We start from the raw sequence: 57671 nt of genomic DNA on the forward strand, positions 1-57671 counted from the left end.
GAGAGGCCCGGCCGCGCCGGATCCAGCGGTACCGCTGTACCCGTTGCGGCCGCTACTTCAGTTCACAGACCTTCTCTCCGTCCTACTGGCTGAGGCGCGGCGATCTCCTCGAGGACGTGTTCCACCTCCTCGTGAGCTGTGCGGGCTTCCGCCAGATCGCCCGGGCCAAGCGCGTCTCGCACTCGACCGTTCGCCGGCTCAGCGATCGGCTCGGCCGACACTGCCTTCTGTTCCACGAGTCCATGAGGCCGAAGACGTGTCCGAACGAGCCTCTCGTTCTGGACGGCTTCCGGACCTTCGAGCACAGCCAGTACTGGCCGATGGACGTGAACCTGGTCGTTGGAAAGAGCCTGTTCGTCTACGGCTTCAACGATGCCGAGCTCAGGCGAAGCGGCACGATGAGGCCGTCTCAGGCCGTGAAACGGCAGATCCTGGAGAAGAAGTATGGGTGTCCGGACCCGCAGGCGACGCGGAAGCGGGTGGAGGAGCTGCTCCGCCGCGTCGTCCCGCCGAGGGGCGTCGTGGAGCTCCATTCAGACGAGCACCAAGCCTATCCGAGGGCGATGGCGCGTCTCACGGATCGGACGTTCGTTCATGGGCAGACGAGTTCCAAAGAAGCACGGACACCGGAGAACCCGCTCTTCCCGGTGAATCTCTCGGACCTCTTGATCCGTCACTGCAGTGCGAACCACAAGCGGGAGACGATCGCGTTCTCGAAGCGGCGGCAGTCGGCGCTTTACCGGATGGCGATCTGGGCGGTGTGGCGGAACTACCTGAAGGATCGGTCGGAGAACCGGCGGAAGGGGACGCCGGCGCAGGCGTTGGGGATCACGAGGCGGGCGCTGGAGGTGAAGGACGTCCTGAGTGAGCGGCTATTCGCGGGGCGGATCCCTTCGATCCGGGGCTGGCTGGCGGAATGCTACTTCGGTCGGATCCGGACGCGGGCGATCGAGCACTGCCGAGAGCATCGGGCGAGGTTCGCGATCTAGCGAAATCGGCTGGCAAACGCTGTCGTACGGAGGATCGAATCCGATAAAGGCGCAGTCCTCAGTCCACGTGTCTTCCCCTGAGCAGGGGGCCGACACGCCCGCCGTCCCGGATCCTTCACGACCGCCCGCCCCTCAGCCGTAGAGCATCGCCTGGACTTCCGCGTGATCGTCGGCCTTCTTCCAGCGGGCCTGCAGCTCCCGCGCGACGCGCAGCGCCTTCGCCTCGTCCCCGTCTTCGAGTGCGGCGCGGATGCGGTCGAGCACCCGCCCCCGAACCTCCTGCGAAACGCGCTTCGTCTCCATGGCTCCGTCTCCCCTCTCACGAAGAGGATCGGACAGAGAGCGGAATCCAAGCGTGAACGCGTTCACGCAAGGCCACTTTTTTCGTGCGAATCCGCCTACGGACGGCTCTCCGGCAGCGAATAGGCCACGTACGTCGAGCCCGAGGGCCGGCCGAGCTTTCCGCCACCCGCCGCGACCACCAGGAACTGCCGACCGCCCACCGAGTAGGTCGCCGGCGTCGCGAATCCCGAAGCGGGCAGCGGCGTCTCCCAGACGACCTCTCCCGTCGCCTTGTCGAAGGCGCGAAGGGTCTCGTCTGCACTCGCGGCGATGAAGAGGAGGCCGCCGGCGGTCACGACCGGGCCGCCGTAGTTCTCGGTCCCGGCGCCGGTGATCCCGCGCTCGGCGAGATGCGGATAGTCGCCCAGCGGCACCTGCCAGCGGATCTCCCCGGCCGCCACGTCGATGGCGGTCAGCGTGCCGAAGGGAGGCGAGTTGATCGGGACGCCTTCTTCGTCGCGCAGATAGGTGTAGCCTCGTGCCACGTACGGCGCGCTGCTCCCCGGGCGGGCGTCGAGGGTCGCCAGCGCTTTCTTCTCGTCGTCGGGATCGGAGACGTAGGCGGTAAGACGCTCGAGGATCGGCAGAGGAATGTGCACGAAACCGGGCATGCGTCCGCCCCCCAGCGCCAGTCGCGTCAGGATCTCGAGGTTCGTCCGCTGCTCGCCGACGTCCCGGATCGCCGGGCCGACGCCGGTTCCCTCGAGATCCGCCCCGTGGCAGACGGCGCAGTTCTCGAGATAGACGCTCCGGGGATTCACGTCCTTCGGCGCCTCCATCATCGTCATCACGCCGCCGACCTCGTTCGCGTTCACGTAGAGGAGCCCCGTCTCGGCGTCCCACGCCGCCCCGCCCCACTCTGCGCCGCCATCGAAGCCCGGGTACATGACCGATCCCTCGAGGCTCGGCGGGATGTAGTTCTCGCCCATTCGCATGCCGGCGAGGCGCGCGATCTGGCCGGCCCGGAACCCCTCGGCCCGGCGATCGTCGTCGATCCGCTCCAGATCCATGGCCTGCCGCGTGAAGGGCGGCGGCGCGGTCGGGAAGGGCTGGGTCTTCGCGACCCACTCGTCCGGGAGGATCGGGGCGTGGACGGGACGCTCTTCGATCGGGAAGACCGGCTCTCCGGTCACGCGGTCGAAGACGAAGAGATGTCCGCTCTTGGTCGTCTGGGTGATCGCGTCGATCCGCTCTCCGTCCCGCTCGATCGTGACGAGATTCGGAGGCGCCGGCAGATCGCGATCCCAGAGGTCGTGATGCACGATCTGGAAATGCCAGCGACGCTCGCCGGTCCGGGCGTCGAGGGCGAGCAGGGAGTTCGCGTAGAGGTTGTCGCCCGGTCGATCTCCGCCCCAGAAATCCGGCGTGGCCGATCCCGTCGGCAGGTAGACGATCCCGCGCTCCCGATCGAGGGTCACGCCGGACCAGGAGTTGGCCCCGCCGCGCTCGCGCCAGGCGCCTTCGGGCCAGCTGTCCGCTCCGAACTCTCCGTCGTGCGGAATCGTATGGAAGCTCCAGCGCAGCGCACCCGTATGGAGATCGAAGGCGCGCACGTCTCCGGGCGCGGCCCCGTCGACCTCGCCGACCTTCGTTCCGAGGATGAGCAGGTCTTCGAACACGACGCCCGGCGTAGGCGATCCGACGTCCGAGGCTTCGAGACCGTGGGACAGGCCCGTTCGCAGATCGACGCGTCCGCCGTCCCCGAACCCCGGAGTGGGCTGCCCCGTGCCGGCGTCGAGCATCCACAGGTCCTGCCCCGACGCGGCCAGGATCCGCCCGCCCTCGGGCCCGGCCCAATAGACGACGCCGCGATTGTGTCCCTGCGCCGCGCTGCCGTGGGCCGTCGGATCGAAGCGCCAGAGCTCCTCTCCGGTCGCGGCATCGAGGGCGAAGGGATGGGAACGTGGTGTGGTTCCGTAGAGGACGCCGTCGACCACGATCGGGTTGCACTGGATCTGGCTGAGGCTGCCTTCGATGGGCCCCGTGTCGTAGGTCCAGACCCGCTCGAGGAGATGGACGGTGTCGAGGGAGATCTGGTCGAGGGGCGCGTAGTGGGATCGACGTTCGTCGCCGAGATAGACGCGCCACTCCCAGTCGGTCACGGGCGCCGGCGCCTCCGTCGGCTCCCCGCGCACACAGCTCGTCAAGCCGAGAACCGCGACTCCCAGCGCCACCCCGAAAACCCGCATGCCACCCTCCTACCCGCTTCGCGCGAGAGGAACAGCATAGGACGACGGCGGCGACGAGCGAGGTCGGTTCTAGCGGGCGGGTCGCAGCGGAGGGTCGACGCGACGGAGCCGGATCGGGCCCCGCGCGGTCGACGCGTCGACGACGGATCCTCGCTGGAGCATCTCGAGCTCCCCGCGGACGATCAGCCGGCGCGCAGCTTCGCGGACGGGCTCCATCCAGTCGCGCCAGTCCTCGCCGCCCACCGCGCGTGCGACCTCGGACGGACAGAACGTCGCGCCGGCGGCCGCCCGAGCGGCGCGCGTCGTGAGTGCGCGCTCGATCTCCCGATCACGTCGCCCGAGCTTGTTCCGTCGGCACTTCTCGCCGCAGTAGGCGATCTGATCCCACTCCGAGGCCCACTTCCGGCGCCACTCGATCCGCCGGCCGCAACGACGGCAGAAGCGATCTTCCTGGACCGTCGCCATCGATCACAATGCCTGTGCGCCGAACACGGCTTCGATCGACTCGAGCAGCCCGTCTACGAGCTCGTGTGGATGCCGGTCGCCCGCGTCGTAGCGAACCGTCGCCGCCGAGAGGATCTCGGACCGGACGCCGTGGAGCGGCGCGAGATCGTCGGGGTTGCGGAAGGCGAAGGGCTGGTTGCCGAGCAGCCAGCGGCCGCCCCGGTGGATCTCCTTCTCGATCCGATCCAGTAGATACGTCGCTGGACGTTCGACGTAGACGAACTCCATGCGTCGACCAAAGAGCGAGCGCGCGTCCCGACTCGGCCAGGCCGCATCGAGGACGACGACGGACGACGGACGCTGGAGCGCACACGCCTCGAGCACATTGCGCGCACGCCTCGACACCGCGTCGACGCTCGTCCTCGCCACGAGGTCGGCGATGCTCGTACCCACCTCGTGTTCGATTCGCCGGTCCACCTCCACGAAGGGCAGGCCCGTGCGCGCGGCGAGCATCCGGCCCACCATCCGCGCACCGGATCCCAGCTGACCACCGATCAGGATCGGACGGGAGAGCACGATTCTCGGGTGCGGCGAGTAGTAGTCGTCGTTCATGCGAACGTCTCCGGTTCGAGCCGCCCTCCCGCGCGGAGCGTCGCGAGGGCGTGCTCGCGCACACGCCGATCCGCAGCGCGTCGATCGTCACCGCGCTTCGCGAGACTTCGGAGCGGCATCGCCATCCGCACGTTCCCTTCGAGCGTCCCCTCGTTTCGCTCCAGGAAGGACCAGTAGAGCGGCGTGAGCGGACAATCCTTCTTGGGCGAGAAAGCGCACGTCTTGCAGTAGTCGGACATGCGGTCGATGTAGGCGGCGCCGGACACGTAGGGCTTCGTCACGAAGAGATCGCCCAGGCCGTAGGTCCCCATGCCGATCACGTTCGGCTCCACCACCCAGTCGTAGGCATCGACGTAGGCGACCCAGAACCAGTCGCTCAGCGCGCGCGGATCGAGGCCGAGGAGCGTCGCGATGTTCGAGAGCACCATCAGGCGGGTGATGTGGTGGCCGTAGCCGGTCTGCCAGACCTCCTCGACGACGTGGTCGAGACAAGCGAGTCCAGACGGCGTGCCCCACCAGGCGTCCGGCAGCGGCTCGCTCGCATCGAGGGCGTTCGTCGTGGCGGAGGCATCCAGCTTCCGGAAGCCGTCCGTCTCGAAATGGACGTGCCGCATGAACTCGCGCCAGCCGAGAATCTGCCGAACGAAGCCCTCCTGACTGGCGAGCGGGAGATCGAGCGCGAGCGCATCGTCCACGACGTCTCGAGGCAGCAGGCGGCCGTTGTTCATCAGCGCCGAGATCCGGGTGTGGAAGAGGCCCGCCGACTTCGTCGACATCGCGTCTTCGTAGGGTCCGAAAGATCGGAGACAGGACGCCTTCGCCCAGGCCCATGCCCGGTCCGCATCCGCGCGACTCGCCGGAAGCGCCTCGACGTCCAGCTCGCCCGGATGGTCCGCGAACCGATCGGCGACGAGCGCGACGACTTCCTGCTTGACCTCGTCGACTTCGAAGACCGGCGGATCCGGCGCCGGCGGCTCGCCCTTCCAGGCCTTCCGATTGTCGGCATCGAAGCTGTATTTCCCGCCGACGGGCTTCTTGGCCTCCATCAGGATGCCCGAGTCCTGGCGGACGCGGCGATAGAAGCGGTCCATGCGCCATTGCTTGCCGCCCGCGAACGCCGCGCCGAACTGATCGCGCGTCGTGAGCCAGGTCTCGTTCGGGACGACGTCGATCCGGCCCGCCTCGACGAGCCCCGCGAGTCGCGACCGGAGCTCGTACTCTGCCGCCTCCATCATCCGCAGCGGGCCGAGCTCGAGGATCACCGGCGCCAGCAGCTCGTCGTAGGGGGCCTCCCCGAAGACGTACCGGACGGCGACGCCGCGCTCCGCCTGCTCGAGGGCGAAATGGCGCTGGCTCGCGAGGACCATCGCGAGCTTCTGCTTGTGATAGGGACGCTGGCGTGGCTTCCACGTGGTCTCGACCAGGACGATGCCGATCTCGGATGCCGGCTCGATGGCCAGGGGACCCACGCGATCGGTGAGCTGGTCGTAGGGAACGAAGATCCAGCGACGGACCCGCGACGGGTCGGCCACGTTGGCGGCACGAAGGCGCTCGAGAAAGGCGCTCATGTCGAAGCGGCCGTGGAGCGCGACCCGCGCGCCCACGCCACGGTCGGGCCGATCCCGGCGACGTGGGCCACCTCGTGGGCCGTGAACCCTTCCCGTCCGACCTCCTCCATCAGCGGATATTGCACGCCCTGAACCCGCCAGCAGAGCCCCACCCGGTGCCAGGTGGCTGCGAGATGGACGAGCAGGAGGAACTGGGGCACGGCGGTCTAGCCTCCGGGAAGCGTTCGCTGGACCCTAACTCCTGACTGCCCGGCGAGAAGGGTCGCGCTGGACGAGACAGCCGGCGAACCCGAGCGTAGGGTCCGGCGAAACCGCGCACTCGCCTCACGGGGGAGAGCGGGAGGGACCCATGGCCTATTTCCACACGACGATCGCGACGAGTGCCGACCCGCACACCGCCTTCCGATACCTCGCCGACTTCTCGAACGCGGCCGAGTGGGACCCGAGCGTCCCCCGCGCGCTACGGCTCGACGAGGGTCCGATCGGCGAGGGCGCGCGATTCCGCGTCGAGCTGGCGCTCGACCGACGAATCGTGCCGATCCTCTACACGCTGGAACGTTGCGAGGCGGATCGCCTCCTCGTGTTCCGCGCCGACGAGCCCTGGTTCCGCTCCCTCGACACGATCGAGCTCGCAGCTCGGCCCGGCGGGACCGAGATCCGCTACGACGCCGACCTGCGACTGGAGGGGGTGGCCTTCCTGCTCGACCCGCTCGTCCACGTGGGCTTCCAGTTCTCGGGCCAACGCTCCGCGGACGGCCTGCGCCGCGCGCTGAACACCCTGCCTCGGACGCAGGAGACCGAGCCATCCGGCCCCCGCCTCGTCCCGGCGGAGGAGGAGCGCGCCGCGGAATCGGTCGCGAGCGAGGGGCCGCCGGAGGCGGAGCCGGACGCCGCCTACCTCGGTCGCTGACACGTGGGGCAGACATAGATCCGACGACCCGCGAGGTCGAAGCGGACGATCGTGTCGTCACACCGTCGACACGCCTTTTTCGCACGAGCGAATACCCAGTGTCGAGAGCGCGCCCACGACTGTCCCGCGCGACGGAGCGCTGCCGCGCGCGAGGCCGGGAGCGTCACGCCGCCCGTCTCGTACGCCCGCCGCGCCATCTTGATCGTGGCGCGACCGAGTCGCTTCCGATCCGCGGGCGTCAGGTCCACCGGACGCTGGTCCGGATGGATGCGCGCATCGAAGGCGATCTCCGAGCGGAGATAGTTCCCGAGGCCCGCGACGAACGACTGGTCGAGGAGCAGCCCGCCGAGGCCCCGCCGCCGGAAGCGCGGATCTTCCAGGCGTTGGGCGACGGTGGCCGCGTCGAGCTCGGGGTCAAGGGCATCCGGCCCGAGCTTCGCCAGGTAGGGATGCATCGAGAGTCCGACCTCGTCGAGAACGTCGATCTCGGAGGCGCTGTAGAGCAGGGCCCAGCGGTCGTGCGTCTCGATCGCCAGGCGCAGCTGCCGACGCGTCGCGGGAAGCGAACCCGCCGGCCGAACGTACCAGCGACCGTAGAGCTGGTTGTGGCTGTAGAGCGTCAGGCCATTGTCGAAGCCGATCAACATCGCCTTGCCGCGCGGTCGGACCGACACCACACGGGCGTCCTCGAAGGCGGCCCCTCGACGGAAAAGGTGCGGCAGGCCGAAGTGGACGCGCTCGACGCGCTTGTCCAACACTGCCTCGCGGATCCGATCCGCTTCCCGTGCGATCTCCGGTCCCTCCGGCACCCTCGTCTCCCCTCGTTCCCGTCGCGATCCGACCGTGGATTCAGCTCGCGCCCGGAAGCGCCTCGCACGCCGCGAGGACGCCGCTCCAGGCACGAGCGTGCCCGACGATCGCCGCGCGAAGCGAGCCCGCGACGCCTGGATCGCTCTCCGACCCGGCGACCGCAACGCGATACGCCTGCATCGAGGCACTCGCCTCGATCGGATCCAGCGCTTCGAAGGCCGCCCGTACGCCTTCGGCCAGTCCCTGGGCGTCCCGATCGAGGTCGGCGAGCGGCCCCCGCACCGGTACGAAACGCTCCGAGAAGATCCGCACGAGCTGCCGCGCCGCGGCCGAGCAACGGTCGGCCGGCACCGTCGCGACCAGTGCCGCGATCCGTTCGAGCTCGCTCGTCGCCGCCGCTGCGTCGCGCAACCGCGGCCCCGCGGCGGGATCGTCCCGGAGCTGTTCGAACGCATCCTGGAGCGCGTCGACGTCTCGGATGCGCATCGCCGAGGCGGCGGCCAGGAGCTGGCGCGCCCCGTCCTTCGGATCGCGCCCGCCGATCAACGCCGCGGGTCCCGACGAAAGAAACCGCTCGAGGTCCTCGTCGAGCCAGATCGCGTTCCATGCGTGACGCGAGAGCGCTCCCTGCTTGGCCACCAGGATCCCGGCCAGGCGATCGGCGCGTTCCTCGCCGAGCGTGGGAAGGCAGGCCTCGACCGCTCCGATCACGTCCAGCTCGTGCGCGAGTCGGCGCGTCGGCTGGAGCACGCGACCGAGTGCCGCGTTTCGGCTTGCGACCACTTCGGAGAGTCGGCAACCGATCGTGGCCAGGAAATCGAAGGGGCCGATCGTGTGATCGTCGACGGCCATGATCCGTTCGCGGCGAGGCGGGAGCGCGACGACGCGCGTCTCGACCGGCGAAGCCTCCCGGTTGAGCAGATCCTCGACGCCGGCGCGGACGTAGCGGAGTCGAACCGCCGTCGAGGGTTCCCCACAGCTCACGAGCCCGAGTGCCGACATCAGGAGCGCCCATCCACGCAGGGCGAGGCGGCTCACCAGATCGCGACGGCGCGAGGCTCTGCGGTGCGCAAGGGGTCGACCCGGCATGCGCAGACTCTAGCTTCTGCGCGGGGCGGGGACGCGGTTCTCGCGCTAGGTCAGGCCGAAGAGCCGGCGTGCGTTGCCCGCGAGGATCTTCCGTTTGTCCTCGTCCGGGAGCGCGCTGTCCAGGATCTGCGGCAGGAGATGGCTGATCCGGCGTCCGACGGGCGTGGAATAGAGGTCGGTCCCGAAGACCACTCGGTCCGCGCCGAACGCGCGGGCGAAGTCTTCGATGAAGTCGAAGTTGTAGCTGAGGCTCGTGTCGAAGAGGATGTTGGGCGCGACCTCCGCGATGAAGAAGCACTCGCGCGTCGCTTCATACGAAGAGAACGGATCGAGGGCGAGCACCGGCGTGTCCGGGATCGAGCGCGCGAGGACCGCGAGCTTCCAGAGCGCTTCCTCCGGCGTCTCGTTCATCGCGTGGACGACGGGAACGAGACCCAGCTCGGCCATCCGCTCGACGTAGGCGAGGATCCAACGGCTATCGAGGGAGACGCCCTGGAAACGCGTATGGAAGCTGATGCCCGCCAGGCCCAGCTCGTTCCGCGCGCGTTCGAGCTCCGCCAGACTCGCTTCCCCGTCTCTCGGTTCGACGATCCCGATCGCGGCGGGAAAGCGGTCGGGACGAGCATCGCGGTAGCGCGCGATCGCATCGTTCTCCGCGCGGGTATCGGCGATCCCGTTCGCTCGTTCGTAGCCGTGGCCCGGAATCACGATCGCTCGTTCGACGTCCGCCGCGTCCATGATGCGCAGCCGGTCCTCGAGCTCGCGCACGCGATAGACCTCGGTCTCGGCATCGGGGGCCGACGAGAGGTCTCCGCCCAGGGCGCGAAAGGCGTTGCCGACGTGGTGGTGCACGTCGAGGACTTCGAACCCGTCTGAGGCGGCAACCATCGCTTCTCCTTGCCGGAACCGGAGGCGAACTCGCTCCTGTACGAACGAACGCGACCGACCCTTCGAGCTGCCGAGCTGGATCGAGCTATCGCGCCCCTGAAATCGAGACCGTGTCCGTGTCCGCGCCCGATCGCAGGATCCGACCCGGAAGCGCCTCGGTCGCGCGACCATCGACGACGATCGCTTCGCCGTTCACGAAGACACGGCGAATCCCCGTCGACTCGGCGAAGAGGCGTGCGGAGTCGCCTGGGAGGTCGTTGCGCTCGTGAATCATGCCGCTCCCGATCTCCTCGGGATCGAAGAGCACGAGATCCGCGTGATAGCCCTCCACGATCCGACCGCGGCCCCGCAGGCCGAAGAGCCGGGCGGGCCGATCCGTGAGGGCCTGGACCGCCTTCTCGATCGGCCAGAGCTTCCGCCCTCGGAGACAGTCCGCCAGGAAATCCGTCGTATACGGTGCGCCGCACATGCGATCGAGGTGGGCCCCCGCGTCCGAACCACCGAGGAGCGTGTGCCCGTTCTCCCAGGCCTGGCGTCGGAGCGCCCAGCTCTCGGCGTCGTCGTCCGGGGGATCGGGCCAGAGAACCGTCCGCAGGTCGTCTTCGAGGACGATGTCGATCAGCGTGTCGAAGTCGTCGGCGCCGCGCTCCGCCGCGATCTCCTTGACCAGCCGCCCGGTGAGCCCTTCGTTCGCGGAAGCAAACGTCTCGCCGATCCGGAAGTTCGGGAAGTCCGCGACGCGGGCGAAGACGCCGGCCTCCGGCGAACGCGAGCCTTCGAGGAGGCTCGCGCGGACGTCGGGCTTGCGGAGCTCCGCCATCCGCTCCTCGAGCGGAAGCGAGAGGATCGACCGCCAGCCCGGCAGCTGGTGGATCGGTGAATAGGTCAGGAAGCTCATCGTCAAGCCGACGAGCGTCGGCATCGTGAGCGCGACGACCTCGGCGCCCTGCTCCGCCGCCCTCTCCTGGGCGCCGAGCTGATTCGCGAAACGATCCGGCTCCTTCGAGTCGATCGTGAACACGTTCCAGTTGAGCGGCCGTCCCGCGCGCAGGGACATCCGCGTCATCAGGTCGACCTCGGCGTCGGCGAAGCCGTGGAGACAGCCGTCGGTGATGAACTCGAGGGTCGTGCCCTCGTGCTCCCCGGTCACGTCGCAGAGGGTGAGCAGCTCCTCCTCGCTCGCGGCCCGGGAAGGAACGGGCGCGCCGTCGCCATCGCTGTGGGTGAACGATCGCGAGGACGAGAGACCGAGGGCGCCGCTCCCGATCGAATCCCGTAGCAGGGCGGACATCGCTTCGACCTCGTCGTCGGTCGCCTCGTTGCCGACCGCGCGGTCGCCCATCACCGTCCGCCGGAGGGCGCAGTGTCCGACCAGGAAGCCCGCATTGACCGCCGTCTTCCCGTCGAGCCGCGCGAGCCATTCCCCGAAGCTCCGCCAGTCCCACTCGATCCCCTGTTCGAGGGCCTCGAGGGGCATCCCTTCCACGACCGACATCATGCGCCGGATGTAGTCCGCGTCGTCGGGCCCGAGCGGCGCGATCGAGAAGCCGCAGTTGCCTCCGATGATCGTGGTGACCCCGTGGAGATTCGAAGGCGAGGCGCTCGGATCCCAGGCGAGCTGGGCATCGTAGTGGGTGTGCGGATCGACGAAGCCGGGTGTGAGCATGAGCCCGCTCCCGTCGATCGTCTCGAGACCGGCTTCGTCACCGGAACCGACGAACGAGATCGTTCCTCCGCGCACACCCACGTCGCCGACGAACCCCGGCGCTCCGGTCCCGTCGAGAATCGTGGCGCCCTTGATGACGATATCGGCCATTCCAATCGCTCCCGCGCCGCACTAGAGGCGCTTCAGGATCGCTCCCTGCGAGTTGAAGAAGAATCCACCGCACCCGATCAGCGCCGTCTTCGCGTCGTGGACCTGCCGCTCGCCGGCGTCGCCCCGCAGCTGCGTCACCGCTTCCCGCAGATGCCCCGTTCCCCGGGACGCCCCCTCGGACAGGGAGCCGCCGTGGGGATTCATCGGCACGCGGCCGTCGATCATCACGCAACCGAGCTCATCGTCCCAGTTGTCCTGCATCCACTGCCCCGCCTGCCCGGGCTTCGCGAAGCCCATGTTCTCGATCCAGCCGAGGGTGATGATGCTGAAGCCGTCGTAGGGGAAGAACACGTCGACGTCGTCGATCCAGACGTCGCTCCGCTCCTTGAGCGCCTCGACGACGACGTGCTGACCGTGTCGCGCGAGGGACGGCAGCTGGTCCTCGTCGTTCTCGCCGACCATGCCCGCCGTCGCCGCATGCACGACGACGGGGTTCTTCGTGAGCTTCTTCGCCTTCTCCGTCGTCGTCAGGATGAACGCGTCGGCGCCGTCGACCGGGATGTCCATGTCGAGCATGCAGAGCGGATCCCGGATCATGCGCGCCTCGAGGTACGCTTCCATCGTGAGCGGCGTCTTCATCGCCGCCTTCGGGTTCCTCGCCGCGTTCGCGCGCATGTTGAGCGCCACCCGGCCGAAGGTCTCTCGCGGCACGTCGTAGTCGTGGACGTACCGCGCGGCCCAGGCGGTGTACGCCGCCGACGGGTCGATCGACTCGGGCATCGGCGGCGCCTTGAGTCCTCCGCCCATCATCCCGCCCAGGTAGCTCCGGAAGGGATCCTTCGCTGCCGAGCGCGAGTTCCACGGCGCGCGCGTGAAGGCGTAGTAGAGGAGAACCGTGTCGCACTGGCCCGAAAAGATCGCCGTCATCGCGTCGACGAGGGCGAAGACCGCGACCGGCATCGGGCTCGAGTGGTGCGTGATGTCGCTCAGCCCCAGGATCGACGACATCTGGTTCGCCCGGGGCGCGCCCGGCTCGAGGGCCCCGACCACACCGTCGATCTCGCTCTTGTCGATCCCCGCATCACGGATCGCCGCGATACACGCCTCGGCCCCCAGCTTCGCCGGAGAAACGCCGCCCGCGTCTCGACTGAACTCGGTCGAGCCCACGCCGACGATCGCGATCTCGTCCCGCATCGGATTTCGTCGCGCCATCGATCAGCCCTCCCGCTTCTTGAACACGGGGAAGGGATGGCCGTAGCGTTCGGTCCAGGCGAGCTCGACGGGGAGACCGATCGCGACTTCCTCGACCGGCAGATCGATGACCGTGCTGCTGAAGCGCACGCCGTCCGTGCCGTCGAGGTCGACCGCGACGACGGGATGGGGCCCCTTCGCGTAGTCGACGCCCGGCGCGGGCGCGCCCTGGCGGAGATGCATCGCGAGATGGACCGTTCCCGTCCCCGCGACCTCCGTCGGGACGAGGTTCTCCGACCAGCAACCGGGACACACCGGCTTCGGCGGGTGATGGAATCGGCTGCAGTCCGCGCAGCGGTTGATCAGGAGCTTCTCGTCGAGCCAGCCACGGAAGTGGTGCTTCGAATCGTGGGAGATCTGGACCCACGGGAAGCGCTCGACCAGCTCGGCATCGGAAACGGATTCGCTCATCTTGCCTCTGGAATGGGGTGGTGCTGACGAGACCGGCCCGTGGTCATCACCACGGGCCGGTCTCGGAAGGAGCCGAATGGACCGCGGTCAGGCCTCGGGCGTCGGCGTGATGTCCGCTTCGAGATCGAGGTCGAAGTACTTCGCCGGGTTCTCGAGGAGCATCTGGTTGCGGAAGGACTCGTCGACGCCGTCGAAGGCGTCGTCGAGGAACTTCCGCGAGTTCGGGTAGGACCCGACCGAGTGCGGGAAGTCGGAGCCGAACATCAGCCGATCGAAGGGCAGGTGATCGCGCATCGCCACGCACTTCGGGTCGCGGATGATGCCGAACCAGAAGTGATCGAGGATGTACTCCGAAGGCTTCCGCTCGAGCTTCCGGTCGAAGGAGCCCCGGAAGATCTCGTAGTTGTCGTCGATCACGAACATGCCCCAGGGCAGCCAGCTCGCGTTGACCTCGGCGAAGTAGAACTGCAGATCCGGGAAGCGGTCGAGCGCCCCGGAGCAGATCAGCTGGCTCATGTTGTACATGGGCGGCTGGCCGCTCACGCGTTGGACGATGGTTCCTGCGAAGGGATCCGGACCGACGCCGACGCCGACGCTGCTCATGTCGGGGGACATCTGACCGAAGCCGAAATGCGGCGAAAGCCTCATGCCGATCTCGAGACTGCGCTTCCAGAAGGCGTCGTCCTCGGGCTTCGAGAAGCCGGAGCCGTTCGGGAACATGTGGAGCGAGACGGAGCTGATCCCGTTGTCCTTCAGGAACTCGATCTCCGCGATCGCGTCGTCGACGCCGGTCGTCGGGACGACGCCGTTGCCGATCAGCCGATCCGGAGCGACCGCGCAGTAGTCCTTGGCGAGGAAGGTGTTGTACGCGCGGATCAGCGCGCGGTACACGTCCTTGTCCCCGATGTTCTCGATCGCTCTCGACGCGAAGATCGGCGGAAAGAGCACCTCGGCGTCGATCCCGTCGATGTCCTGCTCGCGGAGACGCTGCTCGGCGGAGCCCGCCCCTTCCGCCGCGGAGCCGTCCTCGTTGAAATAGCTGCCGCCCTCGGTCACGACCGGTCCGCGCCCGGTGATGTTCTGACCGTTCGGGATCAGCGGTTGCCCCTCGATCAGCCAGGCCTCACCGCCGGTGGCCAGCTTGACCAGTCGCGGCGCCCGGTCCTGATGGATCTCCGGCATGTACTTGACCCAGGATTCCGGCGGCGTCTCGACGTGTCCGTCTCCCGAGATGATCTGGTACTTACGGCCCATGGGGTGTCCTCCGTCGGTGGTGTCCCTCCTACGTTACACACTGGGCCGTTCGCCGCTGCCCCCCGATTTCCGCCGAGCGGAGGCCTCAGAGGAAGCTCGGACGGGTCCCGATCACCTGCTTCTCCTCGAGGGCGCGGATCTCTTCCTCCGACTGGCCGAGGCGCTCCCGGAGGATCTCCGCGTTGTGCTCCCCGAGGAGCGGCGGGAGGGTGCGGATCGCCGGCACGCCGTCGAAACGCACGGAAGAGCGCGGGTAGCCGATGCGACCCGCGAAGGGATGGTCGAGGAACTCGAGGAAGCCGCGGGCATCGAGGTGGGCGTGTCCCGGAACGTTCTCGCGCTGGTTGAGGAGCCAGCCGACCGGGACGCCCGCCGCCGAAAGGATGTCACTGATCTCGCTCGCATGTCGCCCGCGACACCACTCGGCGATCCCCCGATCGATCACGTCGGCCCCGGCGCGTCGACCGGCCTCGGTCGCGAAGGCGGGCTCCCCCGCCCACGCCGGATCGCCGAGCGCCCCGACGAGGGCGGCCCACTGCGCGTCGCTCGCGCACGCGATCGCCACCCAGCCGACCTCGTCCGGGTTCCGTTCGTCGCGACAGACGTAGACGCCCTGCGGCGAAGAGACGGGCCCGACGTTGCCTTCGCGTTCGAGGAGCACGCCGTAGGCGGACTGTTCGACGGCCTGCTCGCCGGCCAGCAGCAGGCCGACCTCGAGAAGCGAGACCTCGATCATCTGACCGCCGGCGCCCTGCGCCTTCCGCTCGAGGGCACCGAGGAGCGCGAGCACCGCGGTCATGCCCCCCACCGGATCGCAGATCCCCCGCGGCACCGTCGGCTCGCGATCGGGAAAGCCCGTGACCCAGGCGAGCCCCGAGGCCTGCTCGATCGTCATCGCGAAGCCCACACGATCCCGCCAGGGTCCGTCGAGCCCGAAGGCCGGCATCCGGATCAGGATCGCGTCCGGATTGAGCGCCTTCACCCCCGGCCCGTCGAACCCGAAGCGCTCCATCACCCGCGGCGAGAAGTTCTCGATCACCACGTCCGCCTGCCGCACGAGATCGCGTGCGAGGGCGAGCCCCTCCGCGTCGTCCAGATTCAGGGTGAGCGCCTTCTTGCCCGAATTCGCGCCGTGGAAGACCGGTGCCCACTCCCAGACGATGCCGTCCTCCGGAATGAAGCCCGAGGCGAAGCGCATGCCATCGGGGCGTTGGATCGACTCGACCTTGATGACCTCGGCGCCGAGCTCGGCGAGGGTGGACGCCGCGAAGGGACCGGCCCAGAAGGCCGTGAAGTCGACGACCTTGAGCCCCGCCAGCGGCGCGTCGCCCGCACCCACCGGAGGCCGCGCCGCGGGTCGCGGACCCAGCCCGCCCAGGATCTCGGCGTCGTGCTCGCCGAGCCCCGGCGCCTTCGTGAGCGGCGCGGCGTCGCCGTCCTCGAAGCGGAAGGGCACGCCGGGCACCCGGAAGCCCCCCGGATGCTCGCGGTAGAAGCCACGCGCGCGCATGTGATCCGTCTCGAGCACCGTCTTCCCGTTTCCGATCGGCGCGACGGGGATCCGTAGCTGGATGCAGAGCTCGACGATCTCGTCGATCGAGTGCGCGCGCGTCCATGCCTGGATCTTCGCGAGGAGCTCTTCGCGGCGTTCGTACCGGACCTGTCCCAGACAGAGCGAATCGTCCGTCACCCACTCGGGCTGCTCGACCATCACGCAGAGGTCGTGCCACTGCTGCGAGGTCTGCGTCGAGAAGCCGATCATGCCGTCGCGGGTCGGCTCGATGGAAGGGATCTCCACCATGACCGGGAAGGGCTCCCCCGGTCGCATCTGCCCCTGGATGAACTGGTAGGGCTGGAAACAGAGGATCATCGTCTCGAGCATCGACACGTCCGCGTGTCGACCGCGGCCGGTCTGGCGCGCCACGCGCCAGGCGATCGCCGCCGCGACCGAGGCGAAGTTCCCGGCGCAGTACTCACCGAGACGTCCGCCGGCCACGACGGGACCAAGATCCTCGTAGCCGCGCCCGGAGAAGGAGCCGGTCTCCGCCTGGAGCGTGAACTCCGTCGCCGCGCGGTTCGCCCAGGGTCCGTCCTGCCCGAAGGGCGTGATCGAGACGAGGCTCGCCGCGGGGTTCGCCGCCCGGATCGCCTCGAAGCCGATCCCACGCGCGTCGAGCCATCCCGGCTCGAAGCTCTCGACCACGACGTCGACGTCCGCAACCAGCCGGAGGAAGGTCGCGCGGTCCGCTTCGTCTTCGGCCAGGTCGAGCACGATGCTCTTCTTCGTCGCGTTCAGCCACTGGAAGAGCGCACCGTCTTCGCCCTCCGCCAGGGGGGCCGAACGCCCGAGCACCGCCGACGTCTTCATCCGGCGGAGCGGATCGCCGGAGGGCGGCTCGACCTTGACGATCTCCGCGCCCATGTCCGCGAGCAGGCGGGTTGCGAAGGGACCGGCGATCTCCGTGGAGAGGTCGAGAACGCGAAGGCCATCGAAGGGGGTCGGCATGCGAGCACTCCTGACGGGACGCGGCGGCGTCCGGGTTCGAGAAGATAGATCCGTCGATCGCCCCTGCCCCTAGCGGGAGTCCTCCGCCTCGCGCTCCGCGAGACGGGCCTTCACCCGCTGGTGCTCCGCCTCGTTGAGCGTGAAGCGGGCGAAGGCGAGCGCGCCGATCGCGAACGCGACCGCGGGGACGGCGCCCATCACGACGCGGATCGCCTGCTGGACGCTCTCGCTCTGGTCCTCGGCCTGCGCGTCGTAGCCGGCGACCTGGAGCACGAGGAGCCCCAGGCTCATCGCGACCGCGTTCCCGAGCTTTCGCAGGAAGTTCCAGACCGCGACGTACGCGCCTTCCTTCCGATCCCCGGTCATGAGCTCGTCGTAGTCGACGACGTCGGCCTGCACCGACGGACCGATCACGAGGGAGATGCTCGTCCCGACCCCGATCGCCAGGACCTGGAGTCGGACGATCATGATGTCGCCCTCGCCCACGAAGAGCAGCCCGAGGAAGCCGGCGATGCTGACGGCCATGCCGGCGAGCCAGATCGGCTTCTTGCCGACCCGCCGCGAGAGCCAGACCCATCCCGGCACGCAGAGGAATTGCGGCACCATCCAGTAGGCCATCATCTGCACGAGCAGCTCCGGGGCACGCACGACGTCGTCGGCCATGTAGGCACCGAGGGAAGCCACCATCCCCATGCCGAAGGAATCGATCCCGAGGACGAAGAGCAGGAGACGCGCGTGGGGATTGCGGACCACGTCGCGAAACGCCGACCCGAGCTGGATGCTGCCGCGCCCCTGGTGGCCGGCGGGCTCCGGGACGCGCCACGCCGTGATGCAGAGCATCACGGCCAAGATCGCCCCCGTCAGGATCGCGACCGGGACCTCGGCGTCCGGGTAGTCCGCGTCGTTCTGCATCACGTAGATCGACAGCAGGGCCGCGGCGAAGCCAATCACCACGAGGGCCTGCCGCCAGCCGAAGAGTCGGGTCCGTTCGTGGTAGTCGGTCGTGAGCTCGAGGCCGAACGCGATGTAGGGCACGTAGAAGGCCGTCGAAGCGGTCTCCCAGAGGATCATCGCAAAGGCGATCCAGGCGATCACCCAGATGGGATCGAGGCTCGTCGGCGGACTCCAGAGCATCACGTAGGTGACGGCGACCGGAACCGCGGCCCCCACGAGCCAGACCCGCCGTCGCCCGAATCGGGAGCGGGTCCGGTCGGAGAGATAGCCCGCCAGGGGGTCGGAGACCGCGTCCCAGAAGCGGGCCGCGAAGAGGATCACGCCGATCGTGGCCGGGGCGATCAGGAGCTCGTCGGTCGCGAACTTCGGATACCACATGCTCATCGGCATCGACATCGCGAGGTAGCCCACGAAGGGCAGCGAGTAGAAGAAGATGCGCGAGAGCGGCAGGCGATCGCTGGAATCGGACACGGCGCGCATCATCGCACAGCGACCCCGCCACCGAATCCGCTCGGCCGGGAACATGGGCCGGAAGGGCCGGATCCGCTCGGCCCCGTGCCTACCGCCGAGAGAGCCCGTAGCGACGTGCGACCGCGTCCTGTCGCTCGGCGATCTGCGCGCGGCGCATCGCCGGAGAGAACGCCGGCTCGTCGTCCGGGAAGTGATCCGCCAGCGCGTCGAGCCGGACGAGCTCGACCGTGGGCTCGTGCTCCGGCCCGAGCTCGCCGACGACGCCCTGCCACCGCAGCAGGATCTGCCCCTGCGGCGCGGACGAGGCATCGAGCCAGTTCGCCACCCCCGGATCCCGCGTCGCGATCACGAAGCGATAGCGACCGTCGGACGAGAGCCGTGCCTGCGCCGTGTTCAGGCTCGTCGTCTGGTTCACGAAATCGAGCGCCTCGAACCACTCGGTCCCGATCTGGAAGCCCTGGTAGCGCGAGCGCGAGGGGCGCGTGGTGACGAGGAGCGCGGACTCGTCGTCGACCGCGTAGCGACCGGTCCCGTTGTACTGGTTCGAGAGCCCGCCCGTCTCGCCCGTCAAGCGCCGCATCGGCCGGAGCGTGTTCGGCTCGATCCCCGTGTAGACCTGGTCCACGAGCGCCGCGTAGCCCCGGAGCGCATCCTCGAGATAGTCGGCGGCCGCCGCGATCCGCCTTGCGGCCTCGGCGTCGGTGACCGTCCCGCTCCGCGTGCCGCGCTCGCCGACCCGCTCGATCGTGAGCTCGCCCGCCTCCTCCGCGGCCCAGTCGCCGTAGGTGAAGCGGACCAGGATCCGACGCGACCCGGGCAGCAGCTCGATCCAGTTCTCGTCCCTGGGCGCGCCCCCCACGTGGATCTCGAAGCGACCTTCCGCGTCGGTCACGAGCGAATCGAGCCCGGTCGACCCGAACGCGCGCATCGGCCGGTGGATCCCGGGATAGCCCTGGTACACCTGGACGTTGAAGTCGGCGGTCGTACCCCGGCGGCCCCGGATCACGTATTCGGCGTCATCGTCGATCCGGGTGACGAGGTAGAGGTTGTCGGGATTGCCGAGGGCGAGCTTCGCGAAGCGTTCGTCCTGCGCCTGGAAGAAGGGATGCGCCGTATCCGCCCAGGCGATCTCCTCGTCGATCGCCCGTCGCAGGAGACGAAGGACGTGGAGCGCGCCTTCCGCGCCCCCGTTCGGGACCGAGGAAGCCTCGTCGACCCGCGCGATCTCGGCGCTCTCCGCGATCTGTGCAGCGAGCCGCTGGAGCGAGTCGAAGGGATCCGCCGGGTCCCGCGCCGGCGACGATTGGCAGGCGACCAGGGTGGCCGTCAGCAGTCCGATCCAGCTACAGCGGAGTCCCGGCGACCTCACGCGTCCCCGACTCCCTTCGGCCGCTTGTGCATCGGACCGTCGGGCAGACGCCCGTCGACGTCGACGAACCCGAACTCGTCCGCGAGCTCGCGCGACACGAGGGCACGACCCGTCCGCTCGATCACTTTTTCGTCCGCGGCGAGGGCGGCGACCGCGCGGCCCGTGAAGAAGAGCGACTCCGCCTTGCTGAAGTCGAGCCCCTTCACGTTCTTCGCGTTCGCCTCGTTGCGCTCAGTCAGGACGAGGCCGGGCCAGAGCGAGACGACGGCGACACCGAATCGCTTCAGCTCGTGGGCGGTGTCCGCGGTCAGTCGATCGAGGGCGGCCTTGCCGACGCCGTAGGCCACGTGCCAGGCGTACTCCGCCGCGCCACTCGACGAGATGTTCGCGATCAGCCCGTGGCCGGCTTCGATCATGAGGGGGGCGGCGAAGCGACTCGCGACGTAGGCCGAGCGGGTGCCGACGTCGATCATGTCGTCCCAGTTGGAGATCGGGACCTCCCAGAAGGGCTTCCCGCTCGTGAGCTCGTTCGGAATGATGAAGGCGTTGTTGACCAGGACGTCGAGTCGGCCCTGCTCCGCTCGCACCCGGTCGAAGACGGCCTCGACCGCCGCGTCGTCGCGGTGGTCGCAGGCCAGGGCGATGCCCTCGCCTCCGACCGCGTCGATCTCGGCCGCGACGGCTTCGACCGTCCCGTCTTCCGGCGGGTCGGACGCGGACGTGCGGCGTGCCGTGACGTAGACCGTCGCGCCGCGCGCCCCCAGGCCGACGGCGCAGCCCCGGCCGATTCCCCGGCTCGCCCCGGTGACGATCGCGACCCGGCCGTCGAGGGCCCGGTCCACCGCGACAGGACCACTCACGAAACCGACCTCGCCCCGCTCGCCGGCACGTCGATCATGACGCGGCGCTCGCCGCCTTGGCGACCGGCTCCGCCCCCGACATCGCGCCGGCGTGGATCGCCGCATCGTCGTGGCTGAAGCGCGCCCGGTAGGCGGCCTCGGCGACCTTGGGGAGGACGCGCTCGACCGCTGCGGGATCCAGGCGCGAAGTCAGCTCGCCGGCACCGGCCCGCGCCAACATCTGCGGCAGCCGCGTCCGGATCTTGTCCATCGCCCACTCGAGCGGATCCCCCATCGCGGCCGGCTCGATGTGCACCATCTCGTTCGTGCTCTTCGCGTAGGACACGTAGTGGTAGTGGGGGTCCTCGTCGAAGCAGTCGAAGCGGAGATACTCGATCCGTTCGGCTCCTGGCTGCGGCTCGCCGAAGACGTGAAGGGAGACGCCGCAGTCGCTGATCTGGTCGATCTTGCCGTCGAACCCCTCGTCTGCCTGGTGCGCCGCGGCGATCGCGTCGTCGAGCAGCCGGTACTCGACCCAGATCGTGACCGGTCCGGCCTCGAACTTCTCGCTGTGCGCCTCGACGGGCGGGATCGGCATGATGTCGTACTTGGTGACGCCGCGATCGAACTCGTGCATGACGGAACCTCCCGATGGGGTCGGTGGCGCGACGGCGCCCCGAGCCTTCGATTCTATCTCGCCTTCGGCGGGCCGCGACGGGGTATGCTCGGACGTCCCGATGGCCCCGAATCCGAGGAGAATCCGAGAATGAACCGACTAGAGGGACGACGTGCGCTCGTGACCGGCGCCGCGAGTGGAATCGGCCGGGGGACCGCCCTCCGCCTCGCCGAGGAAGGCGCCGCAGTCTTCTGCGCGGACATCGCGGCGGAAGGCGCCCAGGAGACGGCGAAGCAGATCACGACCGCCGGCGGCACCGCGGCGGCGGGCGCCGTCGACGTCGCCGACGCCGCTTCCTGCGAGGCGGGGGTCGCGGCCGCCGTCGAAGCGCTCGGCGGACTCGACACCCTTGCCAACGTCGCGGGCATCCTCCGCCCCGGCCACACCCTCGAGCAGGATCCGGCGGTGTGGCACGCCACGATCGGCGTCAACCTGACCGGGACCTTCCAGATGTGTCGCGCGGCCCTCGCCCACCTCGTCGATCGCGAGGACGGTCCGGAGGGCGGCTGCGCGATCGTGAACATCGCCTCGGCCGCCGCGCTCCAGGGCGTCCCCTACAACGCCGCCTACTGTGCCTCGAAGGCCGGGGTCGTCGGGCTGACGCGATCCCTCGCTTCCGAGTATGCGCGACGCAAGGTGCGCGTGAATGCGATCTGCCCGGGCGGGATCAGCACGCCGATGACCGCCGCCGGCTTCCCGGTCGACGGGATCGACCCGGCGCTCTTCGCGCGGGTCGCGCCGCAGATGCCGATGGTCGGCCAACCCGAGGACATCGCGGCGCTGGTCGCCTACCTGGCGTCGGACGAGGCCCGCTACATGACCGGCTCGGCGATCACGATCGACGGAGGGCAGCTGGCGTGAGCGCGACGGCGGGCGAACCGATCGACCCCTTCGCGCCCGCTCCGCTCGGGCCGATCACCCTCCGCAACCGGATCATCAAGAGCGCGACCTTCGAGGGCGTCATGCCCGACGCGCTCGTGACCCCGGAGCTGATCGAGTACCACCGCCGCGTCGCCGCCGGCGGCGCCGGCATGAACACCGTCGCCTACGTCGCGGTCTCGCCGGACGGGCGCACGAACCGCGCCTGCCTCTACATGCGCGACGAGGCGATCCCCGGGCTGCGCAAGCTGACCGACACGATCCACGCCGAAGGCGCGAAGGCCTCCGCGCAGATCGGACACGCTGGACCCGTCGCCGACTCGAAGTCGAACGGCGTGGTCGGCTTCTCCGCCTCCCGCCGCTTCAACCCCCTGTCGATGCGCTTCACCCCGGCGGCAACCGAGGAAGACCTCGAGCGGGTGATCGACGACTTCCGGCGCACGGCCCTCGGCTGCGAGGCCGCGGGCTTCGATGCCCTCGAGGTCCATCTCGGACACAACTACCTGCTGAGCGCGTTCCTCTCCCCCGGGCTCAACGATGGGACCGATCGCTGGGGCGGCGCCCTCGAGAACCGGGCGCGCCTCTCCCGGGAAGTCCTGAAGGCGGTCCGCGAGGCCGTCGGAGGGCGGCTCGCGATCGTCGCGAAGCTCAACATGATCGACGCGGTCCCGAATGGACTGGGGATCGAGGAGAGTCTCGAGGTCGCGAAGATGATCGAGGCGGACGGGACCCTCGACGGCCTCGTGCTGACCGGCGGCAGCTCCTTCGGCAATCCGATGTTCCTCTTTCGCGGGGACGCCCCGCGCAAGGAGTTCGGCGCGGCGCTCTCGCCGCTCCTGCGCGTCGGCTTCAAGCTGGTCGGCCGGAAGTTCATGCCGGACACGCCCTTCGAGGAGGCCTACTTCGAGGCGCACGCCCGCCGCTTCAAGGACGCCCTCGATCTTCCGGTGATCCTCCTGGGCGGCATCAACAAGCGCGAGACGATCGAGAAGGCCCTCGCCGACGGCTTCGCCTTCGTGCAGATGGGCCGTGCCCTGCTCCGCGAGCCCGACCTGCTCCTCAAGATGCAGAGCGGGGAGCAGAACGAAGGCGTCTGCATCCACTGCAACCGGTGCATGCCGTCGATCTACTCGGGCACGCGATGCCTCCTGATCGACCCGGATCCGATCGAGGCGGGCCCGCCGGTCGCGTGAAGGCCGACCCCTTCGAGCGAAGCCTCACTCCTCCGGATCGGTGGTCCGCTCGAAGTCCAGGTGACGGACGATCATGCGCGTCGCCTCGTCGAGGTCGTCACCGGTGTAGACCTCCGCGGAGGGGCGATCTTCGAAGGACCGCGCCGCGTAGATGCGGGACCAGGCAATCGGATAGCTGACTCCATAGAGCACGACACCTCGCACGTCGTAGATGCTCATTCCGAGCCATTGGCCCACGACGAGCTGCGGCCACACGGGCAGACCCTCGGCGAAGGGCATCCCCTGATCCTTCCAGGTCAGGTCGTCGCCGAGGGCGGTGAGCGACGAATTCAGGACTCTGCGGTATCGGGGCTGCGCGACCCTCGAGAAGAAGTTCAGATGGACGTACGCGTCGACGTCGTGCTCGGACGCGAGCTCCCGCAACGTGTACTCCCGTACGAGCTCGAACTTCTTCTCGTCCGCGACCCCTGTCGTCGTGTCGTACACGCCGCCCACCTCTTCCGCGAATCGACGCCAGAGCGCGTCGAACGAGGCGTCTTCCACGACCTCGTAGCCCATCTGCTCCAGTCGACTTCCCACCGCGTGCATGACCCGTTTCACGATCCGCTCTCCGCCGTCCAGGTCGGCCGGCACACGAATCGGTCTGACGACGATCCTTTTGACGTCCTGGCGAAATCGCTCCTTCGAGACCTTGAAGGGATCGTATTCGGCGCCCGCCGGCGCAACGATCCAGCACGAAACGACCAGGAGCACGACGACGCGTCGCCCGATCCACCACCTACGACGCATGATCATCGCTCCCCGTGCAGTCGCTTCTCGATCAACGCCCGATCCGGCGCGTCGGGTGAGAGCTCGAGAAACCGACGGAAAGCAGAATCAGACTCCGCAGAGCGTCCGTCACTCGAGTAGAGGAATCCCAGCTCGCGGAAGGCCGAGGCGCGTTCGTCGTCGATCGCGACCGCCCGTTCGAGGGCCTCGATCGCCTTCCCCAGACTCGCCCCACGGCCGCCGCGGCCACCTCGAATCTCGCCCAGCAGCGCCCAGGCCTCGGCATCGTCTTCGTTGTATTCGAGGAGACGCTCGAGCGTGCGAATGGCCCGGTCCCGGCGACCGAGCTTCCGGTCGAGCTCCGCGTTCCGGGTACCGACCCGCGCGATTCTCGCACGATACGCTTCGACCCCCACGCGCTCGGCCGCGACACCGCACGCCCAACGCGGGTCGGGCGCAGGCTCGAGGCACGTTCGATCCCGCTCCGCGGCGATCGCCCGCATGCTGTCCCGGCGCTCCTCCAGCGCCGGATGGCTGGCGTAGTAATACGGATCCTCGACTTCCGTGCGGTTCAGCTCGCTCGACGTCAGCGCCACGTCCGCCATCAACATCTCGAAGAATCCCGCCGCATGGGACGGGTCGTACCCGAGCGCGGCCATCCGCAGCAGCCCGCCGCGATCGGATTCGCGCTCCTGGTCCTGGGAGAATCCGGCGAGCTGGGGCGCCAGGATGCCGTCTATTCCCTTCACCGAGATGTCGTTGAACGCCAGAGGCGACAGGCCGAGGGGGAGGAGGACGAGAGAGGCCATCAACCGCGTCGACTTCAGCTGCGTCTCGGCGCGTTCACGGTAGATGCGATCGGCGACCGCGTGCCGGTTCAGGAAATGGGTCAGCTCGTGGCCGAGGAGAGCCACCAGTTGCGCCTCGTTCTCGATCTGGCTGGCCATGCCGATGTGAAAATGGAGTGTCCCGTTTGGGAAGATCGAGGCGTTTCCGAACGGATTGTCGAGGAGCACCACGCGCACCTCGCCCGCGGAGCGCCGCTCCTGGACCAGCATCTCGTCGACCAGGTCCTGCAGATAGGTGCGAAACTCCGGATCTTCGAAGAGCAGGCCGGCTTCCTCGACCGCCTCGCAGTACTCGTCCGCGTTCGCGACGAGCTCCTCCTCGATGTCGGCGAAGTCCTCGGCGGGGATGCGCCCCATGTCGGGGCGCGTTGCCTGGCACGCGCCTAGCACGCCCACGACGCCCGCGAGAATTGCGAGCGAACGTAGAAAGGATGGCCAGGCGATCGAGCGCAAACTTGCCTCCCGCGAGATTCGACGACACGATACCCGAACATGATCCAAGACATCGAGCCCAGGGAGACGCCTCCGCCGCTGCCGCCCACGCGGCGCCCCTCGAGCGTGCGTCACGGCGCACCGAGCGCCGTTCGGGTCGCCTGCGCGATGCTGGCGGTCGCCTGGCAGTCGGGCTGCGTGCTCACTCCGACCCTCGAAGACGAGTCGGCTCTACGCGTATCGCCCAATCCCTTCATCGTCGGGATCGCCGACACCGACGCCGCCCTCGCCGAAGCCCCCACGACCGACGACGCCGATGCGCGGGCGGACGCCTCGTTCTGTCTCGACGACCTGTCGAATGGGTCTCCCATCGAAGACGACGATCCCCGCATCTCCGATTTCGCCACCCTCCTCGAGGAAGAGTTGCGCGCAATGGGATTCGGAACCGTCTCTCCGACGGAGACGAACGACACCTGGGACCGTGTCATGGCTGCCTCGGGCACGCTCTACGATCCGATCACCGGCCAACCGGACCTGGAGGCACACGACCGCGCGAGGCGCGCGGCCATGATCGCGCTCGACGAGGAACACGGCTGCGGGTTCCTGCTGATCCCGAGCATCGTCACGGTCAGCACCTCCTGGAGGAACGGGATCGCCAGGTGGGACGGAATCACCGAACGATTCGGAACCGGAGGGGCCGGCGCATTCGGCTCGACCGGTGCCCTCAGTCTGCACGTCTCGATCTGGGATCGTGAATGGGAGCGGGTCTACTTCGGAACCGGAGGAATCGAGTTGCTCGCGCGCGTCGTCGACTCCTTCTGGGAGTCCGACTTCGAGGACCTTCCGCGCGAATCGCTCCTCACGAATTCCGAGTGGAACCTGGATTCGATCCGCGAAGCGCTGCGCGACCTGCGAACGCCTGCGGACCCGCCGAACGACGACTCATGACGGCACGAGCGCGGATGCCGTGATCGGACTCCCCGGTCCGGATCGCGGGTGGATTCGCTAGCGCGGATCGAATCGGAAGACCCGATCGCCGGGCTCGGCGCGTCCCGCGCGACCGGTCAGCGTCTCGCCGACGTCGACGACCGTCGCGTGGGCCGCGGTCTCGGCGGCGGCACGGGCGCCTCCTTCGCCGGAATACTTCCGATCGCGGTCCGCCTTGACGGCTTCGTACTCCGCCGTCTCGTGGGGCACGTAGCCGAGTCGCCCCTCGATCCGCCGATCGTCGATCCGCATCACGACGCGATCGTCCTCGCGGACCTCCGAGGGCCAGCGCGTCAACCGACCGTCCTCGCAGTCGAGATCGCAGGCGACGTAGGCGACGCCGTCGGTCACGCTGAACCAGAGCGTGAGCGAGGTCTCGGCCCCGACGAGCTCCATCTCGAGCTCCGTCTTCGTGTCGAGCGCCGTCCAGTCGACCGCGTCGTAGGCGACGAGCTCGCCGGAGCGGAAGGGGCCCCCCTGGAAGATGAAGAAGGGGCCATCGGCGCGTCCGATCAGGAACAGGCCGAGGCCGACCACGAGCACCACCGCGCCCAGTCCCGCCAGGACGGGCCGTCCCCACCCCGAACTCTCCTCAGCCATGTCGCCCTCCTCGCGTCGTGCGTCGACCCGAGACCCTAGCCGAGAGAACCGTGCGTCGAGGGCGTTCGCGGACCGGCCGGTCGGATCTATGCGATCGTCCCCTCGTCTGGCCCGCAGACACGAGGAGAGCCCCGATGCACCACGCCGTCACCTTCTTCGGAACCGAATACTGCATGTCGCCGATCCTGCTCGGGCCGGCGGTCGAGGAGCGCGGCTTCGAGTCGCTCTGGGTCGCCGAGCACTCGCACATCCCCGCGAGCCGGCTCTCGCCCTGGCCCGGCGGCGCCGAGCTCCCGCAGTTCTACTACGACGCGATGGACCCCTTCGGCTGGCTGTCGGCGGCGGCAGCGGTCACGACCACGCTCAAGGTCGCCACCGGCATCTGTCTCGTCGTCCAGCGCGACCCGATCCAGACCGCCAAGCAGGTCGCCTCCCTCGACCAGATCTCGGGCGGACGCTTCCTCTTCGGGATCGGCGCGGGTTGGAACATCGAGGAGATGAACAACCACGGAACCAACGGAGAAGGCCGCTTCAAGCTCATGCGCGAGCGGATCGAGGCGATGAAGGAGATCTGGACGAAGGACGAGGCGTCCTACGCCGGCGAGCACGTCTCCTTCGATCGCATCATCGCGAACCCGAAGCCGGTCCAGAAGCCGCACCCGCCGATCCACGTCGGCGGGGCCTTCCCGGGCGGGTCCCGCCGCGCCGTCCGCTACGCCGACGGCTGGATCCCGATCGGCGGACGCGAGGACATGGACTTCCCCGAGATGGTCCGGGACTTCCGTGCGATGGCCGAGGAGGCCGGTCGCGACCCCGACGAGCTGGAGATCTCGATCTTCGCGGTGCCGCCGGACGGCGACTTCGTGAAGCGATGTGAGGACGCGGGGGTCTCGCGCGTGGTCTACGGCGCGCCGCCCGCCGGCGCGGACGTCGTGCTGCCCTTCCTCGACACGCTGGCGGGTCTCCGTTGAGGCTCTCCTAGTCGGCCGGGAGGGGCTCCGGAAGGGCCTCCGGAAGGGCGAAGGCGATGATCGCGTCGTCCGAGGGCGAGCCGAGCGGGAAGTGGCCGCCCGCGGCGATGACCACGTACTGCCGACCTTCGGGTCCGACCCGGTAGGTCATCGGCGTCGCGTTCGCCGAAGTCGGGAGCAGCGCGTCCCAGAGCATCTCCCCGGTCTCCACGTCGAAGGCGCGGAAGGTCCGGTCGAGGGTCGCGCCGATGAAGACGAGGCCGCCGGCGGTCTGGATCGGGCCACCCTGGTTGGGCGTGCCCCACTCGAAGAAGCGCCCGAAGGCCGGCGCGAGCTCGCGGAGGTTGCCCAGCGGGCGCTGCCACTCGACCTCACCCGTCGCCAGATCGATGCTCGTGAGGAGTCCCCACGGCGGCGGCGTGCACGGCATGCCCCAGTCCGACAGGAGCGGCGCGCGAAGGGTCACGTAGGGCGTACCTTCCTGGGGCTGCGCGCCGACGAGGTCCGTGCCCTCCAGACTCGTCGCCTCTTCGCGCGGGACCACCTGGACGATGAAGGGGTTGTGCATCGAGTTCACGACGAGCCGCCCGCGCGCCTCGTCGACGGAGAGCGAGCCCCAGTTCACCCCACCCCCGAGCCCCGGGAAGACGACCGAACCCTCGGCGCTCGGCGGCGTGAAGATCCCATCGTTGCGAAGCGAGCCGACCAGCTCGCGACACTGGGCGCGATCGATCGGCGTGAGCCCCCAGACGTCCTCGTCCGGAAGCGAGTGCGGGTGGAGCGGCGCAGGCTTCGTCGGCACGGGCTGTCGCTCCGCGATCACCTCGCCGGTCACGCCCCCCTGCGGCGCCGCGACCCTCTCGATCGGAAAGATCGGCTCGCCCGTCCGGCGATCCAGCAGGAAGACGTGGCCCATCTTGGTCGCCTGGGCGAGGGCCGGGAAGCCCTCGCCGTCCGGCCCGCCCGGATGGGTATAGAGGACGGGCTGGGAGGCCACGTCGTAGTCCCAGACGTCGTGGTAGACGGTCTTGAAGTCCCACTCGAGTCGGCCGGTCCGTGCGTCGAGGGCGACCACGGCGCTCGCATAGCGTCCGAGACCGTGTCGCTCGCCGCCGTAGTGATCCGGCGCGGCGTTGCCCATCGGCACGTAGACCCGTCCGAGCGCTTCGTCCCCCGACATCATCGACCAGGCGTTCGCGGTCCCGCGCGTATAGGTCGCCCCCGCCGCGACGTCCTCCGCAGTGACCGGTTCCATCCCTTCCGGAACGGGATCCCAGGCCCAGACCAGCTCTCCGGTCTTCGCATCCCAGCCGCGGATCACGCCGCCGGGCGCATCGACGCGCTGGCCATCGGTGACCCAGGCACCGGTCACGACCCGACCCGCGACGACCGTCGGCGGCGAAGTCATGTAGTACTCGGCGGCGCGCGTCTCGCCGATGCCGTGCAGAAGATCGACGACGCCCGCCTCCCCGAAGTCGCCACACGTCTCGCCGGTCTCCGCATCGAGCGCGATCAGGCGCGCATCGAGGGTCCCGAGATAGATCCGCGACGCGCACGCCTCGCCCGCGGCGACCTCGACGCGACCGTGAGCCACGCCGCGACAGAGCGGGTTGTAGATCCCGTCGAGCGCAGGCTCCGCATCGAAACGCCAGCGCTCGGCCCCCTGCTCGGCATCGATCGAGATCACCTGGTTCCGCGGCGTGCAGAACACGAGCGCATCGTCGACCAGGATCGGCGTCACCTGGAGCGAGGTCGTCGGCGTGACGTCCCCGCTCTCGAATCGCCAGGCCTCCTCGAGACGACCGACGTTGCCCCGATCGATCTGCGCGTTCCCCGAGAAGCGCGCTCCGCCGAGCGGCCCGCCGACGTGCGGCCAGCCATCGACGGGTCCCGCGTAGTCGATCGGGTCGTCGCTCCCACAACCCAGGAGCCCGACCAGAATGGCGCCCGACAGGCCCAGCCCGCCTCGCCGAATCCCCACCCGCCACGCCTCGGATCCACCCGTCATCTCGTTCCTCGTTCGAAAAGGTCCCACTTCGCTGAGCCGAAACCCGCCTGGACGGGTCTCCCGAGCCTAACCGAATCGCCCGCGGGTCGGTGGAGGCCCGGATCGCCGCAATCCGGCCGCCCGGACGTCAAGCCGCCCCGCCGTCCGGCCGATTTCCGGGGCATGCAGCACACTCGTCCCGACCGAAGCCTGACCGTCTTCGCCCTCGCCCTGGGCCTCGTCGCCGCCCTGACGGGCTGCGCGACCAAGAACGCCGCCTGGGTCCACGAGAACCTCGAGCACACCGAGAACTTCCACGCCGGAACCTCGGTCCTCGAGACGCCGCCCTTCGACACGGCGAAGCCCCACCGCGCGACGCTCCGCGCCACGGCCCGGGCCCGCGGCCGCCGCGTCGGCGCCGACATCGAGCTGGCCGTCCGCGCCCAGCTCGACGACTACTCCTTCCTCGATCGCGTCTCCTTCTCGACGTCGAGCCAGCGCGCTTTCCCGATTCAGGTCGTGAAGCGCGAGCCCGTCGACTGTGGAACCACGGACCGGTCGCTCTGCGACGTCTACGAGTACGTGACGATCAAGCTCTCCCGCGACTTCCTGAAGTCGAAGAAGAACACGGGCTTCCATGCGAAATTCTGGGGGCGTCGCGACAGCGTCGTGATCCACGTCCCGCCGGACTACATCGAAGGCCTGCTCGCGCGCATGGAGAACCGCCCGCCGGTCAGCCCGACGAGTCAGCCGGTCCCGGCCGCCCCGGCGCCCTGATCGCGCGCGCCTCCGGGAAGGACCCGCGGTCCTAGCTCCAGTGCGGGTCGTCCTCGCGACCCAGCTCCTTCAAGCGCTCGATGACCGGGATCAGGATCTCGCCGTCGAGGCTTCCCTCGATGTACCGCTCGTAGCGCTCGCCGTCCTCGGCCCAGAGGTGGCAGGTGTTCCGGTTGGCCTGGGCGCGGGACTCGCGCTCCTCGCGCGAGAGCTCCGAGCGTCGGACGCCCGCCTTCATCTGGTCCTCGATCCGGATCGACCAGGTCGACTGCACGATCGCCGGCGCCATCGCCTGGATCAGCGCATTCGTGTGCGTGCAGCCATTCGGTCCGCCGAAGAGATCCTTCGTCTTGCGCAGGAAGCCACGGGCGACCGAGAGACCGACGAGCTTCCGGTAGGAAGCCGCGATCATCGGGCAGTTCGCGTGGGGATGGGATTCGAAGACGACGCTCGCGTCCGTGATCTCGAGGGACGGATACGCGACGCGAAGCTCGACCACCATCTGATGCACCTCGAGCTCGTCGGGGTCGTCGGCGACATAGAGCCCCGGCGGCTTGCGATCGGAGACCGCACCGCGAACCAGGAGCTCGTTCTGGGACACGCGATAGACCTTCGTCTCGTAGTCGCGGGTGTGGATCTGTTCGAGGTCGGGTTCTTCGGGGAGCAGTGACATGGGCGAGTGTTTAGCACTCCGCCCACCCGCTTCCGGAACGACGTCGCGCGCTATGGTGCGTCGCCCATGTCCGCCGCCGCCTCCCCCGAACCGCATGCCAGCGAGCTGCTGACCGCCACGCAGCGACGCGTCGTGATCGCGGGCATGATGGGCGGCGTCTCTCTCGCCGCGATCGACCAGATGGTGCTGTCGACCGCCGTCGCCGCGATCGCCGGCGAGCTCGGCGACATCGGCCAGGCGCCCTGGATCTTCAGCGCGAACCTCCTGACGAGCGCGTCGAGCATGCCCATCTGGGGCAAGCTCGGCGACCTCTACGGTCGCCGGCGCGTGTTCCAGATCGCCATCTCGCTCTTCATCGTCGCCTCGCTGGTCGCGGCGACCTCGGACTCGATGCTCCAGCTGATCGTCTGTCGCGCGCTCCAGGGGCTCGGGGGCGGAGCGCTCCTCACGATGCCCTACGCGATCCTCGGCGACATCGTCCCGCCCCGGGATCGAGCCGCGTACGTGGGCTTCATCTCCGTCGTCTGGACGGCGGCCGGCTTCGTCGGGCCGCCGCTCGGCGGCTTCTTCGTCGACGGACCGGGCTGGCGGTGGATGTTCACGATGAACGTGCCCGCCGCGCTCTTCGCGTTGATCGCGCTCCAGACCTGCTACCGGATCCCCGTCCAACGGATCGAGCACCGCGTCGACTTCGAGGGCGCGCTGCTCCTCTTCGGCTCCGTCGGAACGCTGATCCTCTACACGTCCTGGGCCGGCGAGGCCCTGGGCTGGTTCTCTCCCGGCGCGCTCGCGTTCCTGGGAGCGAGCGCGCTCCTCGGCGTGGCCTTCGCGTTCCAGGAGCGCCGTGCCGCCGAGCCGATCCTCGAGCTCTCGCTCCTGCGACGTCGAACGATCTGGCCGCCGCTCCTCGCCACCTGCATCTTCGGTTTCGCCAACTTCGCGATCGCCTTCTTCCTCCCTCTCTTCGGGATCGTGGTTCGCGGCGCGAACACCGTCCAGGCCGGCTTCACCCTCGCGCCCCTCACCCTCGGACTGCTCGCCGCCGGGATCGTGACCGGCCGCCGCGCGGCGACCACCCAGCGCTATCGACGCTATGCGTCCATCGGACTCGCGATCTACATCGCGGGCCTCGCCGGCCTCATCACCTCGGATGCGACGACGCCGCTGGTCGTCTTCCTCGGATGGAGCCTCCTGCTCGGCCTCGGCAGCGGCTCCCTCAGCCCGGTCGTCGTCTCCGCGATCCAGAACGCCGTCGAAGAGCGCTATCTCGGGGTGGCGAGTTCGCTTCCCGGTTTCTCGCGCGCGGTCGCGCAGACGATCGGGACCTCGGTGCTCGGGTCGTTCCTCGCGATCCGCATCACGCGACGTCTCCAGGCGGACGTGGCGGGCGTCGCCCCGGCCGGGACCGATCTCGACTACTTCGTGGACAGCCCGGACGCGGTCCGCGATCTCGAGGGCCCGCTCCTCGAAGCGGTCGTCGAGGCCTACCGCGCGGCCTTCTCCGACACCTTCTCCGTGATGCTCGTCGTCATGGCGCTCGCACTCGTGGTGTCGCGCTTCATGCGAGACCCGAAGCTGCGCACGCAGACGTGAGTCGCACTAGCGCGAGCCCGCGCGGGCGCCGTCCTTCGCGATGACCTCGTCGCCGTAGCGGCGCAGATAGTCGAGCTTCTCCTTAAGGGTCGCCTCCGGGCCGACGGTATAGGGGAAGGGGTAGGAGACCGTCCCCGTCATGCCGAGCTCGACGAGATGCGCGCGTTGGTCCGCACTCACGTCCTCCACGAACGGCACGATCGCCTCGAAGGGCTCGGCTTCGCGGCCGGCTTCCTTTCGATGCGCCGCGATCGTCTCGAGGATCTCCACCGCTTCGGCGTAGGTCTCTCCCCTGCCCGACCAACCGTCGCCGTAGCGACCGGCCCGGCGGAGCGCGGCCGCATTCACGCCCCCCATCCAGATGGGCACGGGCTTCGAAGGCGCGGGCCGCATCTGCATGGCCGGGAACGAGTAGTGCTCGCCTTCGTGCTCGACGATCTCGCCGGTCAGCAGCTTGCGGATCACCTCGACCTGCTCGTCGATCCTCGCCCCCCGCTTCTCGAAGGTCCGACCCAGGACGTCGAACTCGTCCTTCATCCAGCCGGCACCGACGCCGAGCACGGCGCGGTCGTTCGAGAACACCGCCGCGGTCCCGAGCGCCTTCGCGACTTCGACGGGATGACGCAACGGCAGGATGTAGACGTTCGTCGCGAAGCGCAGCCGGGACGTACGTTGGGCCAGGACGGCCATCAGGACGAAGGACTCGGGAAAGGGCGCGGCGACCGGGAAGTCCGGCTCGCCATCGGCGCTGTAGGGGTACTTCGACTTCCGCTCCTCCGGCACGAACACGTGGTCGGAGAGGAGCAGCCCTTCGAAGCCGACCTCTTCGGCGACGGGGGCGATCTCGAGCATCTCTTCCGGCTTCGCGTAGCCGAGGGCCTGCCAGTGCTTCACGGTCTTCCTCCTGGGACTTCCCGCCCCACGCCCGAGCTTGGCACGCGGCCCGCGGTCTGACCATCGGCGCGACGAGCGCGACCGGGTTCGAAAACCGATGTCTCTCCGACCTCGTTGCGGGCGCCGTGCGATGCGCGAGACTGGTCGCGGGCGTCGCGGGCGTGACGTTCCGAGGGAGTGGCATGACGAACGCGACCGACGAAACGTTCGATCTCGTGATCGTGGGCAGCGGGGCCGCCGCCGCCGCCGCCGCCCTCGCCGCGCAGTCCCTCGGCAAGCGCGTCGTCGTGCTCGAGAAGCAGGCGCGCTTCGGCGGCTCGACGGCGATCTCGGGGGGCGTGCTCTGGGTCCCGGACAATCCGCTGATGGCGGAGGAAGGGATCCCCGACTCGCGCGAGCGCGCCCGGACCTATCTCGACGCCGCCGTGGCGACGGACACGCCCTTCTCGTCATCCGCCCATCGGGACACCTTCCTCCGTGTCGGGCCCGCTCTCGTGACCTTCCTTCGCGAGCGGGGCATGAGGTTCTTCCGGCCCGACGGGTGGTCCGACTACTACGACGAGCTGCCCGGCGGCGAGCCGCGGAGTCGCTGCCTGATGGCGCCGCTCTACGATGCCCGGCGACTCGGCGAGTGGGGCCCGCGCCTCGCGCGCTCGCCCGTCGGCGGGGGCCTCCCGGTCCACAGCCACGAGCTCACGGATCTCTTCCTCGTCTGGCGAACCTGGCGCGGCAAGCGGATGGCCCTCGAGATGGTCCGCCGGAAGGTCTCGGCCTGGCTTCGTGGCGCCGACTTCGTCACCAACGGCGCCGCGCTCCAGGGCCGCCTGCTCGAGATCCTGCTCGCGCACGAGATTCCGATCCGACTCGCGAGTCCGGTCGAGGCACTCGTCGAGGAAGACGGCCGAGTCGTCGGCGTCGAGGTCGGGGGCGACCGGCCGGGGATCATTCGCGGGCGCGACGGCGTGCTGCTCAACGCGGGCGGCTTCTCGCGAAACGATCGGCTCCGTCGCGAAGCGGGTCGCGCCCCGGCGACGAGTGAGTGGACGGCGACCAACCCGGGCGACACCGGCGAGATCCTCGAGCAGGCCCGCGCGCTCGGCGCCGCGACGGACAATCTCGATGCCTTCTGGTGGGTCCTGACTTCGAAGAACCTGGACGGGAGCTGGCCCGAAGGGACGACGATGCCCGACGGGTCGGTCGCCCCCTGGATGCACCACCTCGATCTGTCGCTCCCTCATTCGATCCTCGTCGACGGGCGGGGTGAACGCTTCTGCAACGAGAGCGCCTCGTACATGGAGCTGGGCGAAGCGATGTTCACGCGCCACGCGGAGACGGGCAGCGCAATCCCGGCCTGGACGATCATGGACGCCGTCCACCGGTCCCGGTATCCGTGGGGCACCGCGCTGCCGGGCACCACGCCCGAGGCCTGGCTCGAGAGTGGCTACATGAAGCGCGCCGACTCCCTCGAAGATCTCGCCAAGGACTGCGGGATCGACGCAGCGGGTCTCGTCGCGACGGTCGAACGCTGGAACGCCGCCTGCGCCGAGGGCGTCGACCCGGACCATCACCGCGGCGAGCGCGTCTTCGATCGCATCCACGGCGACCCCACGGTCCGGCCGAACCCCGGCATGGGCACGATCGCGAAGCCGCCCTTCCATGCCGTACCGATGTTCCCGAGCGACGTCGGCTGCGCGGGGGGGCTCGTGACCGATCCCTACGCGCGGGTACTCCGAACGGACGGAAGCGCGATCGAGGGTCTCTACGCGGCGGGCAACACCACCGCCTCCCTCTTCGTGAAGACCTATCCCGGCGCCGGCTCGAGCATCTCCGCGAGCCTCGTCCACGGCTTCGTGGCGGCCCACCACGCGGCCGGGGCCGCCGCACGGATCGACGCGATCGGCCAGGAGCAGACCGCATGAAGGACGCCACCCCGCTCGTCGCCGGCGCCGACTTCCCGTCGGCGCTCGAACGCGCCGATCTCGTCCCCGCCGCCCGCTACTACGACCCGGACTTCTTCGCGCTCGAGCGCGACCGGTTCTGGACGCGCACGTGGCAGATGGCCTGTCGGCTCGACGAGATTCCGCGGGTCGGGGACTGGGTCGAGTACGAGTGTCTCGGTCGATCGGTGATCGTCACGCGGGTCCAATCGGACGAGATCCGCGCCTACCACAACGCGTGTCGCCACCGCGGGACCCAGCTCGCCGCCGGTCGCGGGCACTCGCCGAACGGCTTCACCTGTCCCTTCCACGGCTGGTGCTGGAACCTCGACGGGAGCAATCGCGCGGTCTTCGCCGCCGACGTCTTCGACCCGGCGCTCCTCGAACCGGAGGCGCTCCGCCTGGCCGAGGCGCGGGCCGACACCTGGGGCGGCTGCGTCTGGATCAACTTCGACGACGAAGCCCCTCCCCTTCGCGCCAGCCTCGAACCCTTCGCCACCTACCACGACGCGCTCGGCGTCGAGCGCATGCACGCGGAGAGCTGGTTCGAGACGATCGTGCCGGCGAACTGGAAGCTCGTCGCCGAGGCCTTCATGGAGGGCTACCACGCCGATCAGACCCACCCGCAGCTCCTCGCCCGCTCGGCGAAGCAGGGCTACTCGGCCGGGACCGACCCTCTCGGCTTCGTCGATCCCGACGACATCGTCGGCAGCTCGCTCTACTTCATGCGTAGCCTGTCGGAAGGCATGGGCGGGGGCATGATTCACGCCCGCGACATCGAGGTCGCCGAGACCCTCCTCGGGATGGAGCTGCCCGACGATCCGCTCGAGGCACTCACGGCCTGGACGACGCGACTGAACGACGAGATCCGCGCGCGCGCGAAGGCCGCCGGCGGCGACATGCCGGACCTGAACGCGCTCCTCGCCTCGGGGCACGTCCACAGCGTGAACTTCTGCTTCCCGCATTTCTGGTATCTGCCGGTCTACGGCAACGCCGCGTCCTACCGGATCCGCCCGATCTCGCCGCAGGAGACCCGCTTCGAGGTCTGGACGACGACGCTCTGGCCGATCGAGGACGCGGGCGCGATTCCGCGCGAGCCGACCTCGCGCGCTCTCGATGATCCCGGCTGGGGCGAAGTCCTGCGCCAGGACTTCGACAACCTGCCGCGGCTCCAGGCGGGCGTCCGCAGCCCGGGCTTCGAGGCGATGCGTCTCGCGCGGGACGTCGAGGGGACGATCGCGAACTTCCATCAGGCCCTCGACGGCTTCCTCGCCCGGCGCGACCACGAGGACCTGCTGCCGGCCATCCAGGGCGTGTCCGGTCCGATCGACGCCCCGATCCGCGACCTCGGCCTCTAGCGCTCGCTCGTTCGCGACCCGCGGTCCCGATCTCTAGGGCGCACGCGATCGGGAATCGCTAGCGGCCGATCTTCCCCCAGACCATGTCGCTCTGGGCGTCGGGGTCGACCAGGGTCTCGGGGCTCCTCTGATCCACGTGGCCGATCAGACCACGATACGTGCCGTAGCCGACCAGCTTGCGCAGCCGCGGCGGGAAGGCCGCGACGCGATCACGCGGCAGGGCGAGGAGCTGACTCTCTTCCTGGCGGAGATAGCCGGCGCAGTAGTTGTTGACGATCCCCATTCGTCGTTCGTCGGATCGGTTCTCGCCGCCACCGTGCCACAGGCTGCCGTCGTAGAAGAGGACGCTTCCGGCGGACATCTCGACCTGCTCGGTCTCGGGGTGCTCCCCCCGGCGCGGCGTGTGGTCGGCACGATGCGAGCCCGGAACGACGTGCGTCCCGCCATTCTCCCGGGAGAAATCGGTGAGCGCCCACATCGCGACCACGATGCTCGTCGGCGCGGGACGCGGGAAGCCGTAGGAGCCGTCGTCGCTGTGGAGCGGCTGGCTCGCCTGGCCGGGGTTCATCTCGATCGCCGTGAGCGACGACAGAAGGCACTCGTCGTCCAGCAGCGCGTCCACCACCGGGAGCGTCGCTGGACAGATCGGCGTGCCTGCGAAGAGCGGGTCCCGGGCGAGCAGATTGAAGATCCGGCGCGTGTGGGTCCCGAGGAATCGATTCCCTCCGAACGGGATGGCGAGTTCGTCCATCAGCGCGTCGATGCGCTCGATCAACGCCTCGCGGAGCGAATCCGGGATCAGCCCCTCGCGAACGGCGAAGCCCCGCTCGTCGATCTCGGCCGCGATCCGCGAGACCTCCTGGTCGGGTAGAGGCTCGACGGAGAACGCGTTCGCACCGGCGGAGAGCATCACGACACCTCGACGGCCGATGAATCGGCCCACGCGGGACGGGCCCCTCGCCCGAACGCCCTGCGGCCGACACGGGTAGCGCGTCCAGCCGACGGTCGGCACCATCGAGGGGGACCGCTTCGGCCTGCGAGGGAGAGACGTCATGGAGATCGAGGTCACGCCCAGAACCAGCGCCATCGGCGCAGACGTCGCTGGGCTCGACCTCGGCAAGCCGGTCGACGACGAGACGCTCGCCACGATCCAGACGGCCCTCGACGACCACATGGTGCTCTTTCTCGGGGAGCAGGACGTCACCCCCGCCGAGCAGCTCGCCTTCACCGAACGCTTCGGCCCGATCGAACGTCACCCCTTCGGTCGGCATCTCGACGATCCCGCGGACGTGGGTCTGCTCGACCAGACCGAGCCCAGGCGCGACGGCGCGAACCGGTGGCACATGGATTCGACGTTCATGCCGAAGCCGCCCGCCCTGCTGGCGCTCCGCGCCGTGAAGCTCCCGAGCCTCGGCGGCGACACCACCTGGGCCTCGATGGCCGCGGCGTACGAGGCGCTCTCCGGACCGATCCAGCGCGCACTCGAGGAGATGACCGCGATCCACGACGTGACCGGCCCCCTCGTCCGCGCGATCGAGACCGGTCACAGCGTGGGCGGCCTCGACGAAATCCAGGCCGCCTGGCCGCCCTGCTCGCATCCGGTGGTCTGCCGGCATCCGCGCACGGGCCGCAAGCTCCTCTTCGTGAACTCGAACTTCACGACGCGAATCGAAGGCGTGAGCGAACGCGAGAGCGAGATGCTCCTCCGCTTCCTCTTCGAATGGGTGCGCTCGCCGGAGTTCCACGTCCGCTTCACGTGGCGCCCCGGCTCCGTCGTCCTCTGGGACAACCTCGCCACCCAGCATTTCGCGGTCGCCGACTATCACGAGCGCCGGATCATGCATCGGGTCCAGACCGCCGGCACCTGGCAGCCGAGCGCCTGAAGCACGGCGCCGACGGCGGGGCCTCGCGCTCGAAGCGGCTACGACCGCTCCGGCGTCCGTTCGATCCCGGTCGAGAGGATCTCGTTGCGCAGCGCCTCGCCCCGCGCGAAACGCCCGAGGTTCTCGAGAAAGAGCTCTCCGAGCCGCTCCGAGCCGAGGGGCGAGTAGCCCGCATCGTGCGGAGTGAGGACGCAGTTCTCGAGGCTCCAGAGCGGCGAATCCTCCGGCAGCGGCTCCTCGGACACGACGTCGAGGGTCGCGCCCCGGATCGATCCGGCGCGCAGCACGTCGATCAATGCGGGCTCGTCGACGACGCCGCCGCGCGCGACGTTGATCAGGACCGCCTCCGGACGCATCGCGGCGAGCTCCGCCGCCCCGATCATCCCGCGCGTCTCGTCGTTGTAGGGCATGCAGAGCACGACGTAGTCGCTCTCGGCCAGCAGGTCCGGGAGTCCGTCCAGGTTCACGAAGCGATCGAGGTGCTCGTCCTCGCAGGGCGAGCGACGGCAGCCGATCGTGCGCATGCCGAAGGCCTTGGCGATCCGGGCCGTCGAGCGACCGATTCCGCCGTAACCGACGATCCCGATCGTCTTCGCGGAGAGATCCCCGCTGTAGATCGTCTCCCAGCGACGCTCCGCCTGCTGTCTCTGGTGCTGGGCGACGTTGCGCTCCCAGTGAAGCACGTAGGCGAAGATGTACTGGGCGATCGGGTCGCCGTGGATGCCCGACGCGTTCGTGAGACGCACGCCGCGCGCGAGCAGCGTCTCCCAGATCGGATTGTCGATCCCGGCCCCCGGTCCCTGCATCCAACGGAGCGCCGGCTCGCCGAAGAGCGGCATCAGCGAGCGCATGGCTCCCTTGTGACGCGCCGCGCTCACGCAGAAGAGCACGACCTCGCAGCCCGCGGGATCGCCCTCGAAGCGACCGTCTTCATGCAGGACCACGACGTCGGGCGCGACCCCGGTCCCTTCGAGGGTCCGGGCCACGCCCGCGCGCAGGATCTCGGCGCGGTCGCCGGTGACGACGATCTTCAATGGAGAGTCCTCGCTCCCGCGTGTCAGGTCGCGGGCTTCACCTGGATCGGCGACGACCAGGCCCGTTCTTGAATCGTCTTCGGGTAGTCGGGGCGCGGCTCCACCCCGGCGCGGACCGCGTCCCAGGTCGACCAGCGACAGGTCGGGTTCTCGAGCACGCGGACATAGTAGAAGGCACGCTGGCTCGGATCGAAGTCCGGGTCGGTCCAGACCGCGGAAAGCTCGCCGTCGCCCACGTCCGTCGTGATCGAGCAGTCCGAGAGATCGACCTTCGCGCCGTTGTCCGGACAACGCCGGGTCGCCGGGTCCGGCTCGAGGCCGTCCGAGCAGGCGACGTCGTTCACGACCTCGAAGGTCTCGCCGTCCTGCTCCCACCCCTTGATGATCTGGAGCCGCTGGAGCGGGGCAGAGAGCGGGTCGCGCGCCGCCCAGAACAGAAAGCGCGGGGCGCTCGTCGGCCCGACTTCCAGATCCGCCCCCATCGGCACGCCGCCGGCGTAGCCGCGCGCCGCCAGGTCCTTCGCACCGGCCATCGCCGGCTCGATCCCGTCGCCTGCGAAGAAGCGGACCGGGATCCGCGGTCCCGACGTCGCGAAGGTCTCCTTGCGCCGGAAGGCGTCGTAGATCGATTCGCGGGTGTTCTCCTCGGCCCACACGGCGGCCAGGCCGGACGCGCCGTACGTGATGGAAGCGCTGTGCTGATACGAGCGCCCCTCGACCCCGGTCACGAGATCACTCGCGACCATCTTCGCGACCGTCGCCTCGAAGAACGAGAGCGGGACCGATCCCCGCAGCTGCGCGTTCGAATCGAGCAGCCCGATCTTCGCGAAATAGTCGGACTCGTCGTCGGAGATCGCGGCCGTGTGCGTATCGCTCGCCCCGACGATCCCGAACTCGTAGGGATTGACCGCACCGCCCGCTTCGAGCTGGAGACCTCGTCGAAGCGCGTCGCGTACGTAGCTCCCGGGAGGCGCCGAGGGAAGCATCGTCGCTACTCGATAGGGCGTGATCTCGAAGCCGGCCCACTCGTCCGTATCGGAGAGGGTCGGGTGGGTCTCGGACGTCCCCTTCACCTGGGTGATCTCGACCAGGGGCTCGTTGCGCAGGCGCTGCTCTCCGTAGGCCTCGTCCATCGGATTCCCCGCCCAGTCGACGAGCTTGAACATCTGCCCGTTCGAGCCGTTCGAGTTGTGTGGAATCGCCAGGCTCTCGATTCCGCGATCGCGAAGTCCGTCCATCCAGTCCCAGAGCCCTTCCGGATTCTGGGAATGGAACCGCGAGAAGGGCACGGCCGGGAGCGTGTCCGTATCGCGAAAGATGACGTTGCGGTGGAGGTTGCCGCGGTCGTCCGTCGACGAGGTGTACTCGTACGCGGCGAAGGTCGTGAATCGGCCCGGCGAGTAGAACCGGTCGGCGGCCTCGATCGTATCCGCCCAGGCCGAGCGGGTGATCTCCAGGACGAGCTCGCGATCGAGGCTCCCATCCGCGACGGCGGCCGCCATCTTCGGAAGGAGGCCCGAAAAGGCGCGGATCCGCTGGGGAATGCTCGGGAGGTCGACGTTGTCCGGTGCGTTCAGGTCGTGGAGCACCTCCGCGAAGTCGTACTTCGAGAGCGCCGTCGACGTATCCGCTCCCGCCCGGGCGGCCCCCATGAACATCGCGTGGTCCGTCACCGCGTAGAAGTCGAGGGGCTGACGGAGCTGGACGTCGAAGCCGCCGGGGTGTCGAATCCGCTCCCCCCTCGCATAGCGGTAGGCATCCGCGGGCGTCGCGACCGTGCCGAAGGCGAACGCGTCGAAGGAATAGGTGGTGTGGACGTGCAGATCGCCGAAGTAGACGTTCCGGTTCGGGTCGGGCGGCGCCACCCCGCGCTCGAGGGTCGTGTAGTCCGGCTCGAATACGTTCTGGACGTCGAAGCGGAGCGCCTGTGCGTCGGGATTGTCGGAATCCTCGGCCCACATCTCCCCGCCTTCCGAACACCCGAAGGCAAGAGGGAGGAGGAGACTCAGGAGGCCCGTCCTCAGCGTGGCGGCCGGTCGGGTTCGAAGACACGGGGTGGTTTGCACGGGTCGACCCTTTCGCGGATCGCGCGCCGGCTCGGCGCGCGATCGACACGATAGGACGGGCACGAACGCCGGGCAGCGCCCCGCATAGCCCGAAACGCGAGGTCACCCACTCGAGCGCATCGACGCGGGTCGGACGCCCCGGGGACGGCGGCGCGCCCGACTAATGCGGGGCGAAGCGGATCTCGAGCGACTCGAGACGACGAAGGTTCGAGAAGGGCACCCAGCGCGGCGGCGTCTCCACGAGCTCGATCTCCTGGAGGCGCTCGAAGAACACCGGCAGGACCTCCTGGATTTCGGCCAGCGCGAAGGCGGCGCCCAGACAGCGATGCGCCCCCCAGCCGAAGCTGAAGGAGTGGGCGCCCCGTCGACCGACGTCGAGGCGGTCCGGCTCGGAGAAGACGGCCGGATCCCGGTTCGCGGAGAGGATCGAGAGGAGGAAGGGCTGCTCCGCCTCGATCTCGACGCCCTCGATCGAGAAGGGTTCCGTCGCCTCCCGCGCGAGCACCGGGACGATCGGCTCGAAGCGAAGGAGCTCGTCCCCCGCCGAAGCGGCGAGCCTGGGGTCCGCGCGAAGCCGGGCGAGCTCGGCGTCGTGGCGGACGAGGAGCGCGACCGCGACCGCGAGCATGCTCCGCGAGCTGTCGTGGCCTCCGAAGATCAGGTTGATCACGAGCACCACGAGGTCGTCGTCCCCGAATCCTTCGTCCAGCTCGCCCGCGGCACGAATCAGGTCCGAGAGCAGGTCGTCGGTCGGCCTTCGCCGCCGCAGACGAATCAGGTCGAGCACCGCCTGGGACAGCTCCGTCGCCGCAGCCTCTCCCCGCGCGCGGAGATCGGGGGTGAGCACGCTCGAGAGCGCGCTGCCCAGGTCCGTCGACCAGACCGAGAACGCGGCCTGGTGTTCGTCGGGGACGCCGAGGGTCTCGCAGATCAGCCGGATCGGCAGATCGTGGGAGAAGTCGCCGATCACGTCGAGGCGCCCGGATTCCCGGTGCGGCGCGAGCAGCTCGTCGGTCAACCTGCGGATCCGTGCACGCTTCGCGTCGGCGGATCGCGGCGTGAAGGCCCGATTCACGAGGCTGCGCAGACGACGATGGGGCGGCCCGTTCAGGTTCGTGAGCATCCGCCGCCACCACTCGACGAGCGGGCCGTCCTCGACCTGGGACTCGACGAACGCGAGGGCGTTGCTCAGGTTGCGGTGATCGCTGGCGTGGCGCTCCACGTCCGCGTAGCGAAGCACGATGGGCTCTCCGGTCGAGGCGATCGCCACCGGATGCCGCTCGCGCGCTTCGCGCAGGAAGCGGTGGCCGTCCTGCCAGTACGCCGGATCGTCGATGGGAATCGTCGCCGGTTCGGAGCCCATGCCTTCTCCTCCCATGCGGGTCGATCCCCCGAGCTTCGGAATCTTCGAAGGCCGGGTCAAGCGCCCTCGCACCGCTCCGAAAGGGCCATTCCCGTCCGCCGTCGTTCGGATATGATCGAACGGTCCCGAAAGCGCCAAGAGGAACCTCATGCCGAATCACGAAAACCGCGACGACATCGGTCTGCTCGACCGCTTCTTCTATCTCGACCCCTGGAACGGCTTCGAGTGGATGCGGGACAACGCGCCGGTCTACTGGGACCCGACGGCGGACGGCGGACTCTGGGGCATCAGTCGCTACGAAGACATCATGGCGATCGCGAAGGACCCCGACACCTTCTGTTCGGGCAAGAGCTCGCGGCCGGAACGCGACAGCTGGATCCCGTCGATGATCAATCTCGACGAGCCGCTCCACAAGCGCCGCCGCTCGATCGTGAACCGCGGCTTCACGCCGCGCCGGGTGCAGGACCAGGAGGCGAAGCTCCGCGCGCTGACGATCTCGCTGATCGACGACGTGATCGAGCAGGGCGAGTGCGACTTCGTCCGGGACATCGCGCGCTGGATCCCGATGGTCGCGATCGGAGACATGCTCGGCGTCGAGCCCGAGGACCGCGAGCAGCTCCTCGAGTGGAGCGACTGGATGCTCGGCGGCGGCGAGATCGCCGACGTGATGGACGACGAGGAGCGACGGGAGAAGCAGCGGAGCTACACGCAGGGCTACTTCGAGTACCAGGCGAAGGTGATCGCCGACCGCAAGGTCAACCCGCGCGACGACCTCGTCAGCCTCCTCGTCTCGGGGAGGGTCGACGGCGAAGGGCTCAACGACGAGGAGATCCTGCAGGAGAGCCTGCTGATCCTGATCGGCGGCGACGAGACGACGAGGCACGTCATGACCGGCGGCCTCGAGCAGCTGATGCGAAACCCCGACCAGAAGCAGAAGCTCATGGACGACCCCTCGAAGATCGAGGTGGGCGTCGAAGAGATGCTCCGCTGGGTCTCACCAATCGCGAACATGAACCGGACCCTCACCCGGGACACCGAGCTCCACGGCGAGAAGCTCTCGGAAGGCGACCGGGTGCTCCTCCTCTATCCGTCGGGCAACCGCGACGATCGGGCGTTCGAGAACCCGGACACCTTCGACGTCGAGCGATGGCCGAACCGCCACGTCGCGTTCGGGGGCTACGGCGTCCACCACTGCCTGGGTGCGAGCCTCGCGCGTCTCGAGCTGAAGATCCTCTTCGAGGAAGTGCTCACCCGGATGCCCGACATCCACTTTGCGAGCGAAGAGCCGCTCAAGCGTCGACCGAACAACTTCATCACCGGGATCGAAGAGTTCCCGGTGAAGTTCACACCCGGAAAGCGGAGCGACGCCTGAGATGAGGGTGTACGGTCTCTTTCTGCTCTTGCTGCTGCCGAGTCTGGTCTCGTGCATCGGCCTGGCCGCGATGGGCGCGGTGACCGGGATCGCCGAAGCCTACGACGCCGGCGACTGCGCACGGGTCATCCGCGAGACCGACGAGTACCAGCCCTTCTTCGAGGACCGCCCGGCGCTCCTCGCCGAGGCCTCCTATCTCAAGGCGGACTGCCTGATTCGGATGAATCGCGAGACCGAAGGCTACGGTCTGATGCGGTACATCGCGGAACAGCATTCCGACACGCCCTACGCCTACCAGGCGCAGGCGCGGCTCGACGCGCGCGGCGCCGGCGAGCCCGCCGACAGGGTCACGGCGCCGGACTGAGCGCGGACTAGCCGCGCTTCGCGATGATCTCCTCGATCCCGTCGATCTCGGACATCTCCGCGGTCGCCGTATTGAGCCAGCACTCTTCGATGCCCAGCGCTTCGTAGGCGTCGAGGCTGGCCATGATCGCGTCGGGGGTCGACCGATCGCACATGCCTGCGAGGGTCTTTGCCGGCTGCTCGCCCAGGACCTTGAGATACTTGAAGACGTAGTTCTTGAGCTTCTCGTCGGCATTCGGGGCGCTCGAACACCAGAACCCGGCCACGCGCTCCGGCGCCTCTTCGCGACCGGCCTTCTCCCACTCCTCGAGGACGCGCTCCTGCTGGGTCTTCATCTCTTCGGGGACGCCGTTCCCGGACCATGAGTAGACGCCGTCGGCCCACTTCGCGGCGCGCGCGGTCGACTTCGGCCCCATCACGCCGGCGAGGATCGGCGGACCCCCGGGCTTCACCAGGGCCGGGCCGATCGGCTCGCCGCCTTCGACCGGAATCTCCCCGGCCCAGACGCGACGGATCTGCTCGACCTGCTCGTCCATCCGGGCGTATCGGCCGACCGGCTCCTTCTCCATGCACTGATAGTCCCAGACGCGACCGCCCACGCCGACGGTGATCGACACGCGTCCACCCGCGATCATGTCCAGGGTCGCCGCATGCTTCGCGACCTTCACCGCCGGGTGCATGGGGAGGACGTAGAGCGTCGGCACGATCCGCACGCGAGAGGTCATCGCCGCGGCGGCGCCCATCAGCGCCATCATGTCGACGCTCGTCCCGATCATCCGTTCGCCGCAGGAGAGCGTGGAGAACGGGCCCTCGTCGACGCGCTTGAACCACGCGAGCGTCGTCTCGCGATCGAGCGATTCCTGTGTGTAGGGGAAGCAGAGGCCGATCTTCATGGCCATGGGGAAGTCCTCCGGAGCCTGGAGGCGGGCGCGATCACCCGCTCTCTCGCGCGTCGGACTCTAACACGACGATCTCCGCCGTCGTGCCTCTACTCGACCAGATCGAATCCGGCGATCGTTTCCCGATAGCGGGCCTCGACGTCGTCCTTCTGGAAGGCGTGGGTCGGGATCACGAAGGCTCCGGCACGCAGACCGCGGAGCGCCGTCGCGGCGGCTGCGTCCGACGAGATGTAGGCCGCCATCAGCTCCTGGACCGCGTCCGGATCCACCTTCGAGAAGTCGATCGCCGCAGGATCGCCGAGCGACTCCGGCCGCGCGGCGGTCGAGTTCTCCGCCAGACCGCTCTGCACCGGCCCCGGGCACAGCACGGAAACGCCGTGCCCTTCCGGACCGAGCTCCGCGCGAAGCGCTTCCCCGATCGCGAGAACCGAGTGCTTCGTCATCGTGTAGACGTGCATCGGGACCGGGCGCAGGTACGACGGCATCGAGAGGCTGTGCTCCGAACCGGTCAGCAGGAACGTCCCGGTTCGCCCGCTCTCGCGAAGCTTGCGCACCTGCGGGCGAACGGCGTTGAGCACGCCGTGGACGTTCACGCCGAAGCAGAAGTCGAACTCGCTCCGCGGTAGGTCGAGAATCGATCCCGGCACGATCACCCCGGCGTTCGCGCAGAGCAGATCGACGGAGCCCAGCGCCTCCCACGCCTGCTCGACGACGGCTTCGACCGCCGCCTCGTCGGTCACGTCGCAGACCGCGCTCGGACAACCGAGGCGCTCTGCCGTCGCGGCGAGCTTCTCCGCGTTGATGTCCGCGAGGAAGACGCTCGCGCCGGCGGCCTCGAGCGCCGCCGCCAGCGCCGCACCGATCCCGTCCGCCGCGCCCGTGATCAGCACGTTCCTGCCTTCGAAGGCGTCCATTCCTGCCATTCCGGGGTTCTCCTCGTCGGCGGGCGATCCTATCACGTCCCCGGCACGCGCCTCGGGACGGCGCGTAGCTTCGCGCCGGCCCGGCAGGTAGATTGGAGATGCCCCGAGGCCGCGACGGGAAGGAGGGATGATGGAGCTCGACCCGATTCCGCACGCCGTGAGCGACGATCCGCATCCGGTCTACCGCCTGCTGCGCGAGGAGCATCCGGTGCACCACGTGCAGGACCGGGACCTCTGGATCCTCTCCCGTCACGAAGACATCCTCGGCGCGATCAAGGCGCCGGAGGCCTTCTCGTCCGGTGCAGGCGTCGTCCCGTCGGGATTCAAGCCCGAGCAACCGACGCTGATCGCCCTCGACCCGCCGGAGCATACGAACATGCGCAAGGCCGTGATGCGCGCGTTCACGCCGCGGCGCATGGACGCGATGGCCGACCGCGTGCGCGGATTCGCGACGGAACTCTTCGATCGCCTCGAGGCAGAGGCGGCGCCGGGTGGCGCGGTCGACGCCTTCGACGGGTACACGGACCCGCTGCCGATCTACGTGATGGCGGAGCTCCTCGGCGTGGACGCGACGGAGCGGCCGATGTTCAAGCGGTGTGGCGACGCGATCGTGTACTCGAGCGGCGCCGATCCCGAAACGCTCTTCGCGGCGCAGCGGGAGCTGACCGACTACCTCCGGACCGTCTTCGAGGACCGCAAGCGCGAGCCCCGGGACGACCTGATCAGCCTCCTCCTGACCGCTTCCGAGGAGGGTCGAGCGCTCGCCGACGACGAGCTCCTCGGCCTCTGCTTCCTCCTGCTCGTCGCGGGCACCGAGACGACGACCTCCGCGCTCGGCAACGCGATGCTCCTCTTCGAGCGCCACCGCGACGCGCGGAAACGCCTGGTCGAAGATCCCTCGCTCATCCCCGCCGCCGTGGAAGAGGTCCTTCGCTACGACTCGCCGGTCCAGGGCCTCTCGCGGGTCACGACCCGGGACGTCGAGATCCGGGACCGGGTCATTCCGAAGGGTGCGCGCGTCCACCTTCTCTATGCGTCGGCGAACCGTGATCCTCGCGTCTTCGCGGACCCGGATCGCTTCGACATCACGCGAACCCCGAACAACCACCTCGCCTTCGGATTCGGCATCCATTTCTGCCTGGGCGCGAGCCTCGCGCGACTCGAGCTCCGGATCGGGATCGAGACCCTGCTCGAGCGGGCTCCGGACTACCGCCTCGACCTCGCAGGTCTGGACCGCCTGCCTTCGGACACCAACCGCGGCTTCTCCCGGCTACCGACGGTTCTTCGACCGGGCGGCTAGCCTCGCCGCGGCGCGTGGCGCGCGAGCCAGCCGAGCGCGAGTGAGGCGAGGACGACGAGCGCGATGCAGCCCGCGAAGCCCGGTCGATAGTCCCCGAAGAGACGGTGCGCCTCCGCGAGGACGACGGGACCGAGGGCGCCGCCCGGCACGAACGCGAGCATCATCAGCCCGTAGACCCGGGCGAAGCTCCGGGTGCCGAAGGCGTCCGCGACCGCCAGCGGCAGGAACACGTCCCGCGATGAGGTCGAGAGGCCGAAGCAGATGCTGAAGGCCGTGAGGACGAGCGGGCTGACCGCGAAGGGAACGAGGATCAGACTCATCGCGAGCAGCCCGGTATTCACGAGGAAGGCGACGCGAGCCGGGACGAGCTGACCGACCGCGCCGGCGCCGAGCTTCGCGGCGATCCCCGCTCCGACGGCGAGACCGAGGGCGCCATACGCCTCCTGCTTCTCGTAGCCGAGATCGGTCAGATAGAGGACGAACTGGTCGTAGAGCCCGAGCTGGACCAGCGAGTAGCAGAAGAGCGAATAGAAGAGGATCCAGAAGGCGGGCCGTCGGAGGATCTCGCCGTAGCCGAGGCTCGGGAGGGCCTGCCCGGATTCGGAGGTCGCTTCGTCCTGGGGCGCCTCTCCTTCTCCGGGACGCGGATCCCGCACGAAGGCGACGGCGGCCGGCAGGATCACGGCCACGCCTCCGAGTCCGACCGTGAGCGCGGTCTCGCGCCAACCCGCATCGTCGATGGTGAGCCCGAGAGCGCCGAGGAAGACGATCGAGCCGACGTTGGATCCGGCCATCGCGAAGCCCAACGCGAGGCTCCGCCGCTTCGAGAACCACTTCGTGATGACGCTGCCGATCGAGACGTCGCCGATCCCGGCGTTCGCGAGCGCCAGGATCATCATGGCCGCGTAGAACTGGATCAGGTTCTGCATCGTCGAGAAGGTCACGACGCTCACCGCGAGGCAGAGGAGCGAGGCGACGACGACCGGGCGGACCCCGAAGCGCGCGCAGGCGGCGCCGACGAATGCCTGGCTGACCGACGATACGACCAGCATCGGCGACATCCCGCTCGCCCACATCGTCCGCGTCCAGCCGAGATCCTCCACCACGTCGCCCGACAACGCGCGGCTCGCGTAGAAGAACCCCGCCCCCATCTGACAGAGCATGCACCCGAAGACGACGAGCGCGGCACGCATCGTCACGAGGCGCGCGGCACGCGTCGTCACGAAGCGGATGATCCGAGGTCGACCTCGTTCTCGAGCGCTTCCCCGGCCGCGTACGCGCGCAGATTCCGGGCGAAGAGCGCGAGCAGGCGCGGGTCGTAGGCGTCGGGCGGGATCGACGAGTGGGGGGAGAGGTAGAGGTTCGGCGCGTCCCAGAGCGGGTCGTCCTTCGGGAGCGGCTCCGTGCGCGTGACGTCGAGGATCGCCGCGCCGAGTCGCCCGGATTCGAGACCCGCGGCGAGGGCTCCTTCGTCGACGAGCGCTCCTCGCGCGACGTTGCAGAGGACGGCGCCCTCCTTCATCGCGGCGAAGGCCGCCGCGTCGAGGAGATCCGTGGTCTCCGCCGTCGCCGGCGCGCAGAGCACGACCACGTCCGAGGCGGCGAGCAGATCCATGAGGCCGTCGGGCCCGTGGAGCGCATCGACGAGGTCCGACGTATCGCCCGGCCGGGCGGACCGCCGCGTCGCGATCGTCTTCATGTCGAAGGCCCGCGCGAGCGTAGCGATCGCCGCGCCGATGGCGCCGAGGCCCACGATCCCGAGCGTCTTGCCGGCGAGGGTACGGCCGCCGGGGCGGTGGAACGCGCGCTCGCGCTGCATCGCCTCGATCTCCCGCAGGTTCCGGAAGACCTCGACGAGGCGACCGAACACGAACTCGGCGATCGCCGGCGCGCCGGCGCCGGCGGCGTTCGCGAGTCGGATTCCGCGCGCCGCGAGGGCCGCGAGCGGGAACTGCTCGAGACCGGCACTGTAGGCCTGGACGAGTCGCAGCCTCGGCATCGCCTCGATCCACGACGTAGGCAGGTCGAGGGAGCAGACCACCTCCGCCTCGGACCACGCTTCGAGCACCTCGGCCGAGGGCGTTGGCGCCGTCGCGAGGAGCGCCTCGGCGACCGGCGGCGAGGAGCGCGCCATGCGAAGCTTCACGCTCTCGCGAAGGGGCAGCGCGCGCACGTCGAGGGGGCGCGCCGTCGCGCCGGCGACCTCGCGTACGAGATCGAGATCCGGGTCCACCGGATGATGGATGCAGGCGACGAGGGCGTCTCCGCTCATGCGCCGCCGACGCCTGGACGCGCGAGGAGACTCCCGTCGATCTCGTCCACCGACCGGACGCCGCAGAGCGCCATCGCGCGTTCGACCTCGTCCTGGAAGCCGCGCATCACGCCTTCGACGCCGGGCTGTCCGGCGACGATCAGTCCCCACATGACCGGACGCCCGACGAAGACCGCCCGGGCGCCGAGCGCGAGCGCCTTCACCGCGTGCTGTCCGCGCCGGATCCCGCCGTCGACGTAGACCTCTCCACGCCCGTCGACCCCTTCGACGACGTCGGCCAAGGCGTCCGCCGTCGCGAGCGCGCCGTCGAGCTGGCGACCTCCGTGATTCGACACGACGATCCCCGTCGCCCCCGCGTCGACGCAGGCCCGCGCATCGTCCCCGCGCATCACGCCCTTCACGACGAGCGGAATCGGCGACCGTTCGACGAACCAGGCGATGTCGTCGAAGGTGAGCGCGTGATCGAAGAGCTCGTTCGGGTCCTCGACCTGCCCGTCCGCCTGGTGGAAGGTCCAGCGGTTTCGGGCGTCGCGACGTCGGTTGCCCTGGCGCGCCACGTCCACGGTGATCACCACCGCCTGGTAGCCCTGCTCGGCGCTCCGGGCGATCGCGTCGACGCTCCGCTCCCGATCCGCCATCACGTAGACTTGCAGCCACTTCGGCGCGTCGCCGGGAACCGCCGCGACCTCCTTCGCGGAGCCCGCCCCGAAGAGCCCCATGCAGAAGAGCGTATCCGTCGCCGCACAACCCCGCGCAGTCGCGACCGGTCCGGCTTCGTTCGCCTTGTGCTGCATGGCCATCGGCGCGACGCCGACCGGACTCGCGACCTTCGCCCCGAGAACCGTCGTCGACGTGTCGATCGTCCGGACGTCGCGCAGCACCTTCGGTCGCAGCCGGATCCGGGCCCAGGCCGCTTCGTTGTCGTCGAGGGTGAGCTCGTCCTCGGCGCCGCCGGCGATGTAGTCGTAGAAGGTCGACTCGATCGCCGCCTTCGCCTCGGCTTCCAGATCCGCGAGGTCCATCCGGGCTATCGAGCCTCGAGTCGGAGGAGGTAGATTTCGTCGATGTTCTCGTTCCGGGGACGATTCCCGTACTTCGTCTCGTACTTCTCCGCGAAACGCATGAACTCCCCCTCGTCGGTCACCCGCGCCGATGTCAGCTCGTAGAGCGAATCTTCGACCCTGATCCGGAGGCGGGGATCCGCCTCGAGATGCTCGACCCAGGTCGCGCGATTCGCACCCGCGTGCAGATAGAGCGCGTCGTCCAGCGCGAGCACCCAGATGTTGACCGAGTAGGGATCCGACGGGTTCGTCTCGATCTGGATCGTCGAAATTTCGTCCGTGAAGGACCAGTCCGCCGGAACCGGGGCGACCTCGCCCTCGAGTTCGCCACCCGAGAACAGGAAGAAGGGGCCGCTGCAGGCGCTCGCGAGGAACGCGACGGCGGCCAGCGCGAGAAAGGATCGGGTTCGGGCCATGGACTCTCCGTCTTGGTTGGCGCCGGGTGCGCGCGAATACGATAGCGGGACCGGCCGGGCGCGCGGAACACAACGGCGGCGACGCGCGGAACACGCGGGCGGCGAGGCGCGACGGCTCGCCTATGCTGCACCCCATGAGCGAGCACGCCCCGACGAACCACGCGCGCGTCCCGATCGCCCTCCTGCTGGCCTACGCCGCACCGATGATCCCGATCAACTTCGCCCTCGTGCTCTTCATGTCGTACATCAGCAACTACGCGATCGACGTATTGCTGGTTCCCCCCGCCGCGATGGGCATGATCTTCATGGCCGGGCGCCTCTGGGACGGGGTGACCGACCCCGTCGCGGGCATCTGGAGCGACCGCACACGGCACCGGTTGGGACGAAGACGACCGTGGATCCTCGCGTCGGCGCTCCCGATCGCGGTCTTCGGATGGATGTCCTGGTCCGCGCCCGCCGAGCTCTCGCAGACGGCGTTGATCGTCTGGATGATCGTCGCGGTCTTCGGGTTCAACGCCGCGATGACCTTCTTTCTCACGCCCCACCAGGCGCTCGGCGCGGAGCTCACCCTCGACCATCACCAGGTCTCGCAGATCTTCGCGTTCCGGCAGGCGGCCGGCTACGTCGGGATGATCGGCTGCCTCGTCTACGCGATCGAGTACCTGATGACCTCCCCGGAGCCGAGGGCGGACGCGTCGGAGCTCGCGCTCTGGGCGGGCGCCGCAATCGTCGTCCTGGTCGGGGCCTCCACGTTCCTGCTGCGCGAGCCGGCGGGCAACCGCCGGCGGGAGACGAAGCCGATCACGAGCGTCGCGTCGGACGTCTGGCGCAACCACCACGCACGCCTGCTGCTCGTCATGATCTTCATCGAGCACACCGGCTCCGGCGCCTCGATGGTTCTCTCGCCCTTCACCTACAAGTACGTACTCCAGGCGCCCCACGCGATCGGCGAGATCTTCATGTTCTACGTCGGGTCTTCGCTGGTCTCCCTCGTCGTCTGGGTTCCGCTCTCGCGCCGGATCGGCAAGAAGACGACCTGGTTGATCGGGCTCGCGGCGGGCATGACGGGCTATCTGATGATCTTCGACCTGAGTGCCGGCGCGATCACGTACATGAAGGCGGCGGTCGTGCTGACCGGGGCCTGCAGCGCGAACGCGACGGTCCTCGGTTCGTCCATCCTGGCCGACGTGATCGACGCGGACGAGCTCGAGACGGGTGAGCGCAAAGAAGGCGCCTACTACTCCGCCTACACGTTCCTGTACAAGACCTCGAGCGGAATCATGGCCGGCATCACGGGCCTGGCCCTCGGCTACGTCGGGTTCGCTCCCGGCGCCGACCAGCCCGAGTCGGTGCAGCTCCTGATCCGCTCGCTCCACGGCCTCGTGCCCGCCGGCACGATGCTGGTCGGAGCGATCATCCTGACCCGGTTCACGCTCGACGAGGCGATGCACGCGGAGATCCGCGCGAAGCTCGATGCGCGGCGAGCGAGCGGGGCCGACTAGCCGGAAACGGGCAGGACCCCGCAGCGGATGATCGCCGAACGGAAGACGCCGGAATCCACCGACCGCCCTACCCTTCCTGCTCGATCAAGAGACTCCCGACCGGATCGACGCGGACCGTCCACCCCGGCGGCACCACCGTCGTCTCGACCGTGCCCGACACGATCACCGGCCCTTCGAGCGTGATCCCCGGCCGGAAGACCGCGCGCTCGACCACGTCGACGGGGATCGCGCCCTCGGGCCCGAACCAGGCCTCGCGCCGCACGACCGGCGGCGGCGCAGCTTCGGCGCCCGCATCGTCCACCAGCGGTGGTCGATCCACCGGTAGCTTCAAGCGCACGCGCAGCGCGGCGAACTCGACCCGCCCCGTTGGCGCGACACCGTAGAGCTCCGCATAACGGGCACGGAAGCGCTGGGGCACGTCCGAGATCGCATCGAACGACTCGAGCGGAATCGACACTTCGTGGGCCTGCCCGACGAAGCGCGTATCGAGGAAGCGGTCGACCCGAAGACCCGCCGCGCCCTCTTCCACGCCCATCTTCCGCCGCGCCGAGGCTTCCACCTCCGCGAATCGGGACGCCGCCTCCGCCACTGACAGCGCATCGCTCGCGACGAGATGCGTGACGCCGTGCTCGGCCGTGAGGTCCGTCGACTGCATGCCGATCGCCGAAGCGACCCCCGCCTCCGGCGGCGCGATCACCTGCGTGATGCCGAACTCGCGCGCGATGCCGACGACGTGCATCGGCCCCGCGCCGCCGAACGCGACGAGGGTGTGGTCCCGGGGATCGAGCCCGCGCTGGACCGTGACGACGTGGATCGCCGAGGCCATGTTCGCGTTCGCCGCCTCGTGGATCGCCCAGGCGGCCCGTTCGACGGAGACACCCAGGGGCTCGGAGATCCGCTCCGCGATCGCGCGACGAGCTGCCTCCGGATCGAGGTCGAAGCGGCCCCCTGCGAAGTTCGCGGGCGAGAGATAACCGAGCGCCAGATTCGCGTCGGTCACCGTCGGCTCGACCCCTCCCTGCGCATAACAGGCGGGTCCGGGCGATGCACCCGCTGAGCGCGGCCCGACCCGGAGGACGCCTTCGGGGTCGAGCCAGGCGATCGACCCGCCCCCGGCACCGACCTCGGCGAGGTCGATGGTCGGCGTCTTGATCGGCATGCCCGTCCCGGCGCGACGGCCGCCGAAGCTTCCGCGTCCACCGACGTGGAGCTCGCGCACGACCGCGGGCCGGCCGTCGTGGACGACGCCGGCCTTCGCGGTCGTCCCGCCCATGTCGAAGGAGATCACCTGGGCCTTGTCGTAGAAGCCGGCGAACCGAGCCGCCGCCATGACACCGGCCGCACCGCCCGATTCGAGGGTCGCGACGGCGCGTTCGGCAGCGACGCTCGCCGCCATCACGCCGCCGGAGGACTCCATGATCTGGAGGGGAGCGTGGATGCCGAGTCCCTCGAGCCCGGATTCGAGTCGGGCGAGATAGCTCGCCATCAAGGGGGCGACCTCGGCCGTGAAGAGGGTCGTACTCGCGCGATCGAACTCGCGCATCTCGGGATGCACCCGAGACGAGGGGACCACGACGAGCTCCGGCATCGCCTCGAGGAGCGCCGCCTCGAGCCTGCGCTCGTGGTCCGGGTGGGCATAGGCGTGGAGCAGGCAGATCGCGACCGCTTCCGGGGCGTAGGCGCGGATGCCTTCGACGACGGCCGCCAGGCTCGCCGGATCGATCGGCGTCCGGACCTCGCCGTTCGCCGCCACGCGTTCGGTCAGCTCGAAGATCGCCGCTCGGGAGAGGGGCGAGGGCGTGGGCTCGAAGTGGAGGTCGTAGCGATCGTCCTCGACCCGCGCCTCGCGGCCGATCCTCAGAAGGTCGCCGAAGCCCTCGGTCGTGACGAAGGCGACCCGGGCGCCCTTGCGCTCGATCACTGCATTCGTGGCGAGGGTCGTCCCGTGGACGACGCGCGTGATCGAGGAAGGTGCGACGCCGGAGTCGGCGAGCACGCGTTCGACCGCTTCGAGGACGCTGCGCTCGGGCGCCTCGGGCGACGTCAGCTGTTTCGCGACGTGGAGACGTCCGTCCCCGCGCGTGAGGACGACGTCGGTGAAGGTCCCGCCGATGTCGGCGCCGAGAACGCAGGCTTCGCTCACGAGGACGCCTCCGCACCCGCGCCGTACCGCACGCCCGCCCCGGCCTCGGAGACGAATCCCTCGGCGAAATCTTCGGCGACCGCTTCCGGCGCGCGATCCGCCGGCGACCCGAGGCCGCCCCCGCCCGACGTCGTGAGCACGAGGGTCTCGTTCGCGGCCAGACGGAGGTTGGCCCCCTTCGGCGGAAGCGGCCGCTGGCCCCCGCCTTCCTCGCGGACGTATTGCGTCCCGGGCACCCCGTCTTCTCCGCCCTCGCGCCCCTTCGGCGGAAGGACGACGCGGTCGCTCCGAAGCGCGAACTCGGTGTCCTGGAGGACGTGGATCCGGGTCTCGACCCCGAGTCCCCCACGCCACTGACCGGCGCCGCCGGAGTCCGGCAGGAGTCGCTGGCACTCGAAGACGATCGGCAGCGTCGCCTCCAGGGGCTCGACCTGGGGAACCGTGTTGCGGCCGCCCAGGAAGAAGGAGCCCGTCGCACTCGGTCCGTCGGACCCACGACGCGCCCCGAGGCCTCCGTACTCGTAGGAGAGCAGGAGCCAGGGCTCGAGACGGCTCGGCGCCGCGAGGGTGTAGGGATGGATGACCGAGCTGGCGGCGGTGGCGAGCTCGGGACGGGCGCGGCTCAACGCGTGGACGACGGCCTCGCAGACCGCGGTGACCGCGACGACCCGCCCGCCGCAGGCCGCCGGCGCGTGCGGATCGAGGAGCGAGCCCTTGCGGAAGACGACGTCCACCGGCGTGAAACAGCCCTCGTTCATGGGGATCGAGGGATCGACGAAGCAGCGCACCGCGTAGAGCGCACCGGTCAGGGCCTGGGAGAATCCGGCGTTGATCGCCCCGAGCGCCTGGTCGTCGGTCGCCGAGAAGTCGAGTCGGATCCCGTCTCGACCGCCCTCCACGTGGACGGAGACACGCACGACGGGCTGACGACCGGCCTCGATTCCGTCTCCGTCCGTCTGGTACTCACCCTCGTACGTGCCCGGGGCGAGCCGAGCGAGCTCGCCCCGCATGCGCGACTCGGTCCCGGCAATGTAGTCGTCGATCCCGGCCTTGAGCTCGTCGGTTCCGTAGCGCTCGGCGAGGCCTTCCATCCGCTCGGCGGCGACGTTCACGCCGGCGACGAGGGCGCCCACGTCCCCCATCACGCGATCCGGGGTCCGGCTGTTGAGCGCGAGGAGGCGATGGAGGTCTTCCACCGGATCGCCCGCGGCGTAGAGACGGACGGGCGGAAGCTGGAGGCCCTCCGCGAAGACGTCGGTCGCAGTCGGGACGATGCCGCCCGAGGAGCTTCCGCCGAGATCGGAGACATGGATCAGGGTGCCGGTGAACCACTCGACGCGCCCCTCGCGGAAGACCGGGCGGAACACGAGCAGATCGTTCGCGTGGATGCCGCCGCGGAAGCAGTCGTTCATCACGAAGACGTCGCCGTGTCGCATCGCGTCGATGTCGTGATCTTCGAGCACCGCGGGCAGCGAGCAACGCAGACTCGCCGCGTGCATGAGGTTCGTCGCGGTCGAGAGGGTCACCAGGCGCCCGTCCCGATCGAGAATGCCGGCGCAGGCATCGGCGCCCTCGGCGATCATCGCGGAATGCGCGGAATGGACCACGACGATGCTGGCTTCTTCCGCGGCGATGCGGAGCGCGTGTCGGAGGATCTCGGCTTCGAGTCGATCGGCGTTCGGGGCGGGCATGCGGCGTCTACTCTACGGCGTTCTCGCCCGAGAGGGGCCCCCCATGATGTTCCCCTTGGGAATCTGTGCCCTTCGGGGCACAAAATAGATCGGGGGTC

51 protein-coding genes are annotated in these 57671 nt (G+C 69.2%); 15 read left to right on the forward strand and 36 right to left on the reverse strand.

Annotated elements, in window-relative coordinates:
- Positions 1–989: hypothetical protein (locus tag NXI30_00005; protein MCR9092572.1), on the forward strand; the 989-nt coding region annotated here is incomplete at its 5' end.
- A 132-nt stretch (positions 990–1121) separates the two neighbouring features.
- Here the strand turns inward: NXI30_00005 and NXI30_00010 are convergent.
- The 6 genes from NXI30_00010 to NXI30_00035 form a co-directional block, all read right to left on the reverse strand.
- Positions 1122–1292 (reverse strand): DUF4363 family protein, encoded by a 171-nt coding sequence (locus tag NXI30_00010; GenBank protein MCR9092573.1) that lies wholly within the window; start codon positions 1290–1292, stop codon positions 1122–1124.
- A 95-nt stretch (positions 1293–1387) separates the two neighbouring features.
- Positions 1388–3520 (reverse strand): PQQ-binding-like beta-propeller repeat protein, encoded by a 2133-nt coding sequence (locus NXI30_00015; GenBank protein ID MCR9092574.1) that lies wholly within the window; start codon positions 3518–3520, stop codon positions 1388–1390.
- A 69-nt stretch (positions 3521–3589) separates the two neighbouring features.
- Entirely contained in the window at positions 3590–3985 is a 396-nt protein-coding gene (locus tag NXI30_00020; GenBank protein ID MCR9092575.1) for a DUF2256 and DUF3253 domain-containing protein, read from the reverse strand.
- A gap of 3 nt (positions 3986–3988) precedes the next feature.
- Complete coding sequence (locus tag NXI30_00025; protein ID MCR9092576.1) at positions 3989–4576, reverse strand: hypothetical protein; 588 nt, start codon at positions 4574–4576, stop codon at positions 3989–3991.
- On the reverse strand, positions 4573–6144 hold the full coding sequence (locus NXI30_00030) for a cryptochrome/photolyase family protein (GenBank protein MCR9092577.1): 1572 nt from the start codon (positions 6142–6144) through the stop codon (positions 4573–4575). Before NXI30_00030 ends, NXI30_00025 begins: the two co-directional genes overlap by 4 nt.
- On the reverse strand, positions 6141–6344 hold the full coding sequence (locus tag NXI30_00035; protein MCR9092578.1) for a hypothetical protein: 204 nt from the start codon (positions 6342–6344) through the stop codon (positions 6141–6143). Before NXI30_00035 ends, NXI30_00030 begins: the two co-directional genes overlap by 4 nt.
- A 149-nt stretch (positions 6345–6493) precedes the next feature.
- Between NXI30_00035 and NXI30_00040 the strand changes: the two genes are divergently transcribed.
- Positions 6494–7054 (forward strand): SRPBCC family protein, encoded by a 561-nt coding sequence (locus NXI30_00040; GenBank protein ID MCR9092579.1) that lies wholly within the window; start codon positions 6494–6496, stop codon positions 7052–7054.
- Here NXI30_00040 and nei read toward each other — a convergent pair.
- The 12 genes from nei to NXI30_00100 form a co-directional block, all read right to left on the reverse strand.
- Positions 7039–7863, reverse strand: a complete 825-nt coding sequence (gene nei, locus NXI30_00045) for an endonuclease VIII (GenBank protein ID MCR9092580.1) — start codon at positions 7861–7863, stop codon at positions 7039–7041. The genes NXI30_00040 and nei overlap by 16 nt on opposite strands.
- A gap of 40 nt (positions 7864–7903) precedes the next feature.
- Positions 7904–8953: a DUF3080 domain-containing protein gene (locus NXI30_00050; protein ID MCR9092581.1), complete on the reverse strand. Its 1050-nt coding sequence runs from the start codon at positions 8951–8953 to the stop codon at positions 7904–7906.
- 45 nt (positions 8954–8998) lie between these two features.
- Positions 8999–9841, reverse strand: coding sequence for an amidohydrolase family protein (locus NXI30_00055; GenBank protein ID MCR9092582.1), 843 nt, complete (start codon positions 9839–9841; stop codon positions 8999–9001).
- A gap of 85 nt (positions 9842–9926) precedes the next feature.
- Positions 9927–11657, reverse strand: coding sequence for an amidohydrolase family protein (locus NXI30_00060; GenBank protein ID MCR9092583.1), 1731 nt, complete (start codon positions 11655–11657; stop codon positions 9927–9929).
- 21 nt (positions 11658–11678) lie between these two features.
- Complete coding sequence (locus NXI30_00065) at positions 11679–12869, reverse strand: thiolase family protein (protein ID MCR9092584.1); 1191 nt, start codon at positions 12867–12869, stop codon at positions 11679–11681.
- Positions 12870–12872: 3 nt separating this feature from the next.
- The gene (locus tag NXI30_00070; protein MCR9092585.1) at positions 12873–13319 is read right to left on the reverse strand and encodes a zinc ribbon domain-containing protein; all 447 of its coding nucleotides are present in this window, start codon (positions 13317–13319) and stop codon (positions 12873–12875) included.
- An 87-nt stretch (positions 13320–13406) separates the two neighbouring features.
- A complete protein-coding gene (locus NXI30_00075; protein ID MCR9092586.1) occupies positions 13407–14573 on the reverse strand; it encodes an amidohydrolase in 1167 nt (388 codons plus the stop codon).
- 85 nt (positions 14574–14658) lie between these two features.
- A complete protein-coding gene (locus NXI30_00080) occupies positions 14659–17079 on the reverse strand; it encodes a CoA transferase (protein MCR9092587.1) in 2421 nt (806 codons plus the stop codon).
- A gap of 69 nt (positions 17080–17148) precedes the next feature.
- Positions 17149–18504 carry an MFS transporter gene (locus tag NXI30_00085; GenBank protein MCR9092588.1) on the reverse strand — a complete coding sequence of 452 codons (1356 nt, stop codon included), beginning with the start codon at positions 18502–18504 and terminating at the stop codon, positions 17149–17151.
- Positions 18505–18592: 88 nt separating this feature from the next.
- Complete coding sequence (locus NXI30_00090) at positions 18593–19873, reverse strand: hypothetical protein (protein MCR9092589.1); 1281 nt, start codon at positions 19871–19873, stop codon at positions 18593–18595.
- Positions 19870–20733 carry an SDR family NAD(P)-dependent oxidoreductase gene (locus NXI30_00095; protein ID MCR9092590.1) on the reverse strand — a complete coding sequence of 288 codons (864 nt, stop codon included), beginning with the start codon at positions 20731–20733 and terminating at the stop codon, positions 19870–19872. Before NXI30_00095 ends, NXI30_00090 begins: the two co-directional genes overlap by 4 nt.
- A gap of 34 nt (positions 20734–20767) precedes the next feature.
- Positions 20768–21349: a hypothetical protein gene (locus NXI30_00100; protein ID MCR9092591.1), complete on the reverse strand. Its 582-nt coding sequence runs from the start codon at positions 21347–21349 to the stop codon at positions 20768–20770.
- A gap of 129 nt (positions 21350–21478) precedes the next feature.
- On the opposite strand from NXI30_00100, the gene NXI30_00105 reads away from it, so the two are divergent.
- Together NXI30_00105 and NXI30_00110 are read left to right on the forward strand one after the other, a co-directional pair.
- Positions 21479–22249, forward strand: coding sequence for an SDR family oxidoreductase (locus NXI30_00105; protein ID MCR9092592.1), 771 nt, complete (start codon positions 21479–21481; stop codon positions 22247–22249).
- Complete coding sequence (locus NXI30_00110; protein ID MCR9092593.1) at positions 22246–23460, forward strand: NADH:flavin oxidoreductase; 1215 nt, start codon at positions 22246–22248, stop codon at positions 23458–23460. The genes NXI30_00105 and NXI30_00110 overlap by 4 nt, the downstream gene beginning before the upstream one ends.
- Positions 23461–23484: 24 nt before the next feature.
- On the opposite strand, the gene NXI30_00115 is transcribed toward NXI30_00110, so the two are convergent.
- Positions 23485–24249, reverse strand: a complete 765-nt coding sequence (locus tag NXI30_00115; GenBank protein MCR9092594.1) for a hypothetical protein — start codon at positions 24247–24249, stop codon at positions 23485–23487.
- Positions 24250–24251: 2 nt separating this feature from the next.
- Positions 24252–25433 (reverse strand): M48 family metalloprotease, encoded by a 1182-nt coding sequence (locus NXI30_00120; GenBank protein ID MCR9092595.1) that lies wholly within the window; start codon positions 25431–25433, stop codon positions 24252–24254.
- A gap of 135 nt (positions 25434–25568) precedes the next feature.
- Here NXI30_00120 and NXI30_00125 point away from each other — a divergent pair, with 135 nt between their 5' ends.
- The gene (locus NXI30_00125; GenBank protein ID MCR9092596.1) at positions 25569–26456 is read left to right on the forward strand and encodes a hypothetical protein; all 888 of its coding nucleotides are present in this window, start codon (positions 25569–25571) and stop codon (positions 26454–26456) included.
- A 57-nt stretch (positions 26457–26513) separates the two neighbouring features.
- Here NXI30_00125 and NXI30_00130 read toward each other — a convergent pair whose 3' ends face one another.
- Positions 26514–27095, reverse strand: a complete 582-nt coding sequence (locus tag NXI30_00130; protein MCR9092597.1) for a hypothetical protein — start codon at positions 27093–27095, stop codon at positions 26514–26516.
- Between the two features lie 134 nt (positions 27096–27229).
- Between NXI30_00130 and NXI30_00135 the strand changes: the two genes are divergently transcribed.
- A complete protein-coding gene (locus NXI30_00135) occupies positions 27230–28066 on the forward strand; it encodes an LLM class F420-dependent oxidoreductase (protein ID MCR9092598.1) in 837 nt (278 codons plus the stop codon).
- A 7-nt stretch (positions 28067–28073) separates the two neighbouring features.
- Here the strand turns inward: NXI30_00135 and NXI30_00140 are convergent, their stop codons facing one another.
- A complete protein-coding gene (locus NXI30_00140) occupies positions 28074–30074 on the reverse strand; it encodes a pyrroloquinoline quinone-dependent dehydrogenase (protein ID MCR9092599.1) in 2001 nt (666 codons plus the stop codon).
- A gap of 162 nt (positions 30075–30236) precedes the next feature.
- On the opposite strand from NXI30_00140, the gene NXI30_00145 reads away from it, so the two are divergent.
- Positions 30237–30830 carry a hypothetical protein gene (locus tag NXI30_00145; GenBank protein MCR9092600.1) on the forward strand — a complete coding sequence of 198 codons (594 nt, stop codon included), beginning with the start codon at positions 30237–30239 and terminating at the stop codon, positions 30828–30830.
- Positions 30831–30861: 31 nt separating this feature from the next.
- Here the strand turns inward: NXI30_00145 and NXI30_00150 are convergent, their stop codons facing one another.
- Positions 30862–31503 (reverse strand): DUF2889 domain-containing protein, encoded by a 642-nt coding sequence (locus tag NXI30_00150; GenBank protein ID MCR9092601.1) that lies wholly within the window; start codon positions 31501–31503, stop codon positions 30862–30864.
- A 66-nt stretch (positions 31504–31569) separates the two neighbouring features.
- Here NXI30_00150 and NXI30_00155 point away from each other — a divergent pair, with 66 nt between their 5' ends.
- Positions 31570–33096 carry an MFS transporter gene (locus NXI30_00155; GenBank protein ID MCR9092602.1) on the forward strand — a complete coding sequence of 509 codons (1527 nt, stop codon included), beginning with the start codon at positions 31570–31572 and terminating at the stop codon, positions 33094–33096.
- Positions 33097–33102: 6 nt separating this feature from the next.
- Here the strand turns inward: NXI30_00155 and NXI30_00160 are convergent, their stop codons facing one another.
- Positions 33103–33990: a TIGR03619 family F420-dependent LLM class oxidoreductase gene (locus tag NXI30_00160; protein MCR9092603.1), complete on the reverse strand. Its 888-nt coding sequence runs from the start codon at positions 33988–33990 to the stop codon at positions 33103–33105.
- 182 nt (positions 33991–34172) lie between these two features.
- On the opposite strand from NXI30_00160, the gene NXI30_00165 reads away from it, so the two are divergent.
- Together NXI30_00165 and NXI30_00170 are read left to right on the forward strand one after the other, a co-directional pair.
- Entirely contained in the window at positions 34173–35909 is a 1737-nt protein-coding gene (locus NXI30_00165; GenBank protein ID MCR9092604.1) for an FAD-dependent oxidoreductase, read from the forward strand.
- Entirely contained in the window at positions 35906–37285 is a 1380-nt protein-coding gene (locus NXI30_00170) for an aromatic ring-hydroxylating dioxygenase subunit alpha (protein MCR9092605.1), read from the forward strand. The genes NXI30_00165 and NXI30_00170 overlap by 4 nt, the downstream gene beginning before the upstream one ends.
- Positions 37286–37343: 58 nt before the next feature.
- On the opposite strand, the gene NXI30_00175 is transcribed toward NXI30_00170, so the two are convergent.
- Complete coding sequence (locus NXI30_00175; GenBank protein MCR9092606.1) at positions 37344–38228, reverse strand: phytanoyl-CoA dioxygenase family protein; 885 nt, start codon at positions 38226–38228, stop codon at positions 37344–37346.
- Between the two features lie 109 nt (positions 38229–38337).
- Here NXI30_00175 and NXI30_00180 point away from each other — a divergent pair, with 109 nt between their 5' ends.
- Positions 38338–39168 (forward strand): TauD/TfdA family dioxygenase, encoded by an 831-nt coding sequence (locus tag NXI30_00180; protein MCR9092607.1) that lies wholly within the window; start codon positions 38338–38340, stop codon positions 39166–39168.
- Between the two features lie 38 nt (positions 39169–39206).
- Here NXI30_00180 and NXI30_00185 read toward each other — a convergent pair whose 3' ends face one another.
- The 3 genes from NXI30_00185 to NXI30_00195 all read right to left on the reverse strand — a co-directional run bounded on the left by NXI30_00185 (position 39207) and on the right by NXI30_00195 (position 43631).
- The gene (locus NXI30_00185; protein MCR9092608.1) at positions 39207–40202 is read right to left on the reverse strand and encodes a D-2-hydroxyacid dehydrogenase; all 996 of its coding nucleotides are present in this window, start codon (positions 40200–40202) and stop codon (positions 39207–39209) included.
- Between the two features lie 23 nt (positions 40203–40225).
- Entirely contained in the window at positions 40226–42163 is a 1938-nt protein-coding gene (locus tag NXI30_00190; protein MCR9092609.1) for a DUF3604 domain-containing protein, read from the reverse strand.
- A 265-nt stretch (positions 42164–42428) separates the two neighbouring features.
- Positions 42429–43631 carry a cytochrome P450 gene (locus NXI30_00195; GenBank protein MCR9092610.1) on the reverse strand — a complete coding sequence of 401 codons (1203 nt, stop codon included), beginning with the start codon at positions 43629–43631 and terminating at the stop codon, positions 42429–42431.
- Between the two features lie 148 nt (positions 43632–43779).
- Here NXI30_00195 and NXI30_00200 point away from each other — a divergent pair, with 148 nt between their 5' ends.
- A complete protein-coding gene (locus NXI30_00200) occupies positions 43780–45003 on the forward strand; it encodes a cytochrome P450 (protein ID MCR9092611.1) in 1224 nt (407 codons plus the stop codon).
- 1 nt (position 45004) lies between these two features.
- On the forward strand, positions 45005–45367 hold the full coding sequence (locus NXI30_00205; GenBank protein MCR9092612.1) for a hypothetical protein: 363 nt from the start codon (positions 45005–45007) through the stop codon (positions 45365–45367).
- Positions 45368–45374: 7 nt separating this feature from the next.
- Here the strand turns inward: NXI30_00205 and NXI30_00210 are convergent, their stop codons facing one another.
- Positions 45375–46265: an LLM class flavin-dependent oxidoreductase gene (locus NXI30_00210; GenBank protein ID MCR9092613.1), complete on the reverse strand. Its 891-nt coding sequence runs from the start codon at positions 46263–46265 to the stop codon at positions 45375–45377.
- 89 nt (positions 46266–46354) lie between these two features.
- Positions 46355–47188: an SDR family oxidoreductase gene (locus NXI30_00215; protein ID MCR9092614.1), complete on the reverse strand. Its 834-nt coding sequence runs from the start codon at positions 47186–47188 to the stop codon at positions 46355–46357.
- Positions 47189–47318: 130 nt separating this feature from the next.
- Here NXI30_00215 and NXI30_00220 point away from each other — a divergent pair, with 130 nt between their 5' ends.
- A complete protein-coding gene (locus tag NXI30_00220) occupies positions 47319–48488 on the forward strand; it encodes a cytochrome P450 (protein ID MCR9092615.1) in 1170 nt (389 codons plus the stop codon).
- Here the strand turns inward: NXI30_00220 and NXI30_00225 are convergent.
- The 4 genes from NXI30_00225 to NXI30_00240 are packed head-to-tail and all read right to left on the reverse strand — an operon-like array spanning position 48485 to position 52237.
- On the reverse strand, positions 48485–49711 hold the full coding sequence (locus tag NXI30_00225; GenBank protein ID MCR9092616.1) for an MFS transporter: 1227 nt from the start codon (positions 49709–49711) through the stop codon (positions 48485–48487). The two genes, NXI30_00220 and NXI30_00225, sit on opposite strands and share 4 nt — an antisense overlap.
- Positions 49708–50760 (reverse strand): D-2-hydroxyacid dehydrogenase, encoded by a 1053-nt coding sequence (locus NXI30_00230; GenBank protein MCR9092617.1) that lies wholly within the window; start codon positions 50758–50760, stop codon positions 49708–49710. Before NXI30_00230 ends, NXI30_00225 begins: the two co-directional genes overlap by 4 nt.
- Positions 50757–51782 carry an alpha-hydroxy-acid oxidizing protein gene (locus NXI30_00235; protein ID MCR9092618.1) on the reverse strand — a complete coding sequence of 342 codons (1026 nt, stop codon included), beginning with the start codon at positions 51780–51782 and terminating at the stop codon, positions 50757–50759. The genes NXI30_00230 and NXI30_00235 overlap by 4 nt, the downstream gene beginning before the upstream one ends.
- 5 nt (positions 51783–51787) lie before the next feature.
- Positions 51788–52237 carry a hypothetical protein gene (locus NXI30_00240; GenBank protein ID MCR9092619.1) on the reverse strand — a complete coding sequence of 150 codons (450 nt, stop codon included), beginning with the start codon at positions 52235–52237 and terminating at the stop codon, positions 51788–51790.
- Positions 52238–52371: 134 nt separating this feature from the next.
- Here NXI30_00240 and NXI30_00245 point away from each other — a divergent pair, with 134 nt between their 5' ends.
- A complete protein-coding gene (locus tag NXI30_00245) occupies positions 52372–53739 on the forward strand; it encodes an MFS transporter (protein ID MCR9092620.1) in 1368 nt (455 codons plus the stop codon).
- A gap of 67 nt (positions 53740–53806) precedes the next feature.
- Here the strand turns inward: NXI30_00245 and NXI30_00250 are convergent, their stop codons facing one another.
- Together NXI30_00250 and NXI30_00255 are read right to left on the reverse strand one after the other, a co-directional pair.
- Positions 53807–55882: a hydantoinase/oxoprolinase family protein gene (locus tag NXI30_00250; protein ID MCR9092621.1), complete on the reverse strand. Its 2076-nt coding sequence runs from the start codon at positions 55880–55882 to the stop codon at positions 53807–53809.
- The gene (locus NXI30_00255) at positions 55879–57573 is read right to left on the reverse strand and encodes a hydantoinase B/oxoprolinase family protein (protein MCR9092622.1); all 1695 of its coding nucleotides are present in this window, start codon (positions 57571–57573) and stop codon (positions 55879–55881) included. Before NXI30_00255 ends, NXI30_00250 begins: the two co-directional genes overlap by 4 nt.
- Positions 57574–57671: the final 98 nt, after the last annotated feature.

This window comes from bacterium (genome assembly GCA_024742285.1).
Classification (GTDB): domain Bacteria; phylum Myxococcota_A; class UBA9160; order UBA9160; family UBA4427; genus UBA4427.

Bases quoted from the DNA above. Each gene is read 5' to 3' on its own strand.
- NXI30_00255 (MCR9092622.1), bottom strand. From the start codon at position 57,573: ATGCCCGCCCCGAACGCCGATCGACTCGAAGCCGAGATCCTCCGACAC.
- NXI30_00080 (MCR9092587.1), bottom strand. From the start codon at position 17,079: ATGCCGACCCCCTTCGATGGCCTTCGCGTTCTCGACCTCTCCACGGAG.
- NXI30_00010 (MCR9092573.1), bottom strand. From the start codon at position 1,292: ATGGAGACGAAGCGCGTTTCGCAGGAGGTTCGGGGGCGGGTGCTCGAC.
- NXI30_00180 (MCR9092607.1), top strand. From the start codon at position 38,338: ATGGAGATCGAGGTCACGCCCAGAACCAGCGCCATCGGCGCAGACGTC.
- NXI30_00060 (MCR9092583.1), bottom strand. From the start codon at position 11,657: ATGGCCGATATCGTCATCAAGGGCGCCACGATTCTCGACGGGACCGGA.
- NXI30_00215 (MCR9092614.1), bottom strand. From the start codon at position 47,188: ATGGCAGGAATGGACGCCTTCGAAGGCAGGAACGTGCTGATCACGGGC.
- NXI30_00075 (MCR9092586.1), bottom strand. From the start codon at position 14,573: ATGGGCCGTAAGTACCAGATCATCTCGGGAGACGGACACGTCGAGACG.
- NXI30_00150 (MCR9092601.1), bottom strand. From the start codon at position 31,503: ATGTCACTGCTCCCCGAAGAACCCGACCTCGAACAGATCCACACCCGC.
- NXI30_00165 (MCR9092604.1), top strand. From the start codon at position 34,173: ATGACGAACGCGACCGACGAAACGTTCGATCTCGTGATCGTGGGCAGC.
- NXI30_00115 (MCR9092594.1), bottom strand. From the start codon at position 24,249: ATGCGTCGTAGGTGGTGGATCGGGCGACGCGTCGTCGTGCTCCTGGTC.
- NXI30_00205 (MCR9092612.1), top strand. From the start codon at position 45,005: ATGAGGGTGTACGGTCTCTTTCTGCTCTTGCTGCTGCCGAGTCTGGTC.
- NXI30_00065 (MCR9092584.1), bottom strand. From the start codon at position 12,869: ATGGCGCGACGAAATCCGATGCGGGACGAGATCGCGATCGTCGGCGTG.
- NXI30_00030 (MCR9092577.1), bottom strand. From the start codon at position 6,144: ATGAGCGCCTTTCTCGAGCGCCTTCGTGCCGCCAACGTGGCCGACCCG.
- NXI30_00105 (MCR9092592.1), top strand. From the start codon at position 21,479: ATGAACCGACTAGAGGGACGACGTGCGCTCGTGACCGGCGCCGCGAGT.
- NXI30_00025 (MCR9092576.1), bottom strand. From the start codon at position 4,576: ATGAACGACGACTACTACTCGCCGCACCCGAGAATCGTGCTCTCCCGT.
- NXI30_00190 (MCR9092609.1), bottom strand. From the start codon at position 42,163: ATGTGGGCCGAGGATTCCGACAATCCCGACGCACAGGCGCTCCGCTTC.
- NXI30_00195 (MCR9092610.1), bottom strand. From the start codon at position 43,631: ATGGGCTCCGAACCGGCGACGATTCCCATCGACGATCCGGCGTACTGG.
- NXI30_00050 (MCR9092581.1), bottom strand. From the start codon at position 8,953: ATGCCGGGTCGACCCCTTGCGCACCGCAGAGCCTCGCGCCGTCGCGAT.
- NXI30_00200 (MCR9092611.1), top strand. From the start codon at position 43,780: ATGCCGAATCACGAAAACCGCGACGACATCGGTCTGCTCGACCGCTTC.
- NXI30_00055 (MCR9092582.1), bottom strand. From the start codon at position 9,841: ATGGTTGCCGCCTCAGACGGGTTCGAAGTCCTCGACGTGCACCACCAC.
- NXI30_00140 (MCR9092599.1), bottom strand. From the start codon at position 30,074: ATGACGGGTGGATCCGAGGCGTGGCGGGTGGGGATTCGGCGAGGCGGG.
- NXI30_00125 (MCR9092596.1), top strand. From the start codon at position 25,569: ATGATCCAAGACATCGAGCCCAGGGAGACGCCTCCGCCGCTGCCGCCC.
- NXI30_00100 (MCR9092591.1), bottom strand. From the start codon at position 21,349: ATGCACGAGTTCGATCGCGGCGTCACCAAGTACGACATCATGCCGATC.
- NXI30_00015 (MCR9092574.1), bottom strand. From the start codon at position 3,520: ATGCGGGTTTTCGGGGTGGCGCTGGGAGTCGCGGTTCTCGGCTTGACG.
- NXI30_00145 (MCR9092600.1), top strand. From the start codon at position 30,237: ATGCAGCACACTCGTCCCGACCGAAGCCTGACCGTCTTCGCCCTCGCC.
- NXI30_00170 (MCR9092605.1), top strand. From the start codon at position 35,906: ATGAAGGACGCCACCCCGCTCGTCGCCGGCGCCGACTTCCCGTCGGCG.
- NXI30_00230 (MCR9092617.1), bottom strand. From the start codon at position 50,760: ATGAGCGGAGACGCCCTCGTCGCCTGCATCCATCATCCGGTGGACCCG.
- NXI30_00040 (MCR9092579.1), top strand. From the start codon at position 6,494: ATGGCCTATTTCCACACGACGATCGCGACGAGTGCCGACCCGCACACC.
- NXI30_00240 (MCR9092619.1), bottom strand. From the start codon at position 52,237: ATGGCCCGAACCCGATCCTTTCTCGCGCTGGCCGCCGTCGCGTTCCTC.
- NXI30_00120 (MCR9092595.1), bottom strand. From the start codon at position 25,433: ATGGGGCGCATCCCCGCCGAGGACTTCGCCGACATCGAGGAGGAGCTC.
- NXI30_00020 (MCR9092575.1), bottom strand. From the start codon at position 3,985: ATGGCGACGGTCCAGGAAGATCGCTTCTGCCGTCGTTGCGGCCGGCGG.
- NXI30_00070 (MCR9092585.1), bottom strand. From the start codon at position 13,319: ATGAGCGAATCCGTTTCCGATGCCGAGCTGGTCGAGCGCTTCCCGTGG.
- NXI30_00235 (MCR9092618.1), bottom strand. From the start codon at position 51,782: ATGGACCTCGCGGATCTGGAAGCCGAGGCGAAGGCGGCGATCGAGTCG.
- NXI30_00155 (MCR9092602.1), top strand. From the start codon at position 31,570: ATGTCCGCCGCCGCCTCCCCCGAACCGCATGCCAGCGAGCTGCTGACC.
- NXI30_00220 (MCR9092615.1), top strand. From the start codon at position 47,319: ATGGAGCTCGACCCGATTCCGCACGCCGTGAGCGACGATCCGCATCCG.
- NXI30_00210 (MCR9092613.1), bottom strand. From the start codon at position 46,265: ATGGCCATGAAGATCGGCCTCTGCTTCCCCTACACACAGGAATCGCTC.
- NXI30_00135 (MCR9092598.1), top strand. From the start codon at position 27,230: ATGCACCACGCCGTCACCTTCTTCGGAACCGAATACTGCATGTCGCCG.
- NXI30_00245 (MCR9092620.1), top strand. From the start codon at position 52,372: ATGAGCGAGCACGCCCCGACGAACCACGCGCGCGTCCCGATCGCCCTC.
- NXI30_00130 (MCR9092597.1), bottom strand. From the start codon at position 27,095: ATGGCTGAGGAGAGTTCGGGGTGGGGACGGCCCGTCCTGGCGGGACTG.